The sequence below is a fragment of the Pelomonas sp. SE-A7 genome (assembly GCF_030345705.1).
GTDB lineage: Bacteria > Pseudomonadota > Gammaproteobacteria > Burkholderiales > Burkholderiaceae_C > JAUASW01.
Window position 1 is genome coordinate 226,568 of sequence record NZ_JAUASW010000003.1, and the last position, 54,041, is coordinate 280,608.

A 54,041-nucleotide genomic window follows, 5' to 3' on the forward strand; every position below is an offset into this window, starting at 1 on the left:
AGACCGGCGGCGTCAGCATGCTGCTGCGGTACTGCTCGACCGGGTCATGCGGCGCGATCCACGGCGCCAGCAGCGCGGCCAGCGCCACCAGGCCGAAGAACACCAGGGCTGCCAGCGCGCCGCGGTTGGCGGCAAAGCCGTCCCAGGCTTCGCGGGCCGGCGAAGGGAAGGCAGCGTCGCGTGTGCCGCTCATCGATGGCTCCGCATGCGCGGGTTGACCACGCCGTACAGCAGGTCCACCACCAGGTTGACCGCGATGAAGGTCAGGGCCGAGATCAGGATGCCGGCCTGCACCACCGGATAGTCGCGCCGGGCGATGGCCTCGATCAGCCACTTGCCGACGCCGGGCCAGGAAAAGATGCTCTCGGTCAGCACCGCGCCGGCCAGCAGGCTGCCGGTCTGCATGCCTATCACGGTCAGCACCGGGATCAGCGCATTGCGAAGTGCGTGCACCAGCAGCACGCGGCGCGGCGAAAGGCCCTTGGCGCGGGCGGTGCGCACATAGTCCTCGCGCAGCACCTCCAGCATGGAGCTGCGGGTCATGCGCGCGATCACGGCCGTGGTGCTGGTGCCCAGCACCAGGCCCGGCAAGAGCAGGTGCAGACAGGCCGAGGCAAAGGCGCCCGACTCGCCCCAGAACAGGCTGTCGATCAGCATGAAGCCGGTGTGCGGCTCCACCTCGTAGAGCACGGAGATGCGGCCCGAGACCGGAGTCCAGCCCAAGCCCACCGAGAAGTACATGATCAGGATCAGGCCCCACCAGAACACCGGCACCGAATGGCCCACGGTGGCCAGGCCCATCACGCCCTGGTCCACCAGCGAGCCGCGGCGCAGCGCCGCGAGCAGGCCCAGCAGCAGGCCCAGGGTCACCGCCAGCAGCAAGGCCACGCCCGCCAGCTCCAGCGTGGCCGGGAACAGCGCGGCAAATTCCTTGGCCACCGGTTCGCGGCTGACCATGGACTCGCCCAGGTCGCCCTGCACCAGCTTGCCCACGTAGTCGAGGTACTGGACATGCAGAGGCTTGTCCAAACCCAGGCGCTGCATCAGGGCCGCATGCTGCTCGGGATCGAGCCGGCGCTCGCCCATCATCACCTCGACCGGGTCGCCGGGGATCAGCCGTATCAGGCCGAAGGCCAGCAGCGTGATGCCCAGCAGCGTGGGCACCAGGCCCAGCAAGCGGCGGGCAAGAAACTGCAGCATCAGGCGTTTACCAACGGGACGTGTACGGGCGAGCCGGCTGGTCGCCTTCGCCCTTCAAGGTCATGCCGCCCGGGCTGGTGATCACATCCAGCAGGGCCGCGGTCTCGGAGTCCGGCTGGCCGGCGTAGTTGGACGGGCGGTACTTCATCTGGAAGGTGGCGATCACATCCTGGGTGCCACGGTCCAGCTCGCCGTTGCGCGGCACGGCGTAGCCGACCTTGTTCAGCCGCTCCTGGAACCATTCGGCCGAGGGCAGTTCCTTGGCCGCGTACTCCTGGCGTTTGGCCTCCAGCTTGGCCTCGTCCGGCCAGGGGATCACGCCGGCATCGGCCAGCTGCTTCCAGGGGAACATGGGGCCCGGGTCCTGCTTGCGACCGGGGGCGATGTCGGCATGGCCGATCACGCGCTCGGGGCGGATGTTGTGGCGCTTGACGATGTCCTTGCACAGCGCGATCACCGCGTCGATCTGCTTCTGCGGGAACGGGGCGTAGACCTTGCCGTTCGGCGAGTCCACCCAGCCGGCATTGACGATCTCGATACCGATGGAGCCGGCGTTCAGGTTGGTGTGGCCGGTCCAGGAGCTCTGGCCGGCATGCCAGCTGCGGCGGGTCTCGTCCACCAGGCGGTAGATGGTGGGTGGCTCGTCGCGCACCAGGTAGTGGCTGGAGACCTGGCCGCCGGTGGTCAGCACGCGCAGCGACTTCTCGAAGTCGATCACCGTGTAGTGCAGCACCAGGAACTGCGCGCGGCTGTCCTGGTTCTGCGAAACGAACGTGGTGTCGATCTGCGGGCCGGTGGCGCAGGCGGACAGCAGCAGGGCGAGCGATGCGGCGAGGAGACGGGTCTTCATGATGCAGCAGGGTTCTCGGCCGCGCGGATCGCGGCGCTCTTGTGGGGTTCCAGATGGACGAGGCGTAACTCTAGGCCCTGGGGCAGGGCCTCGCCCAAGCCCTGGGCGATCAACGGATGCAATTGCAGGGCGCGGCCGGCGGCGGCCACGGGCTTGGCGCCGTAGCGCTTGATCAGGGCCAGCACCAGGCGCGCCAGCTCATGACCGGCTTTGAGCAGCAGGGCCTGGGCCTGCTCGTCACCCTCGCGCGCCGCGGCCGCCACGGCCAGGGCCAGACGGCCTATGGCACCGCGCTCGGCGCCGTAGATGAAGGCCCGGCTGACCGACCAGTCGCTGCCGCCAATGGCATCGAACAGCGCCCGGGCCAGCTTCGATTGCTGCCAGGCGCCGGGCGCTTCGTCCTCACCACGCCAGACCAGGGCCAGGGCCTGGCGAGCGATCCAGTAGCCGCTGCCTTCGTCACCCAGCAGGCCGCCACGGCCACCGGCGCGCTGCAGCTGGCCGCCTGCATCGACAAAGGCGGCAATGGAGCCGGTGCCGGCATAGAGCAGATAGCCCTCGCCCGGGGCGAAGGCGGCGCGGTAGGCGATGTCCATGTCGCCGCCGCAGCGGATGCTGGAAGGCGCCAGGCCCAGGGCCTGCGACAGCAGGTCTTCCATCTGGCGGGCCTGGGGCTTGTCCGACACGCCGGTGATGCCGGCGACCACCCGCAGCGGCCGGCCATGCGGCAGGACGGCGGCGGCCAGCTGGTGCGTGATCTGGGCCAGGGCGATGCGGCCGGTGGCGTCGTTCAGCATCAGGCCGCTGAAGCCGCCCACATGGCCTTCGGCAACCAGGCGGCCGCCGGCTTCGGCCAGCGCCCAGCGGGTCTGCGTGCCGCCAGCGTCCAGGCCCAGGCCCAGGCCGAGGCTGGGAACATGGGCGGAGGCGGGGGCGGTCATCGGCGGTGGCGGGCAGAAACAGAGCCGCCCCAGCTTAGGGGCCGGCCGCTGCAGCGGCAAATGTCAATGCGGTCCGGCCGCATAACCTGGCCGCATGGCGAGCTGGGACACCACCTCCAGCGCCGTCTTGACCTTGAAGGGTTTGAGCATGATGCGCGCCAGGCCCAGCGGCTTGAAGAGCTCGATCGTGGCCGGATCCACCTGCTCGGCCATCAGGGCCACCGGCAGGTCGCGGGCACTGCGCAGCTGGCCGGCGCGCAGGCTCTGCATCAGGGCCAGGCTCTCGACGCCATCGCCAATATCGAGCAGCAGCGCGTCGAAGCGCTCCTGCTCCAGCCGATGGCGCGCCGCCTCCAGGCTGACGGCCTCGGCCACGTCGGCCACATCCAGCTGGCGGGCCACCAGGGCCACGGTCCGGCGGAACAGCGAATGCGGATCGACCAGCAGCAGCTGCTTGCGGGCGGCGGCCGTCATGCGTCCAGCTCCCCGCGGCCCAGCAGCTCGCCCTGCACCAGCTCGCGCAGGGTGCCGAGGATGGCCAGGTCCGTCTCATCCAGCCGGCGCGGCTGGTAGTCGATCAGGCACAGCGTGCCCACGCGCAGGCCGGGCCCCACTTCCAGCGGCGCACCGGCATAGAAGCGGATGCCGGGCGGGCCGGTGACCAGGGGGTTGTCGACGAAGCGCGGGTCCAGCCGGGCATCCTCGACCAGCAGGATCTCGGGACTGAGGATGGCGTAGGCACAGAAGGCACTGTCGCGCGAGGTTTCGCAGGCATCGAGCCCGACCCGCGCCTTGAACCATTGGCGCTGGTCGTCGACCAGGCTCAGCAGCACCGTCGGCACCTCGAACTCCTGGCGTGCGAATTCGACGATGCGGTCGAAGCGCTGCTCGGGCGGCGTGTCCAGGATCAGCAGCTCGCGCAGCGCCTGCAGACGCTCGGCTTCGTTGTCGGGCAGCGGGGCAGCGGGCATGGGCCTCCTTCGGCTGTGCGCCAGGTGTGCCGCAGCTTAGCAGCGGCACATGCGGCCCGGCGAGACGCAACCCACAATCGCCGCCCATGAGCCGTCGTCCACTCGCCACCCTGCTGTCCGCCCTGATCCTCGCCGGCTGCGCCATCCCGCCGCCTGCCCCACCGCTCCAGCGCGAGGCCCTGGTCCAGGCCGACACCGCCATCGAGGCCATGATTGCGGCCGAGCAGATGCCGGGCGGCCAGTTCTGGGTCGAGCGCGAAGGCCAGAGCTACCACCGCGCCTATGGCCGCCGCGCCCTGCTGCCGACGCCGGAAGCGAGCGACGAGGCCACGGTCTACGACGCCGCCTCGCTGACCAAGGTCGTGGTCACCACGCCGCTGGTGCAGCTGCTGCGCGAGCAGGGCTTGCTGGACCTGGAGGCGCCCCTGCAGCGCTACCTGCCCGGCTGCGGCGGCGAAGCCTGGGGCGCGATCACGCTGCGACATCTGCTGACCCACACGGCGGGCCTGCCGGCCGGCATGTCGGCCAAACGAGCCGACGGCGAGTTCTGGACCGGCAAGGACGGCGCCCTGCAGCAGGCCTGCAGCCAGCCGCTGAAGGCCGCGCCGGGCACGGAGTTCCGCTATTCCGATATCAGCTTCATCCTGCTGGGCCTGATCGTCGAACGCGTGGGCGGCGCGCCGCTGGACCAGCAGGCCCGCCAGCGCCTGTTCGCGCCGCTGGGCATGCAGGACAGCGGCTACCTGCCGCTGCAGCGCCTGCAGGCCGGCCGCATCGCGCCCACCGAGATCCTCGAGGGTGGCCAGGTGCTGCGCGGCGAAGTCCACGACCCGACCGCTCGGCGCATGGGCGGCGTGGCCGGCCATGCCGGCCTGTTCACCACGAGCAGCGACCTGGCGCGCTACGCCCGCATGCTGCTGGCCGGCGGCAAGCTGCCGGATGGACGCCGCTTCCTGACTGCAGAAAGCATTCGGCTGCTGAGCGAACCGCAATCACCGCCGGGGCTGAAGGAACTGCGCACCGCCGGCTTCGACATGGACACGCCCTACTCCCGGCCCCGTGGCAGCCTCTATCCAAAGAGCAGCTATGGCCACACCGGCTTCACCGGCTGCATCCTCTGGATCGACCCGACCAGCCGCAGCTTCTACGTGCTGCTGGCCAACCGGGTCCACCCGGGCAAGCCGACCAACATCCTGCCGCTGTACGGACAGCTGGGCACGCTGGCGGCGCGGGCCACCGGCGTCGCCGAGGCTCAGAGCCGGTAGGCGCGGCGCTCGCTCTCGTTGCCGACGCGGTCCAGCGCCGAGATCACTGCGGCATCGAGGCCGGCGGCAGGCACGCTCAGCGGGCCGGTGGTGATCTCCATCCGCCATTGGCCGTCGGCCCGCAGCCAGACCGCATAACGGCTGGCCGGCTTGCCCAGCCCGGCGGCAGGCTTGAGCATCCAGTTCGTGCCCTGGCGCTCGGCACTCAGTTGCGGCATGCCGGGTGCGCCTTGCTCCAGCCAGGGCGTGGCCGGCACCAGCGCGGCCTCGCGATAAGGTCCGGCGGCCAGCTGGTCGGCCAGGCCTTTGCGGTTCTGGTTCAGGGCCACCATGCTGAAGTGCACATGGCCGGTGGACGGTGCGACGCGGCGGGTGATGTCGATCTGGCCCAGGATCTCGTCCGGGCCCCAGCTTTCGGGCTTGTCGGCCTGGATGCGGCTGGTGAACAGGCCGGGCCAGACATGGCGCTGCATCGGGTTGTTGGCGCGCCAGACCTGCAGCAGCGGCTCGTAGCTCTGGCCCTTCTGCGTGCGGCTCCAGTAGAGCTGCGGCACCAGGTAGTCCATCCAGCCCTGCTCCAGCCACAGCTCCACATGGGCGTAGAGCTTGTCGTACTGGCTGAAGCCGGCGATGTTCTCGTTGCGGATGGAAGGCTTCGGGATCCCGAAGGGGCTCACGCCGAACCGCACCCAGGGCTTGGTCGCGCGGATCATGCCGTAGATGCGCTCGATCAGTCGGTCCACGTTCTGGCGCCGCCAGTCATTGCGGGCCAGGGTGCCGCCGGCCTGCTGGTAGCGCTGCCAGCTGGGCTCGTCGGGGAAGTCCAGCTCTTCCTTCGAATCCGCCGCACGGCCCGGCAGGGCGATGGGATAGGGATAGAAGTAGTCGTCGATGTGCAGGCCATCGACCTCGTAGCGCTTGAGCACGTCCTTGAACACGGCCAGCGTGTGCTCGCCGGCCTCGGGCTCGCCCGGGTCCAGCCACAGCTGGTCGCCATAGCTCTTGACCCAGCCGGGCCTGGTCTGGCTCAGGTGGGTGGCGGCGGCGGTCGACTTGGCCGAGTTCTGGCGCGCGCGGAACGGGTTGAACCAGGCATGCAGCTCCAGGCCGCGGGCATGGGCCTCGGCGATCCAGAAGGCCAGCGGGTCGTAGCCCGGCGACACGCCTTGCGTGCCGGTCAGGTATTCGCTCCAGGGCTCCAGCTTGGACTCGTACAGCGCATCGGCCGCCGTGCGGATCTGGAAGATCACGGCGTTGAGCTTGAGCGCCACGCATTTGTCGAGCATGGCGCGGGCCTCGGCCTGCTGCTGCTCCATGCTCAGGCCCTTCTTGCTGGGCCAGTCGATGTTGGCCACGGTCGCCACCCAGGCGGCGCGGAACTCGCGCGTGGCGGCGGGCGCTTCGCGCAGCAGCTCGGGCGCCTCGCGCAGCGAACCACCACCGGCAAAGGGCAGGTCGGCACAGGCAGCCAAGGCGGCGGCGCTGGCAAGGACGGAGCGGCGAGTCAGAGTCATGGCATCAGACCTTCACGAACCATTTCTTGGACCACATGAAGTGGGCAACGCCGTACATCACGGCCACGAAGGCGATGGCGTACAGCAGGGAAGCATTGACCGGCGCCAGGCCCAGGGCCTGGATGGGCTCGTAGGCCCAGGCCTTGAGCGAGCGGCCGCCGGGCTTGAAGAAGCCCATCAGCTTGGCGACCAGGCCGGAGAACGCGAACAGGAAGAGCGCGTTCATGCCGAACACGATCAGCGGCCTGCCCCAGCGGGCGGCACGTTCGCGCCAGAGCTGCGAGGGCTGGGCGTCGAGCAGCCAGTAGAAGCTGCCGAACACCAGGCAGGCCCAGCCGGCCATGGCGAACACATAGGGCGGCGTCCACAGGCTCTTGTTGATGGGCATCAGCCAGGCATCGCCGAGCTGGCCCAGCCACAGGCAGGCCAGGCCGCCGACCATGAAGCCCATGGCCTTGTGCGCCGGCTCGCGCCTGGAGGCCAGCCAATGTCCGGCCAGTGCGCCGGCGATCAGGCTGGCCACGGCCGGCAGCGTGGACAGCAGGCCCTCGGGATCCCAGGTCCTGGCCTGCTTCCACAGATGGCCGTCCATCAGCAGCCGGTCCAGCCAGGCGCCGGTGTCTTCGCCGGGATTCAGCGAACCGACATGGACCACGCCAGCGGCATCGGGCACGGCCACGCAAAGCAGCAGCAGGCTGTAGCTCACGAGCAAGGCCAGGGCCGCGAGCAGCTGGCGGCGCCAGTCCAGCCACAGCACCAGGGGTGCGGCCAGCATGGTGCACAGGCCCAGCCGCTGCAGCACGCCGGGCCAGCGCAGATTGGCGAAGTCGAACTGCGGGATCAGGTTCAAGAGCAGGCCTATCAGCACGATGGTGGCGCCGCGGCGCAGTGCCTGCACCAGCAGGGCCTGCTTGCTGTCGCCCAGTGCCGCGCGGCGGCCCAGGCTGAGGGTCATCGAGATGCCGCTGATGAAGACGAAGAACGGGAAGATCCAGTCGGTGAACGTCCAGCCATGCCATTTGGCGTGGGCCAGCGGGCCGTAGAGATTCCCCCAGTCACCCGGGTTGTTGACCAGCAGCATCGCGGCGATGGTGAAGCCACGGAAGGCGTCGAGGCTGGCCAGGCGATTGCTCATGCCTCAGCCTTCTTGCCGAAGCCTTCCGGAATCTTGATCAGGGCCGCCATCGCAAACGAGGGAATCGTCGCCACCAGCACCCAGACGAAGAACCAGTGGTAGCCCAGCCAGGCCTGCAGCGCGCCGCTCCACATGCCGGGCAGCATCATGCCCAGGGCCATGAAGCCGGTGCAGATCGCGTAATGCGCGGTCTTGTGCTCGCCCTCTGCCACCAGAATCATGTACATCAGGTAGGCCGTGAAGCCGAGGCCATAACCAAATTGCTCCACGGCCAGAGCCGAGCTGACGATCCAAAGGCTGTGCGGCTGGGCCATGGCCAGCAGCAGGAACACCACATTGGGCACATGCATCAGCAGGATCAGCGGCCACAGCGCGCGCTTGAGGCCTATGCGCGAGATCACCCAGCCGCCCAGCAGCCCGCCAAGGGTCAGGGCGATCAGGCCCACGGTGCCGTAGGCGATGCCGACCTGCTTGGTGGACAGGCCCAGGCCGCCCAGCTCGGGCTTGTCCAGCAGGAATGGCGTGGCCAGCTTCAAGAGCTGGGCCTCGGGAAAGCGGTAGAGCAGCAAAAAGCCCAGGATCACGACAATGCCGGGCTTGGCGAAGAAGCGGGCGAACACGCGGCCGAATTCGCGCAGCGTGTCGCCGCCGCCGGGCACCGGCTTGTCGGTCTCGGGCCGCGGCAGCATGAAGCGGTGGTAGACCGCCATCGCGATGAACAGGCCGCAGAGCACGAAGAACACGACGCTCCAGGCGGTCTTCATGCTGCCGGTGCGCTCCTGCAGCTCGCCGGCCAGGTAGACCAGGGCGCCCTGGCCGGCGATATTGGCCAGCCGGTAGAAGGTGGAACGCACGCCGACGAAGGCGGCCTGGCTGTGCGTGGGCAGGGCCAGCAGGTAGAAGCCGTCGGCCGCGATGTCGTGCGAGGCCGAGGCAAAGGCCATCAGCCAGAACACCGCCAGGCTCCAGCGGAAGAAGTCGGGGCCGGGCAAGGTCAGCGCCACCATGGCCAGGGCCGCGCCGACGAAGAACTGCAGCACCACCACCCACAGCCGCTTGGTGCCGAACAGCTCGATCAGCGGCGACCACAGCGGCTTGATCACCCAGGGCAGGTAGAGCCAGCTGGTGTACAGCGCGATGTCGGTGTTCGACACCTCGAGATTCTTGTACATGATGACCGACAGGGTCATCACGACGACGTAGGGGATGCCTTGGCCGAAATACAGCGTCGGGATCCAGGACCAGGGGCTGCGGTTCGCGGGGGTGGAGTTCATGCGGGCATTGTGGAGGCGGCGACCGGGCTGTCCTCGGTCCGCATCTTGTTGACCCAGTTGCGCAGCGTCTGCTCCGCCAGGCCCAGCTCGCGGGCGGCGGCATAGACGCTGCGCCTGCGCGCCTGCTCCATCGCATGGCGCTTGAAGGCTGGCGTGTACTCGCGGCGTAGCGTGCTGCGCATGCAATGAAAAAGCAGCCGGCCGCTCAGTCGCTCAGCGCGCGGCGCACGCTGCCCTGGGCCGAGGCCAGCAGCTCGCGCGCCTGCTCGACCGACAGGTTCTTGCGTATCGCCACCAGGGCCACCTTCACATGGTGGTCGCATTGGGCCAGCACCTCGCGGGCCCGGGCCTCGTCGGCACCGGTGGCCCGCATTGTCAGGGCCACGGCCCGGCGCAAGAGCTTGGCATTGGTGGCCTTGAGGTCGACCATCAGGTTGCCGTAGACCTTGTTCAGCTTGACCATCAGGCTGCTGGAGAAGGTGTTCAGCGCCATCTTCTGGGCGCTGCCGGCCTTGAGCCGGGTCGAGCCGGAGATCACCTCGGGGCCGGTGTCCAGCGTAATGCCGAGCTCGGCGGCCTGGGTGACCGGGGCCTCGGCATTGTTGGCAAAGCCAATCGCCAGCGCGCCGGCCGCACGGGCTGCGCGGATCGCGCCCAGCACATAGGGCGTGCCGCCCGAGGCCGCCAGGGCCAGCAGCACATCGTTAGGACCGGGCTGCAGGCCGGCGATGTCGGCAGCGCCCTGGACCTCGTCGTCCTCGGCGCCTTCGATAGCGACGAACATGGCGTCACGGCCACCGGCGATCACCGCCACGGCGCGCTCGCGCGGCCAGGAGAAGGTGGGGTAGAGCTCCACGCTGTCCAGCACGCCGAGGCGACCCGAGGTGCCGGCACCGGCATAGAGCAAACGGCCGCCGGCCTGGATGCGCGGCAAGGCCGCTGCCACCGCCGCGGCCAGTTGGGGACCCGCGCGGCGCACCGCGTTGACGGCCTCAATCTGGTCCTCGATGAATACGCTGACCAGCTGGGGCAGCTCGTACAGGTCCAGGTCCGGATGGGCGCTGCTGGGGGTTTCGGTCTTCAGCATGGGGATACCGCAGAGTGGTAGCTGGACTCTAATGGTCTACCAATGGTCTGGTCAATTCGCTTGATGGCCCTAGCCATAACTTCAGGCAATGGCGTCAAAAACAGAAGTGGGTGTAAGTTCGGCCGGCCCTGGCCCGACGCAAGTCGGCAAGCCGGGGCTTTCCGGCCTGTAGTAGCAATGTTTCTTCCCTACTCCTCAACTACTTCACCGATTGGAGACACGCATATGCAAGCCAAGACTCTGAAGACCGGCCTCGGCCTGGCCGTCGCTGCCGCCGCCCTGTTCGCCGCCGGCACCACGCCGACCCTGGCCCAGGGCACCGACGCCAAGGTCAAGTGTTCGGGCGTGAACGCCTGCAAGGGCACCTCGGAATGCAAGACCGCCAAGAGCGACTGCAAGGGCCACAACGCCTGCAAGGGCCAGGGCTGGGTCAGCAAGAAGTCCGCCGAGGAATGCACCAAGGCCGGCGGCAAGGTCGAGAAGTAAAAAGAACCTGCAGGACCGCCTCGGCGGTCCTGCTTCTTCATGCTTATCTCACCCAATAGCTTTGGGCTTGGGCTCCGCGTCGAGCACTACCAAGCTCTCGCAGAACCCGGCCTGGCTCACAAGCCCGACTGGCTGGAAATCATTTCCGAGAACTACCTGGTGCCCGGCGGCAAGCCGCTGCGGCATCTCGAAAACCTGCGGCGCGACTACCCCCTGGTGATGCACGGGGTCTCGCTGTCCATAGGCAGCTCCGACCCGCTGGACCTGGCCTACCTGGACCAGCTCAAGGCCCTGGCGGACCGCGTCGAGCCGGGCTGGGTCTCCGACCACCTGTGCTGGACCGGCGTCGACCACCGCAACCTGCATGACCTGCTGCCCCTGCCCCTGAACCGGGCGATGCTGGAGCATCTGCTGCCGCGCATAGACCAGGTCCAGCAGCACCTGGGCCGGCGCCTGGTGCTGGAGAACGTGTCCTCCTACCTGCAGTTCGCCGACGACGAACTGGGCGAGGCCGACTTCATCGCCGAGCTGGCCCGCCGAAGCGGCTGTGGCCTGCTGCTGGACGTGAACAACGTCTATGTGTCCAGCCGCAACCATCACTTCGATCCACGGGCCTACATAGACCGCATCCCGGCCGAAGCCGTCGTGCAGATCCACCTGGCCGGCCACGAGGACCAGGGCGATCTGGTGATCGATACCCATGACCATCCGATCTGCGAAGCGGTCTGGCAGCTCTACGAGTACACGCTGCGCCGCATAGGCCCGCGGCCGAGCATGATCGAGCGCGACGACCACATCCCGCCGCTGGCCGAGCTGCTGATGGAGTTGGAAGAGGCCCGCCGGCTCGCCGCCGAGCTGCAGTTGGAGCCCGCCACATGAACTTTTCCGCGCAGCAGCAAGCGCTGCAGGCCGCCATCTGCAGCGGCGCCGAGGTCGAAGGCCTGTTGCGCCCCGGCTCAAGGCTGGACGTCTATGCCAACGCCTACCGGGCCCGGCTCACCGAGGCGCTGCGCGACAACCACGAGGTGCTCTACCGCGCCATGGGCGACCAAGCCTTCGACACCTTGGCGCAGGCCTATGTCGATGCCCATCCCTCGCCCTACCGCTCGATACGCTGGTTCGGCGACCAGTTGGCCGGCTTCATGGCCGGCGCCTACGTCGAACAACTACCTCATGCTTCGCTGGTCGACCTGGCCCGCATGGACTGGGCCCTGCGCGGCGCCTTCGACGCGGCCGACAGCACGCCGCTGCAGGCCGCCGATCTGGCCGGCCTGGCCGCCGAGCAATGGCCGGCCTTGCGCCTGAGCCTGCAGCCCGGCAGCCAGCTGTTGCTGCTCGACTGGGTGATAGAGCCGGCCTGGACCGCGCTGCGCGAAGCCGAGTCCGAGCAGGACCTGCCCGAGCTGGACGAGCCGGTCGAGGGTCGGCATTCACTGCTGGTCTGGCGCCTCGGCTTGGAAACCCGCTGGCGCACCGTGGAGCCGCTGGAAGCCGAACTGCTGTTGGCGCTGCAACAAGGCGCCTGCTTCGCCGAGCTGTGCGAAGCCGCGGCGGCCCGCGAGGCCGACGACCCGGCGGCGGCCGTGATCGCCGCCCTTCAGCAATGGCTCGCCGACGAGCTGCTGGCAAGCGGAGTCGTCCTGGCCGAGGCATGATGCGGGCCTCCCTCCCCCACCTCGCAGGACCCGACCATGCCGAAGCCCGTGAAGACCGCTTTCGCCGCCCTCACCCTCGTCGCCGCCGGCCTGGCCCAGGCGGCGCTGCCGGTCGGGGCGCCGGCGCCTGACTTCAGCACCGAGGCGGCGCTGGGCGGCCAGCCCTTCAAGTTCAGCCTGAGCGACACGCTGAAGAAGAAGGGCCCGGTGGTGCTGTACTTCTATCCCAAGGCCTTCACCAAGGGCTGCACCATCGAGGCCCATCTGTTCGCAGAAGCCAGCGAGAAGTTCGAGGCCATGGGCGCCACCGTGGTCGGCATCTCCAACGACTCGATAGACACGCTGAAGAAGTTCTCGGTCGAGGAATGCCGCAACAAGTTCGCCGTGGCGGCCGACGCCGGCGCCAAGGTCACCAAGGACTACGACGCCAAGCTGCCGGTGGTCGACATGTCGGCCCGCATCTCCTACCTGATCGACACCCAGGGCCGCATCGCCGCCGTCCATGCCGACATGAAGCCCGAAGGCCATATCGAAACCATGCTGAAGGCGGCCGAGCAGCTCAAGGCCACCGGCAAGCGCTGAGGTACTTCAGCGCAGCGGCAACCGCAACTCGAACAGCGCGCCGCCGCCCGGCGATTCAAGCAGGTGGATCTCGCCACCCAGGCGCTGGGTCACCAGGCGATAGACCAGGTGCAGGCCCAGGCCCGAGGAGCCCTGGCCCAGCCGGGTGGTGAAGAAGGGGTCGAAGACGCGGGCCCGGTGGGCGGATGCGATGCCGCGGCCGCTGTCCGCTACACGAAGCAGGTAGTGGTCTGCATCCCGCTCGCCTTCGAGGCGCAGTCGCCGAAGCCCGGGCCAGCCCTCGAAGCCATGGACCAGGGCGTTGTCTATCAGCTGGGCCAGCACCTGGCCGAGGGCGCCGGGATTGCCATGCAGCAGCTGCTCCGACACCGCGCCCGGCTCGGCCTCGACCGCCGCCTTGCGCAGGCCCGGCTCCATCACGGCCAACGTATTGCGCACCACGTCGCCGACCTGGAAGTCGACCAGCTCGGCGCTCGCCTGCTCCAGCGCCAGGGCCTTGAAGCTGCGCACCAGCTCGGCCGCGCGCTCCAGGCTGCGCTGGGTAAGGCGCAGGCCGTCGTCCAGATTGGCATGGAATTCATCGACCATGCGCCGGCTCAGGCGCTCGCCCTCGTAGGCGCGCCGGTGCTGCTGGGCCACGGCCTCCAGCGTCGAGGTGGCCAGGATGGCATTGCCCAGCGGCGTGTTCAGCTCATGCGCGACGCCGGCCACCAGATGGCTCAGCGCCGCCTGCTTCTCGCGCTCCAGCAGCATCCGGGTCGCATGTTCCAGCTCGCGGGTGCGCTCCTGCACCTTGAGCTCCAGCGCATCGCGTGCCTCGGCCAGCTCGCGCTCCAGCTGGCTGCCCTGCCGCCGCAGGTATTCGTTCTGGCCCTGGGCCCGCGCATAGTCCATCACCTGCTCCAGGGTCTTGCCGAACGAGCGGGCCTGGTGACCCACCCGCTCCTGCATCAGGCGCACCTGGGCCTTGCGGGTCTGCAGCGCCAGGTCCAGCAGGCCGGCCTCCTCGGCGCATTCGGCCTTGCGCAGCAGGATGCGGGCCAGGATGGGCATGGAAGGAAACCGGTCGGCCAGGAGCTTGGCCTGGTCGAACTGCTCCAGGGCTTCGGCATGCCGCCCACGCTTCCAGGCCAACAGGGCCAGGTTCTGGAAGTAGAAGATCTGGTGCCGCTCCAGTACTTCGCCGCTGGCGACGATTCGCCCGGCCTCGTCCAGCAGGGGCTCCACCTCGTCCAGACGGCCCAGCCAGAGCAGCTGGTTGGCCAGGTTGACCGTGTCGCGCAGCAGCACGCTGGGCGGCAGATAGTCCGGGCGCTCGCAGGCCTCCAGGTAGAGCTGACGGGCGACGCGCTCGGAGTCTTCGTAGCGGTCCAGGAAGGAATAGGCCGCGCCCACGTTGTTGAGCAGGCCATGGCGCATGGCCGGCGGCAGGCTGACCTGGCGCTGCGGGTCGCCGAGCAGCGGCTCGAAGCGCTGCAGCAGCTCGTCGAACATCTCGCCTTCGTACAGGCAATGGCTGGCCCGCACCTGGGCCATGACGACCGAGCGCGCGTCGCCCAGCTCCGCGTACAGGGCCTCGGCCTGCGACAGCGCATCCAGGGCCTGGGTCACCATGCGCAGGCGGCTGACCACGCGGCCATAGGCCACCAGGGCATCGGCCAGCGCCCGCGTATCGCCCAGCCTGCGCGCCTGCTCCAGCAGCGCATTGGCCTGCTCCTGGCTGGGGGGCTGCTGGTCGGTGAACACGGCCAGCACCATCTCGCGCAGCGCCATGCGCATCCGGCCGGCAGCATCCGGGGCCCGGCCGCGCAGCCGTTCGGCCAGCGCATGGCTGCGCCGCGTATCGACGGCATCCAGGCTGTCGTCGAACTCCGACAGCAGTTGATCGAATTCCAGCTGCAGCATCGAGGCAACGCCCGCTTTCCTGCGGCCTGGGCCGGGATCCCCGCCGCTATCATTTGCCCCCAGGGTGACCAGTATCCTCGGATTCCTGGGCCGAACAGCATCAACAAGAATGCATCCGCCCATATCGGGGTGTCGTCGAGGGACCAGTGACAGAACAGATCGAATGGCGGGCGCGCGTGCGACTTGTCGATGAAGTAGCGCAGGTGCTGCGCCAGCGGATTTACATGGGCCAATACGCTCCGGGCGAGATGCTGCGGCAGGTGCAGTTGGCGGCCGACCTCAAGGTCAGCCGCACGCCGCTGCGCGAGGCCTTGCGCATGCTGCAGTCCGAAGGCCTGGTCGAGGCCGACAGCGTGCGCGGCGTCTGCGTCGCCCGGGCCGACCACCGCCGCCTGCTCGACGCCTACGCGATGCGCGAGATGCTGGACGCCCTGGCCGCCCGCCAGGCCGCCGAGCGCGGCAGCAATCGGGCCGGCGAGCTGCTGGAGCCGCTGCTGCAGCGCCAGGAGGCGGCGCTGTCGCCCTGGTCGGCCAGCGACTATGCGCAGAGCAATGTGGACTTCCACGCCGCCATCGTGGTGCTGGCCGACAACGAGTTCCTCGACTCGCAGATGGCCCTGGTGCGCAAGACCTCGCAGGTGTTCGCGCCGGCCGTGCTGATCACCAAGGACCGGGCCCGGCCCGCCATCGCCGAGCACCGCGCCATTGCCGAGGCCATCGCGGCCGGCGACGCCGACGCGGCCGAGCGCGAGGCCAGGTTGCATATCCGCGCCACGCTGGGCTGCCTCAAGCAGGCGGCGCGCTACCAGCAAGACCCGCCCCTCAGCCTGCCGCCGCGAAGGCGCTGACCCGAGGTGAGCCTGGCCCTGCTGCGTCGAACCCTGTGGCTGCTGGCCACGCTAGGCGCCGCATCGCTCTTGATCTTTGCGCTGCTGGACCTGCTGCCCGGCAATGCCGCGCAGGTGCTGCTGGGGCCGGACGCAGCGCCCGAGGCGGTGCAGGCGCTGAGCCGGCAGCTGGGCCTGGACCGCAGCGCTCCAGAGCGCTACCTGGCCTGGATCGCCGGCCTGCTGCGCGGTGAGCTGGGCGACAGCGCCAGCTACGGCGCACCGGCCTGGCCGCTGATCGTCGAGCGGCTGCAACTGACCCTGCCGCTGGCCCTGCTGGCCTTCTCATTCGCCCTCGTGATCGCGCTGTCAGCCGGGGTCTATGCGGCCAGCCGCCATGGCCGCTTCGGCGACTTCGGCGTGATGGCGCTGAGCCAGCTCGGCATCGCCGTGCCCGGCTTCTGGCTGGCCATCCTGTTGATGCTGCTGTTCTCGGTGAAGCTTCAATGGCTGCCGGCCGGCGGCTTTCCGGGTTGGCGCGCCGAACAGGGGGGCGGACTGTGGCCGGCGCTGCAGGCCCTGCTGCTGCCGGCCATCGCCCTGGGCCTGGTACAGGGCGCCATCCTGGCCCGCGTGACCCGCTCCAGCCTGGTGGAACTGCTGCGCGAGGACTTCGTTCGCAATGCCCGCGCCCAGGGCCTGTCGCGCCGCGCCCTGCTGTGGGGTCCGGTCTTGCGCAATGCGCTGCTGCCGGTGCTGACCCTGGCCGGCCTGCAGTTCGCCAACCTGCTGGCCGGCGCCATCGTGGTCGAGAACGTGTTCACCCTGCCCGGCCTTGGCCGGCTGATCTTTCAGGCCATCGCCAACCGCGACCTGATCCTGGTCCGCAATGCGGTGATGCTGGCCGTGGCCCTGGTGCTGGCGATCAACTTCGTCGTCGACCTGCTCTACCTGGGTCTGGATCCGCGGCTGCGCCGGGGTGGCCCGCGATGAGCGCCCGCAACCCGCTGGGCCTGCGCGTGGGCGCCACGGTCAGTCTGCTCGTGGGGCTGCTGGCCGCGCTGTCGTGGCTGTGGACGCCCTGGCCGCTGCAAGACGTGGACATGGACGCCCGCCTGTTGCCCATCAGCAGCGCGCATTGGCTGGGCACGGACGCACTGGGCCGCGACGTGTTGAGCCTCCTGATGGCGGGCAGCCGCAATGCCTTGCTGGTCGGCGTGGTCGCGGTGGGCATAGGCCTGAGCGGCGGCACGCTGCTGGGGCTCTGGGCCGCAGCGCGGCGCGGCTGGGTCGAGCAGCTGATCCTGCGCGCCGCCGACATAGGCTTCGCCTTCCCGGCCCTGATCTCGGCCCTGATCTTCACCGCCGTCTGGGGGCCCGGCATAGGCAATGCCATCGCCGCCATCGGCCTGCATGCGGTGCCGACCTTCGCCCGCGTCGCGCGCGGCGCGGCCCTGGCGGTCTGGTCGCGCGATTACGTGCTGGCGGCCCGGGCCTGCGGCAAGGGCCGCTGGCGCATCACCTGGGACCATGTGCTGCCCAATATCGCGGCGCCGCTGATCGTGCAGGCCACGATCCAGTTCGCGCTGGCCGTGCTGGCCGAGGCGGCCCTGTCCTACCTGGGCCTGGGCACGCAGCCGCCCGAGCCGTCCTGGGGCCGCATGCTGGCCGAGGCCCAGAGCTGGATGTTCCAGGCGCCGCAGCTGGCGCTGTGGCCGGGCCTGGCCATCGTCATCACCGTGCTGGGCCTGAACCTGCTGGGCGATGGCCTGCGCGACCGGCTGGACCCGAGGCTGGAGCGCGGCCGATGAGCCTTCTAGAGGTCGAAGCATTGAAGGTCCGCCTGGCCAACGGCCACGAAGTGCTGCGCGGCCTGGACTTCGAGCTGCGCGCCGGCGAGACCCTGGCCCTGATAGGCGAATCGGGCAGCGGCAAGAGCATGACCGCCCTGGCCCTGATGGGCCTGCTGCCCGAGGGCTCGCGGGCCCTGGGCCGCATCGAGTTCGACGGCCAGCCGCTGCTGGGCCTGCAGGAGGGCAGCTGGCGCAAGCTGCGCGGACGCCGCATCGCCCTGGTGCCGCAGGAGCCGCTGTCGGCCCTGAACCCGCTGCAGCGCGCGCTGGACCAGGTGATGCTGCCGCTGCGCGCCCATCGCCTGCACGAGGGCGCCGAGGCGCGGGCCCGCGAGCTGCTGGCCCGCGTGGGCCTGGCCGAGTCGCGCTGGCGCGCCTGGCCGCATGAGCTGTCCGGCGGCCAGCGCCAGCGGGTGCTGATCGCCCAGGCCCTGGCCGCGCGGCCCGCCCTCTTGATCGCCGACGAGCCGACCTCGGCCCTGGACGGCGCCTCGCAGCGCCAGGTGCTGGAGCTGCTGGCCGAGCTGGGCCGCGAGCAAGGCCTGGCCCTGCTGCTGATCTCGCATGATCTGGGCCTGGTGGCACGGCGCGCCCAGCGCCTGCTGGTGATGTACGGCGGCCGATTGATGGAACAGGGGCCGGCCGTGGAGCTGCTGACCCAGCCGGCCCATCCCTATACCGCGGCCCTGCTGGCGGCGCGGCCCGGCCTGCTCAGCCGGGGCCAGGTCTTGCCGGCGATCCCGGGCAGCGTGCCGGCGGCCGGACACTGGCCGGCCGGCTGTCCGTTCGCGGGCCGTTGCCCCCAGGGCGACGAGCGCTGCGCGGCCGAGGCACCGCCGGTCGTCGCCACCGATGAGCGCAGTACGAGCTGCTGGAGGCGGATCGGATGAGCGCGCCGCTGCTCAAGCTCACCGACCTGCGCCGCCATTACCGGCTGCCTCGCACTTCGCTGCTGCGGCCGGGCGCAAGCCTGAGCGTGCTGGACGGCGTCAGCCTGGAGCTGCAGGCCGGCGGCTCGCTGGGCCTGGTCGGCGCCTCGGGTTCGGGCAAGAGCACACTGGCCCGCCTGGTGATGGCGCTGGAGCGGCCCGACAACGGCACGGTGGAACTGCAGGGCCGCGACCTCAATCGACTGAGCCCGCGCGAGCTGCTGGAGGCCCGACGCGACCTGGCCATCGTGTTCCAGGACCCGGCCGGCGCGCTGGACCCGCGCATGACCGTGGAGCGCAGCGTGGCCGAGCCGCTGGAACTGCTGGAGCGCATGCCGCGGCCGATGCGGCGCGAGCGGGTGCTGGAGATGCTGGAGGCGGTGGGCCTGTCGGCGGCCGACCTGGGCAAGTATCCGCACCAGTTCTCCGGCGGCCAGCGCCAGCGCATTGCCATCGCCCGCGCCCTGGTGACACGGCCGCGGCTGATCGTCGCCGACGAGCCGGTCAGCGCGCTGGACATGTCGGTCCAGGCCCAGGTCCTGAACCTGCTGCAGGACCTGCGCCAGCGCTTCGGCATGGCCCTGCTCTTGATCAGCCATGACCTGGCCGTGGTGGCCCAGCTGTGCGAGCAGCTGGCCGTGCTGCAGGCCGGCCGCATCGTCGAGCAGGGGCCGCTGGAGGAGTTGCTGGTCGCGCCCCAGCAGGCCTACACGCGGGAGCTGCTGACCGGACTCTGAACCGGCAGCGGCTGTCACGGCTTGCGCTTATCCTTGCGCCGCCGTGCCACTTGATCCCTCCCGATGACCGAGCTGACCCGCCGCGCCGCGCTGGCGCTGGGACTTTCCGCCCCGTTGCCCCTGCTGGCCCAGGCCGGCCGCGACGCCGTCGTGATCGGATTGACGCTGGAGCCGCCCGGCCTGGACCCGACCAGCGGCGCCGCCTCGTCCATCGCCGAGGTCGTGCTCTACAACGTGCTGGAGCCGCTGACCAAGATCGCGCCGGACGGCACGGTCCAGCCGCTGTTGGCCGAGCGCTGGGAGGTCTCCAGCGACCAGAAGAGCTGGCGCTTCCTGCTGCGCCGCGGCCCGCGCTTCCACAACGGCGAGCCCTTCAACGCGGCGGCGGTGAAGTTCAGCTTCGAACGTGCGGCATCCGAGACCAGCAGCAACAAGGACAAGCGGGTGTTCGCCAACATGGCCGGCATCGCCACGCCGGACGAGGCCACGGTGCTGATCACGCTGAAGACGCCGGAGCCCGAGCTGCCCTTTCTGCTCGGCCAGGCCAGCAGCGTCATCGTCGAGCCCAGGAGCGCGGCCGGCAATGCGCAGAACCCGGTCGGCACCGGGCCGTACCAGCTGGAGCAGTGGCAGCGCGGCTCCAGCCTGCGCTTGAAAGCAGTCGACGGTTGGCGTGCGGCGGTGGCGATCAAGCGGGTGCAGTTCCGCGTCATCTCCGATCCGGCCGCCCAGGTCGCGGCCCTGCTGGCCGGCGACGTCGATGCTTTCCCGCGCGTGGCCGTGGCGCGCAGCCTGGCCCGCTTCAAGTCCGATCCGCGCTTCCAGCTGTTCACGAGCAACTCGCGGGCCAAGACCCTGATCGCCATCAACCACCAGCGCAAGCCGCTGGACCAGCTGCAGGTGCGCCAGGCCCTGGCCGCGGCCATAGACCGCCAGGCCGTGATCGCCGCCGCCGCCGACGGCTACGGCGTGCCCATAGGCAGCCACTACGTGCCCAACGCACCGGGCTATGTCGACACCACGGCCCTCAACGCCTACGACCCTGAACGCGCCAGGGCGCTGTTGAAGCAAGCCGGCGTCAGCGGCCTGCAGCTGACGATGAAACTGCCGCCCGTGCCCTATGCCCGCCAGGGCGGCGAACTGATCAGGGCCCAGCTGGCCAAGGTCGGCGTGCAAGTGAAGCTGGAGAACATCGAATGGGCGCAGTGGATGGCCTCGGTCTACGGCCAGCGCAACTACGAGCTGACCCTGATCTCGCATGTGGAGCCGCATGACCTCGGCAACTACGCCCGGCCCAACTACTACTGGGGTTACCGGAACCCGGCCTTCGACAAGCTGTGGGAGCGCCTGCATGCCGCGCCGCGCGAGGCCGAGCGGCTGCAGCTGCTGGCCGAGATCCAGCGCCTGCTGGCCCAGGACGCCGCGGCCATCTACCTCTACCAGCCGCAATGGCTGACCGTGGCCCGCAAGAACCTCAAGGGCCTGTGGACCGACATGCCGATCTTCGCCAACGAGCTGTCCGCCCTGAGCTGGACTTGAGCCTGCCATGCATGAGCTGAGCGCCACCGAACTGCTGGTCCGCTACCGCGAGCGCAGCCTCTCGCCGGTCGAGGTCACTCAGGCCGTCATAGCCCGCATCGAACGCTGGGAGCCGCGGCTGCATGCCCTCTACCACTTCGATCCGGAGGCGGCCCTGGTCCAGGCCCGCGCCTCCGAGCAGCGCTGGCAGCGGGGCGAGGCGCTCGCGCTGGACGGTGTTCCGCTGACGTTGAAGGAAAACATCGCGACCGCCGGCTGCCCCATGCCACTGGGGACGGCAGCGCTGGCCGATGCAGCACCGGCCACGGAAGACGCGCCGCCCGCCGCGCGGCTGCGCGAAGCCGGCGCCGTGCTGCTAGGCAAGACCACGATGCCGGACTACGGCATGCTGAGTTCGGGCGTCTCCAGCCTGCATCCGACCACGGGCAACCCCTGGGACACGCGCCTGAACCCGGGCGGCAGCAGTGCCGGTGCGGCCGCCGCCGCCGCGGCCGGCTACGGCCCCTTGCACCTGGGCACGGACATAGGCGGTTCGGTGCGGCTGCCGGCCTCCTGGTGCGGCATCTTCACGCTCAAGCCCAGCCTGGGCCGCATCCCCATCCAGCCACCCTATGCGGGACGCGTGGCCGGACCGATGACCCGCACGGTCGCCGACGCCGCCCTGATGATGGGGCCGCTCAGCCAGCCCGACTGGCGCGACGGCATGAGCCTGCCGGCCGACCCCATGGCCTGGCAGGCGCCGCCGCTGCAAGTCCGCGGCCTGCGCCTGGGCCTGCTGATGGACGCGGGCTGGGGCCTTGATGTCGATCCCGAAGTCGCAGCCGCCATCGAAGCCGCGGCGCGAACACTGGAGCAGGCCGGCGCCATCGTCGAGCCGGTCGCACCGTTCTCGAGCCGCGCCATGATCGATGGCCTGGACCGCTTCTGGCGCATGCGCTCCTGGCTGGACATGCAAGCCCTGACCCCGGAGCGGCGCGAGCGGGTGCTGCCCTACATCCGCGCCTGGGTGGCCACGGCCGAGCGGACCACGGCGGCCGAGCTGTTCCAGGGCTACAGCCAGATGGCGGCCTTCCGCGATGCGGCGCTGCGCGCCTGCCAGCCGTTCGACTTCCTGCTGTCGCCCGTCGCGCCCTGCGTGGCCTTTGAGGCCGAGCGGGCCAGCCCGCTGGACGACCCGGCGCGACCTTTCGAACACATCGCCTTCACCGTGCCCTTCAACTTCAGCGAGCAGCCGGCGGCTTCCATCCCCTGCGGCACCAACCGGGCCGGCCTGCCCATAGGCTTGCAGATCGTGGGGCGGCGCCATGACGACTTGGGCGTGCTGCGCCTGGCGGCCGCCTTTGAACCGTTGCGCGAGCCAATGCCACCCTGGCCTGCCCCCTGAAATAGCTGTCAAAACAGCCACAGGCCCGGGGCAATCCTGCTCCTCGCCATGGGCAGACCGTGCAACACTCTGCCCATGCGAAATCACACCCTTTTCGGGGCCCAGGGGTCCGGTTCGGCTGCGGTCGAAGCCGCGCTGGCGGCGGCCGGCCTGCCCTATGACTGGGTGGAAGCCGCGTCCTGGCTGCCGCCGGGGCCGGGCCTGGAAGCGCTGACCCGGGTCAATCCGCTGCAGCAGATTCCCACCCTGGTGCTGGACGACGGCACGGTGCTGACCGAAAGCGCCGCCATCCTGATCGAGCTGGGGCTGCGCCATCCCGACTCCGGGCTGCTGCCGGCCCATCCGACCGCACGGGCCCGGGCCATCCGCGGCCTGGTCTTCGTGGCGGCCAACTGCTATGCGGCGATCAGCATCATCGACTACCCGCAGCGCTGGTGCGCCGGCGCCGACGAGGACGACATCGAGCGCATCCGCGCCGGCTCCCGCGAGCGGCTGCACAAGCACTGGTCCATCTTTGCCGAGCAGTTCGGTACGGGATTCATGGCCGGCGGCCGACCCGGTGCGCTGGAGCTGCTGGCCACCGTCGTGTCCAAATGGTCGGGCTCGCGGCCGCACCTGGCGCAAGCCCGGCCAGAATTCCATGCCCTGCTGCTGACCGTGGAGCAGCATCCCGCCGTGGCCGCGGTCTTTGCCCGCCACTGGCCGAACTGAGCCGATTGAAGGAAGGAAGCACGCATGTTTGCAGACCTGCAGGACGCGCTGGGCAATTACCTGCTGCCGTTCCTGATTGCCGTGCCGCTGGCCATCGTGGTGATCCTGATCAGCGTGCGCAAGGGCGACGACCGGGTCGAGCGCCCTTCGCGCCTGGACCCGCAGCCGCTGCCGCCTGCACCCGCGCCGGCCCCGGCTCCGGCTCCGGCCAACAAGGCACCGGCCGCCGTGCTGGTGGTGGACGATTCCACCGTGGCCCGCACCAAGCTCGTGAAGCTGTTCAACGAGGCCGGCTATCTGGTGGCCTCGGCCAAGGATGGCAACGAGGCGCTGGAAGTGCTGGGTCGCCAGAAGGTCGACGTCCTGATCACCGACCTGGAGATGCCCAACAAGGACGGCTTCGAGCTGATCGCCGACGTCAAGGGCAGCCTCGCCACCGAGGACCTGCCCATCATCGCCATCACGGGACATGAAGAGCTGCAGACCCGGGTCCATGAGGTCCAGGGCCTGTTCGGCATCTTCAAGAAGCCCTGGAATGATCGCGAACTGCTCAAGCGTGTCGAGGCCCTGGCCTCGCTGCGCAAGGGATGACCCCGGCCGAAAGCCTCATTCGCCTGAGTTAATCTCGAAGCCCTCGTCAGGAATTGCATGACCGACGCTTCGAACCCAGATCGCAGTCAGATCCCGGGCAATCCGCCGGAAGACGAGTTCAATGCCCTGGCCTCGGGCACACGCTTCGGCGAGCTGGAGATCCTGCGCACGCTGGGCATAGGCGGCTTCGGCATCGTCTACCTGGCCCAGGACCATGCGCTGGAGCGCCTGGTGGCGATCAAGGAATACATGCCGGGCCAGCTGGCCAAGCGCAGCGAAGGTTCGCATGTCTCGGTGCGCTCGGGCTCGCTGGCCGAGACCTTCGACCTGGGCCGGCGCAGCTTCGTCAACGAGGCGCGGCTGCTGGCCCGCTTCGACCATCGCTCGCTGCTCAAGGTCTACCGCTTCTGGGAAGCCAACGGCACCGCCTACATGGTCATGCCCTATCTGCAGGGGCAGACGCTGAAGCAGGCCCGGCAGGGCATGACCGAGCCGCCGGCCGAGGCCTGGATCATGAAGCGGCTGCTGCCGCTGCTGGACGGGCTGGCCCTGCTGCACACCGAGCACGTGTACCACCGCGACATCGCGCCGGACAACATCCTGCTGCCGCTGGACGAGGCCGACCCCATCCTGCTGGACTTCGGTGCGGCGCGCCGCGCGATCAGCGACAAGACCCAGTCCTTCACCGCCATCCTCAAGCCCAGCTACGCGCCCATCGAGCAGTACGCCGAGGCCGCGGCGCTGCGCCAGGGCCCCTGGACCGACATCTACGCGATGGCGGCGGTGCTGCATTACCTGGTCATGGGCCATACGCCGCCGCCCTCCACCACCCGCACCGTGGCCGACGAGTACCAGCCGCTGGCCGAACGTGGCCTGCCGGGCTACAGCGAGCATTTCCTGGCCGCCATCGACTGGGCCCTGGGCGTGCGGCCGCAGGACCGGCCGCAGTCCATGCGCGAATTCAGGGCGGCGCTGCAAGGCGAGATCAAGCCGCCCGAGTCGCGCTACCACTACGACCCGGATCGCACCATCATTGCGCCGCGCGGCGCCCAGGCCTACGAGGCCACGCAACTGATCCCGGACGCTACGACGCAGGTGGACGCATCGAAGGCGTTGCCGCCGGTCGTCCCGCCCGCCCCGCCGCCGGCTTCACCGGCGCCCGTGCCCTTGCCCGTGCCGGCACCCAAGGCCCAGCCAGCGGCGGGGCCAGACAAGCGACAGGGCCCCCTGCTGGTCGGCGTCGCCGTGCTGGTCCTGCTGGTCGCGGGCAGCTGGCTGATCTGGGGCCGGGGCGAAAGCGGCGGCAAGAAGCCTGTAGAGAGCCCGTCCACGGCGGTCTCGGTCCCGGCCTTGCGGGCAGAGCCGGCATCGGCCCCGGGCTCGCTGGCCGTGCAGACAGCCAAGGTTCAAGCACCCGCGGCCAGCATTCCCGTCAGCAGCGTGCCGACCGCCCCGGCGAAGCAGCCTCCGGCGTCATCGCCCGCTCCGAGGCCGGCGGAGAACAAGGCCAATGGGCGCAGCGACAGCGCCAAGCCCGCACCGGCCAAGGACAAGCCGCCGCTGGCGCCTCTGCCCAGCATGCCCAAGCAGGACCCCAGCCTGAGCCAGCCGGTCACGACAGCGCCTACCGCCTCGACGGTGAATGCCGCACCGTCCCAGGCCGCCAGCCGGCCGGCCGAGGCGGCCAGCGGTCCGCCCGACCCCCTGGTCGCCTGCGGCCACAAGAAGACCGGCGCCCTGGGCGCCCTGCCCGACTCGTTCAATCTGCCCTTGATGGCCTGCCTGGAACGCACCTGCCGCAAGGCCGACTACCAGGCCCATGGCGAGTGCGCCAAGATCCGCGAGCTGATCGAGAAAAGAGACGGCCGGTTCTGACCGGCCATCTCTCATTCATTCAAACCCAGGGCTGCGGCAGCTGTTCGGTGGCAATGGCCTGCTGCACCGCCGGGCGTTCCAGCATCCGGTTCAGGTAGGCGCCAATGTTCGGCAGGCTGCGGGCCGGGCGCGCGAAGTTGCGGGTCCAGCGGCACAGCATGAAGGCCAGCGGATCGGCCACCGTGTACTTGTCGCCCAGCAGCCAGGGGCCGCCATGGCCGGCCAGCAGCTGGTCGAGCTGGTCCAGCAAGGGGCCGATGCGGCGCTCGGCCGAGGCCTTGGCCTGCGCCGCACCCTCGACATTGCCCTCGTCCACCCAGCGCTCCGGGTAGTAGTAGCCGATCAGCAGCGGCTGCAGGGTGTTGGTCAGCCAGATCAGCCATTTGTAGAACTGGGCTCGCTCGGCCGTGGCCAGCGGCGGCACCAGGCCGGCTTGCGGGTGGGTGTCGCCCAGGTGCAGCAGGATGGCCGCCACCTCGTAGAGCACCAGGTCGCCGTCCTCGAGCACCGGGATCAGGCCGTTCGGATTGAGCTTCAGGTATTCGGGCGACTTGTGGGCGCCCTGGTTGCGGTCGACCAGCACGCGCTCGTAGGGCAGCTTCATTTCCTCCAGCAGGACATGCGGGGCAAAACTGGCGTTGCTGGGAAAGTAGTGCAGCTTGATCGTCATGGCGGGCGGCTCCGGTCTCCGGGAAGGGCCGGATCATCGCAGAGCCGCCGTTCGGATTTCTTTACTCACCGGCAAAGCCGGCACGGTGCACGGCGTGCATGCTGGGGCCGTTGTCCAAGCACCGTTCCGACCCTCGTGAGATCGCCATGAAGCTCCTGACCTCCACCCTGCTGATGGCCGGCCTGCTGGCCGCCGCCCTGTCCCCCGCGCCGGCCCTGGCCGACCGTCCCCGCGACCACATGGTCTTCGACCAGCGCTACCACCATGACCACTACTACCCGGCGCCCGGCTGGGTCGCGCCCGGCCTGCCCCGCGGTGCGGTGGTGGTGCGGGGCGGCCCCAGCCCCTTCTACTTCCACGGCGGCGTCTGGTACCGGCCCGACGGCCCGCGCTTTCGCGTGGTGCTGCCGCCCCTGGGCCTGATCGTCCCCGTCCTGCCCTGGGCCTATGTGACGCTCAGCATTGGCGGCCTGCCCTACTTCTATGCCAACGGCGTCTACTACCGCCATGCGGTGGGCGGCTACGAGGTGGTCACCGCGCCGCCCGAGGCTGACCGCGCCCAGCCGGTTCAGAACGTGCCGCCGGCCCGGCCGGACCCGATCATCTACCCCCGCAACGGCCAGAGCCCGCAGCAGCAGGAAGCCGACCGCCAGGAATGCAACCGCTGGGCCACGACCCAGCCGGCCGCGATGAATGAGGCCAGCGTCTTCAACCGGGCCGTCGAAGCCTGCATGGATGGCCGCGGCTACACGATGAAGTAAGCGCAGGCCAACCCGGTTTCGGTGCGGCGAGTTGTTACGGCCGGTGCACCGAAACCGTGGTCGCCGCGTTGGCTCCGGACCGTCCGCCGGAGCCCCTCATGAAATCGCTGACCCAGCTGCTGCCCCGCACCCTGATCGTCTCCACCCTGATCCTGGCCCAGGGCCTGGCCGTCGCCGGCCCCCGGCATTACGACCCGCCGCGCCACCACCATCACCATCGTCATGGCCTGAGCATCGGCGGCGCCCTGCTGGGCCTGGCCATCGCCGTGCCGCTGATCGCCATCGCACATCGGGCCGCCGAACGCGAAGCCGACGTGATCTACACCCCGCCGCCCGCCCCGCTGCCACCGCCGGCTCCGGTGGTGATCCAGCAGCAGCCCGTGCCTCCGCTGCGCGGCGAGCCCATCATCTATCCCCGCAACGGCCAGAGCGCCGAGCAGCTCGAATTCGACCGCCGCGAATGCAACCGCTGGGCCACGACCCAGCCCAGCGCCATGAACGACGCCAGCGTCTTCAACCGCGCCGTGGATGCCTGCATGGACGGGCGGGGCTACACGCTGCGCTGAGCCCGCGCACAAGGCCCGGAAGGGCCTTGTGGCTGGCGAAGGCCGGGGCACGATACAAGTGACCTGGCTGAGCCCACGCAAAGGGCCCCAGCAAGGGCCCATTCAGCCTCGACCAAGCCCGCCGACAGAACCGGTCGTGCGGGCTTCGCTGCTTTGGACCCTGCTGCCCAGGAAAACCCTGAATTGATCCCAGCGCCTGATTTGAGAAACTTATTAGCCAATTTGTTAATAGTTGAATCATGTCGCTGGACAAGGTCTTTGAAGCCCTGGCTTCCTCCGCACGTCGCCAGATGCTGGCCTACCTGTCGGCCGGTCCATTGAGCACCAGCGAGCTGGCCACGCGCTTCGAGATGAGTGCGCCCGCGGTCTCGCGCCATCTGTCGGTGCTGGAGAACGCCGGCCTGGTCAGCAGCCGGCGCGAGGGGCAGTTCGTGCTGTACGAGTTGGTGCCGGAGAAGCTGAGCACCACCTTGACCGGCTTCGCGCTGGAGATCTGTCCGGTCGGCCGGCCCTTGAAGAAGGAGGCGCGGGCCCTGGCCCAGCGCCGCAAGCCCGCCCGTTAACGCGACCCACGAGGAGGAGAGCCATGTCGATATCCATCACCGGCCTGCAAGCGCATCGGATTCAAGCCCAAGCCGGATCCAGCGTGCTCGAGGGACGGGTGCGGTTCGCACCGCTGAAGTCGCTCTGGCTGTGCTCGATGTTGCTGGCCGTGCTGCTGTTCGGGCCGGCGACCCTGGACTGGACCACGCTGGGCCTGTTCATGGCCAGTACCGGCTGCGTGCTGTTGTTCGGGCATTCGCTAGGCAGCCATCGCAAGCTGATCCACGACAGCTTCCAATGCCCGGCCTGGCTGGAGTACGCCCTGGTCTACCTGGGCGTGCAGGTCGGCCTGGCAGGGCCGCTGGGCCTGCTGCGCCAGCACGAGTTGCGCGACTACGCGCAGCGCCTGCCGGATTGCCACCCCTACCTCCGCCATGGCACCGGCTTCTGGCGGGATGCTTTCTGGCAGCTGCATTGCGAGCTGGTGCTCGACCGGCCGCCCGAGCTGCGCCTGGAACCGCGTCTGGCCGGGCATAGCTACTACCGCTGGCTGGAGCGGACCTGGATGTTGCAGCAGCTGCCCATCGCTGCTCTGCTCTACCTGGCTGGCGGCTGGGGTTTCGTGGTCTGGGGCGTCTGCGCCCGTATCGTGGCCGGCGTCATCGGCCATTGGCTGATCGGCCACCTGGCCCACAACCATGGGCCCACGCACTACGAGGTGCGGGGCGCGGCCGTCCAGGGGCACAACATCCGCTGGACTTCGCTGCTGACCATGGGCGAGTGCTGGCACAACAACCACCATGCGTTTCCCGGCTCGGCCCGGCTGGGCCTGTTCGATGGCGAATGGGATCCGGGCTGGTGGATGCTCTGCCTGCTAGAGCGCCTGGGCCTGGTCTGGCATCTGAGGCTGCCTCAGGACCTGCCTGCTCGCCCGGAGTTTATGGCCCAGTCGGTACAGGCCAGGGATGGGCTGGCGACCCGGCGGCCCTGCTACCTGGGCCGGCTCTGGCAGGCACTGTCCGCCTGAACCCAGCTCACACCGCACACCCGCTCTCCGCCCCACTCCCCCGCGCCCCGTAGCGCTCGGCCGTCAGCTGGGCCAGGATGGAGACGGCGATCTCGGGTGGGGTGCGGGCGCCTATGGCGAGGCCAATCGGGCCGTGCAGCCGGTCGAGCTCGGCCTCGGTCACCGAGAAATGCTCGGCCAGGCGCGCACGGCGCTTGGCCTGGTTGGCGCGCGAGCCTATGGCGCCGACGTAGAAAGCCGGGCTCTTGAGCGCCTCCATCAGGGCCAGGTCGTCCAGCTTGGGGTCATGGGTCAGGGCCACGATGGCGGTGTGGGCGTCGGGGCGCAGCTCCTGCACCACGTCGTCGGGCATGCCGCGCAGCAGCCGGGTGCCGGCCACGGCCCATTCCTCGGCATATTCCTCGCGCGGGTCGCAGACCAGCACCTGGTAGTCCAGGGCCAGGGCCATCTGGGCCAGGTACTGGGTCAGCTGGCCGGCGCCGATGATCAAGAGCCGCCAATGCGGGCCATGGTTGCTGACCAGGCGCTGCTCGCTCAGCTGCAGCAGGTCGGCGCCATGCTCGTCGAACAGCTCGACCCGGCCACTGGCACGGTCCAGCTCGCGGCGCACCCGCTGGCCGCTGCTCAGGCGGCGCAGCAATTCCTCACAGGCCGAGGCCTCGGTCACCGGCTCCAGCAGCAGCTCCAGCGTGCCGCCACACGGCAGGCCGAAGCGCGTGGCCTCCTCGGCGCCTACGCCGTAGCGCACCAGTTCGGGCTTGACCAGGTCCAGGGCCCCGTCGCGGATGCGGGCGATCAGGTCGTCTTCTATGCAGCCGCCCGAGACCGAGCCGGCGATCGCGCCGTCGTCGCGCACCGCCACCCAGGAGCCCAGCGGCCGTGGCGCCGAGCCCCAGGTGCGGGTGATCGTGCCCAGCACCACGCGCCGGCCTTCGGCGCGCCACTGCACCAGCTGGCGCAAGACATTGAGGTCGACGTTGTCCATCTTGAGGCCGCATTCTGGGGCCGGAGCGGACTCTGTGCCAGAACGCTGCACCAACCCTGAGACCGCCGCGCCCATGGATGAATATCCATGAGGGTTTGTGACAGACGCGGCCGGCCCGGCGAGTCCGACGATAGGCCGCAGACGGACCAGCCACCATCGCGTCAGGCCCGCATTCAGGAGACACACCACCATGGGCATCCCAATCACGCTCAAAGTCAACGGGCAGGCGCTGACGCGCCAGGTCGAACCGGACCAGCTGCTGGTCCAGTTCCTTCGCGAGGATCTGGCGCTGACCGGCACCCATGTCGGTTGCGACACCGGCCAGTGCGGGGCCTGCACCATCCACCTGAACGGCCGCGCGGTGAAGAGCTGCACCATGCTGGCCGTGCAGGCCAATGGCCAGGAGCTGACCACCATCGAAGGCCTGGCCGCCGCGGACGGCACGCTGCATCCCATGCAGGCCGCCTTCAAGGAATGCCATGGCCTGCAATGCGGCTTCTGCACGCCGGGCATGGTGATGAGCGCCATCGACCTGGTGCAGCACCACCGCTGTGCGACCGAGGCCGAGATCCGCGAGGGCCTGGAAGGCAACCTCTGCCGCTGCACCGGCTACCAGAACATCGTCCGCGCCGTGCAGGCCGCCATTCCGGCCATGAAGTAAGGAGGCAGCCATGAACGCACCCGGATTCATAGGCCAGAGCGTCAAGCGCCGCGAGGACGCGCGCTTTCTGACCGGACGCGGCCAGTACACCGACGACATCGTGCTGCCGCGCCAGACCTACGCCAGCTTCCTGCGCAGCCCCTATGCCCATGCCCGCATCAAGAGCCTGGACGCCAGCGCCGCGCTGGCCGCGCCGGGCGTGCTGGGCGTGTTCCACGGCGAGCATTTCCGCGCCATCGGCGGCCTGCCCTGCGGCTGGCTGATCCACAGCACCGACGGCACGCCGATGAAGGAGCCCAAGCACCCGATCCTGGCCGACGGCAAGGTGCGCTTCGTCGGCGACCTGGTGGCCCTGGTCGTGGCCGAGACCCAGGCCCAGGCCAAGGCCGCGGCCCAGCTGATCAATGTGGACTACGAGGAACTGCCGGCCGTGGTGGACTGCGCACAAGCCAATCTGCTGCCGGGCCAGGTGCATGAGGAAGCGCCGGGCAACCTCTGCTACCGCTGGGGCTGCGGCGACAAGGCCGGCACCGATGCCGCCATGGCCTCTGCCGCCCATGTGACGCGGCTGGAGTTCCGCAACAACCGGCTGATTCCCAACGCCATCGAGCCGCGCGCGGCCAACGCTTCGTACAACCCCAGCGACGAGAGCTACACGCTCTACGTGGCCAACCAGAACCCGCATGTGGAGCGGCTCCTGATGTGCGCCTTCGTGCTGGGCATCCCCGAGCACAAGATGCGCGTGGTGGCGCCCGACGTGGGCGGCGGCTTCGGTTCCAAGATCTTTCTCTACGCCGAGGAGACCGCCCTGGTCTGGGCCAGCAAGCAGGTCGGTCGGGCGATCAAGTGGACGGCCGAACGTTCGGAAAGTTTCCTCTCCGACGCCCATGGCCGCGACCACGCGACCGTCGCAGAGCTGGGCCTCGATGCCAAGGGCAAGTTCCTCGCGATGCGGGTGACGACCACGGCCAATCTGGGCGCCTACCTCTCCACCTTTGCGTCCAGCGTGCCGACCATCCTCTATGCCACGCTGCTGGCTGGCCAGTACACCACGCCCAAGATCTACGCCGAGGTGACCGGCGTTTTCACCAATACGGCGCCGGTCGATGCCTACCGCGGCGCCGGCCGGCCCGAGGCCACCTATGTGGTCGAGCGCCTGGTCGAGACCGCGGCCCATGAGCTGAAGATCGACCCGGCCGAGCTGCGCCGCCGCAACTTCATCCACGAGTTCCCCTATGCCACGCCGGTGGGCCTGACCTATGACACCGGCGACTACGACGCCACGCTCAATCGCGTCATCCAGATCGCCGACGTAGCCGGCTTCCCGGCGCGCAAGGCGGCCAGCGAGGCCAAGGGCCTCAAGCGCGGCCTGGGCTACTCGACCTACATCGAGGCCTGCGGCCTGGCACCGTCCAATATCGCCGGCGCGCTGGGAGCGCGCGCGGGCCTGTTCGAGGCCGGCGAGGTGCGGGTCCATCCCACCGGCAAGGTCACGGTCTTCACCGGCAGCCATTCGCATGGCCAGGGCCACGAGACCACCTTCGCCCAGGTGGTGGCCGACAAGCTGGGCATTCCGCTCGACGATGTCAGCATCGAGCATGGCGACACCGGCAAGGTCCTGTTCGGCATGGGCACCTACGGCAGCCGCTCGCTCTCGGTCGGCGGCACGGCCATCGTCAAGGCGGTGGACAAGGTGATCGCCAAGGGCAAGAAGATCGCCGCCCATCTGCTGGAGGCGGCCGAGGGCGACATCGAGTTCTCGGGCGGTCAGTTCCGAGTGGCCGGCACCGACAAGGCCGTGCCCTTTGCCTCGGTCTCGCTGACCGCCTACGTGCCGCACAACTACCCGCTGGACAAGCTGGAGCCCGGCCTCAACGAAAACGCCTTCTACGACCCGAGCAACTTCACCTATCCGGCCGGCAGCTATGTCTGCGAGGTCGAGGTGGACCCGGCCACCGGCAAGGTGCGTGTGGACCGCTTCAGTGCGGTGGACGACTTCGGCAACATCGTCAATCCGATGATCGTCGAGGGCCAGGTGCAAGGCGGCATCGCCCAGGGCCTGGGCCAGGCCCTGCTGGAGCACGGCATCTACGACGAGCACACGGGCCAGCTGCTCACCGGCTCCTACATGGACTACGCCATGCCGCGCGCCGACGACCTGCCCAGCTTCAACATAGAGACGGCCAAGGGCACGCCCTGCACCCACAACCCGCTGGGCGTGAAGGGCTGCGGCGAGGCCGGCGCCATAGGCTCGCCGGCCGCGGCCATGAATGCGATCTGCGATGCGCTCGGCATCAAGGACATCGCCATGCCGGCCACGCCGCACACCGTCTGGCAGGCCATCCAGGCCAACCGCTGAAGGGAGAACAGCATGAGCTTCAGCTATCAACAAGCCACTTCGCTGGCCGCTGCCGCCCAGGCCGCGGGCCAGGCGGATACCAAGATCCTGGCCGGCGGCCAGTCGCTGCTGGGGGCGATCAAGCTGGGCCTGGCGATGCCGGCCGGCCTGGTCGACCTGGGCGGCCTGGCCGAGCTGCGCGGCATCCGGCTCGAGAACAACGAGATCGTGATCGGCGCCATGGCCACCCATGCCTCGGTGGCCGCCTCGCCCGAGGTGCAACGGGCGATTCCGGCCCTGGCCGAGCTGGCCGGAAACATAGGCGACCGCCAGGTCCGCAACCGCGGCACCTTGGGCGGCAGCCTGGCCAACAACGACCCGGCGGCCTGCTATCCGGCGGCCGTGCTGGGCCTGGGCGCCACGGTGATCACCGACCGCCGGCAGATCGCGGCCGACGACTTCTTCAAGGGCCTGTATGAGACCGACCTGGCCGAGGGCGAGATCATCCGCGAAGTCAGCTTCCCGGTGCCGAGCAAGGCCGGCTGGCAGAAGTTCAAGCAGCCGGCTTCGCGCTTCTCCATCGTCGGCGTGTTCGTGGCCAGGACCGCCTCCGGCACCCGCGTGGCCGTGACCGGCGCCGGCCCCTGCGTGTTCCGCGCCACCAAGCTGGAAGCCGCGCTGGCGGCGGACTGGAGCGGCACGGCCGCGGCCAAAGTGGTGATCAGCGATGAAGGCCTGAACAGCGATCTGCATGGTTCGGCGGTCTACCGCGCCGCCCTGATCCCGGTGCTGGCCGGCCGCGCCGTGACGGCGGCTGGATGACAACAGGGCTTCCGCAGAGCATCGACGACTGCGCGGCCGCGCTGCTGGCGCAAGGCTATGTGGCCCAGCGCGAGCTGGCGGCCACGGCCTTTCTCGCGCTGCGGCTGCAGCGGCCGCTGTTCCTGGAGGGCGAGCCCGGCACCGGCAAGACCGAGATCGCCAAGGTGCTGGCCGCGATGCTGGACCGGCCACTACTGCGCCTGCAGTGCTACGAAGGCCTGGACCTGGCGTCCAGCGCCTATGAGTGGAACTACGCGCGCCAGATGCTGGAGATCAAGCTCGCCGGGCCCGAGTCCAAGGCCGAGCAATTCTTCGACCGGCGCTTCCTGATCGCCCGTCCACTCTTGCAGGCACTGGAGTTGCCGGGTCCGCCGGTGCTCCTGATCGACGAGCTGGATCGGGCCGACGAACCCTTCGAGGCCTTTCTGCTGGAATTGCTGAGCGAGTTCCAGCTCAGCATTCCGGAGCTGGGCGTGATCCGGGCGGCGGAGCCGCCCATCGTCGTCGTCACCAGCAACCGCACGCGCGAGATCCACGATGCGGTCAAGCGCCGCTGCCTCTACCACTGGGTCGACTTTCCGGACGCCACGCGCGAGCTGCAAATCCTCAGGCTGCGCGTCCCCGGTGCGTCCGAGGCCCTGGCCCGCCAGGTCGTCGCCTTCATCCAGGGCCTGCGCCGCCTGGACCTCTACAAGCTGCCCGGCGTGGCCGAGAGCATCGAATGGTCGCGGGCCCTGCTGGAGCTGGACGCCGTGGCCCTGGACCCGGCGACCGTGCAGCAGACCCTGGGCGTGCTGCTCAAGTACCAGGACGACATCGCCCGCGTGCAGGGCTCGGAAGCGGCGCGGCTGCTGGAGCAGGTGAGGCTCGATGTCCAGCGCTGACGCCAAGCCCCCACGCTCGACAAGCTCGCGGCCCCCCGAGGGCCGATTGGCCGAGAACCTCGTCCACTTCGGCCGCGTGCTGCGCACCGCCGGCCTGAGCGTGGGCAGCGACCGCATCCAGCTCGCGCTGCAGGCCCTGCAGGTCGCCGGACTGGAATCGCGGCGCGACTTCAAGGCGGTGCTGGCCGCCTGCCTGGTGGACCGGGCCGAGCACCGGCTGCTGTTCGACCAGGCTTTTCACATCTTCTGGCGCGACCCCGACCTGCTGGGCCGGGTGCTGGCCATGCTGCTGCCGCAGGCCCCGGTGGCGAAGGCCGGCACGCCGCCGCCGGAGAACCGTCGCCTGGCCGAGGCCTTGTTCCCGCAGCCGGTCGCGCAGGCCTCGGACGACGAGCCGCCCGAGCAACTCGAGATCGACGCGGCGCTGAGCTGGAGCCAGCGCGAGGTCTTGCGCCAGCAGGACTTCGAGACCATGACGAACGCCGAATGGACCCAGGCCAAGCGCCTGGTGCGCCAGCTGCGGCCACTGTTCGACGCCCGACCCAGCCGTCGCCACCGGGCTGCCGAGCGCGGTCGCATCGCCTGGCGCGCCACGCTTCGGCAGGAGGCACGCAGCGCAACGCTGGCCCCGGCGCGCGAGGCGCCGCGCGAGCAGCTGGCGCCGCTGGTGGTGCTGGCCGACATCTCCGGCTCGATGAGCCGCTACTCGCGCATGCTCCTGCATCTGGCCCATGGCCTGGCCAATCCGGCCGAGCAGCGCAAGGCACCACGCGTCCACAGCTTTGTCTTTGGCACGCGACTGACGCCGGTGACGCGCTTGCTGAAGCAGCGCGATCCGGACCTGGCGATCAGCGCCGTCTCGCGCCGGGTCGAGGACTGGTCGGGCGGCACCCGCATCAGCGACTGCATGCACCAGTTCAACCGGCAATGGGCACGCCGTGTTCTGAGCAGCGACAGCACGGTGCTCCTGATCACCGATGGCCTGGAGCAAGGCAGCGAGGAGGACCCGCGCTGCGAACGCCTGGCCTTCGAGGCACAGCGGCTGCGGCTTTCGTGCCGGCGCCTCCTTTGGCTGAACCCGCTCTTGCGCTTCGACGGCTTCGAGCCACGCGCCGCCGGCATCCGCGCGCTGCTGCCCGAGGTCAGCCGGCATCTGCCGGCCCACAATGTGGCCAGCCTCCAAGACCTCACCCAACGATTGCTATGCAACTGAGCGGCGACGAAACCCTGCCCGTGTCCCAGGCCCAGGCCTGGGAGGCGCTGAACGACGTGGACATGCTCAAGGCCGCCATCACCGGCTGCGAGTCGCTCACCGCCCTGGGCGACAACGCCTACGAGGCCGTGCTCTCGATCTCCATCGGCCCGGTCAAGGCCAAGTTCAAGGGGCGGCTGCAGCTCTCGGACCTGCGGCCGCCCTCGGGCTATCAGCTCGCCTTCGAAGGCCAGGGCGGCGCTGCCGGCCACGGCAAGGGCCAGGCCCAGGTGCGGCTGGAGACGCTGGGGCCGAATCAGTGCCTGCTGCACTACACGGTGGTGGCGAGCGTGGGCGGCAAGATCGCCCAGATCGGTTCGCGCCTGGTGGACCTGGCGGCCCAGAAGATGGCCAGCGATTTCTTCGCGGCCTTCAATGCCGCCCTGCAACAGCGCTACGAGGTCCCCCCGCCTCCGCCCCCTCCTCCGCCCAAGTCGCTGTTCCAGCGCTTCCTGGACTGGTACCTGGGCTGGCTGGGCCGGATCTTCACGGGCAAGCTCTAGGCATCGCGCTGGCGGTTCATGTCGGCCAGGGTCTTGCCCGGCTCGTCGCGGAAGCGTTCGTCCAGCACCGCCAGCGAGCGGATGCGGTCCACCCGGAAACTGCGGAAGTCCTCGCGCAGCTCGCACCAGGCGGCCAGGGTCCAGGACGGGCCCCAGAAGAAGCAGGCCAGCGGCCGCACGGTGCGCAGGCTGGGGGTTTCGCTGAGGTCCTGGTAGTCCAGCCTGAGCTTGTGGCGGCTCTCGGTGGCCTCGCGCAGCCGCGCCAGTCGTTCGCGGGTCGCGGCGTCCAGGCCGCTCTGCGGCGCGAAGACGGCCAGGCTCTCGGCCGCGGCGCGGGCCGTGGGGCTGAGCACGGCCAGGATCTTGCCCAGCGCCTGCTCGGCCTCGCCGGACAGGCCTTCGTCCAGCTGCGGCTGGGCCAGTCGCACGGCGGCCACCAGGGCTTGCGCCTCGTCCTTGCTGAACATCAGCGGCGGAAGGTCGAAGCCGGCCCGCATGCGGTAGCCCACGCCGGCCTCGCCGTCGATGGGCACGCCCTGCTGCTGCAGGGCGGCCACGTCGCGGTAGACGGTGCGGACCGACACCTCCAGCCGCTCGGCCAGGAATTCGGCGGTGGTGAGGCGTCGGCCTCGTATCAGCTGGACGATCTGGAACAGGCGGTCGGCGCGGCGCATGGGCGGGCATTGTGCCGCGCCCGCCGTTCACAGCTGGCTCATGCCGCCGTCGGCAATGATTTCGGTGCCGACGATGAAGGCCGACTCCGGCGCGGCCAGGTGCAGCACGGTCGAGGCGATCTCGGCCGAAGTGCCGAAGCGGCCCAGCGGCACCTGGCTCTGGATCTCGGCGGCCACGCTGGCCAGCGTGGTTTCGTCCATGCCCAGCTTGCCGTACAGCGGCGTGTGGACCGGTCCCGGGCTGACCACGTTGACCCGCACGCCGCGCGGCAGCAGCTCGGCCGACAGGGTCTTGGCCAGCGAGATCAGCGCCGCCTTGCTGGCCGCATAGACCGAGGAATTGGGCATGCCGATACGGGCATTGATCGAGCCGTTGAGCACGATGGACGCGCCCTTGTTCAGCAGCGGGGCCAGGGCCTGGATCTGGAAGAACGCACCCTTGACGTTGGCGCCGAAGGTGGCGTCCCACAGGGCCTCGTCCACATCGGCCAGGCCGGCGAAGCGGGCCATGCCGGCATTGATGAAGACGGCATCGAGGCGCAGGCCCTGGTCGGACAGCAGGCTGGCCAATGCACGGGCCTGGCCCAGGTCGGAGGCATCGTTGCGCAGCACCAGGGCCGCGCCGCCCAGCTGCTCGCGGGCCGCTTGCAAAGTGGCCTCGTCGCGGCCGGTGATGACGACGCGGGCGCCTTCGTTGGCAAAGGCGCGGGCGGCGGCCAGGCCTATGCCGCTGCTGCCGCCGGTGACCAGGACGGTCTTGTTGGCGAAGCGTTGGGAAGTGGTGGTGGTGATGGCGGACATGAGGATCTCCTTGGGGCTGGGTTGAGCGGCGTATCGATGTCGCCGTGTCCCCAATGTCCGGTTTGCGTGCCCCACTGCCGTACCATGGCGCCGATGCAAACGTTCGAAGGAATCGAACATGTTGTCGCCCGATGAACTGCAGCTCCTGCAGGCGATCCGCGATACCGGCAGCCTCTCGCGCGCCGCCGCCTTGCTGGGCAAGGCCCCGTCCACCATCTCCCATGCGGCCCGCCAGCTCGAGAACCGGCTCGATGCCCTCTTGTTCGACCGCCGCCGCTACCGCCTGCAGCTGAGCCCGGCCGGCCGCGTGCTGGTGGAGGAGTCGGCCCGCATCCATGAGGACGTGCAGCGGCTGACGCTGCGGGTCAAGCAGGTGGCGCGGGGCTGGGAAGACCGGCTGTGGATAGTCTGCGACGAGATCTTCGAGTTCGAGACCCTGCTGCCGGTGATACGCGACTTCGACGCCCTGGGTTCCGGCGTGCCGCTGCGCATAGGTCACGAGGTGCTGGGCGGCACCTGGGAGGCGCTGCGCGAGGGCCGGGCCGACTTGGTGATTGGCGCGACCAACGAACCTCCGACCATCGCCGGCCTGCGCTGGGCCGAGCTGGGCCGCATGGACTGGAGCTTCGCGGTGGCGCCGCGGCATCCGCTGGCCCGGGCCCGCGAGCCGCTCAAGCCCGAGCAGGTGCAGAAGCACCGGGCCGTGGTCGTGGGCGACAGCTCGCGCCAATCCGGCGAGCGCAGCTACGGCCTGCAGACCGGCCAGCCCAGGCTGGCCGTGCCGACCATGCGGGCCAAGATCCTCGCCCAGCGAGAAGGCCTGGGCGTTGGCTGGCTGCCGGCGCGGCGGGTGCAAGGCCTGATAGAGCGCGGCGAGCTGGTCGAGAAGCGCATGGCCCAGCCGCGCGAACCCAATGTGCTCTACCTGGGCTGGCGCAGCCGCGACGGCGGCGAGGGTCAGGCCTTGCGCTGGTGGCTGGACCGCCTGGCCGAACCGCGCCTGGCCAAGCGGCTGATCGACGGCCTGCCGGCCTGAAAGCCTCAGGGCATGCCGTTGGCGCCGTGCAGCCGGAAGCCTGGCCGATCACCCAGGCGCCGCAGATAGGCCTCGACCGCCGGCAGCTCGGCATGCTCGATGGGCGCCACCTTCCAGCGCTGGGCCGACAGGCCGATCAGCACATCGGCCAGCGTGAACTGCCCGCCGGCCACGAAGGCGCCGGTGGCGGCGAGCTGCGCGTCCAGCATCGCCATGTGGCGGTTCCAGCCCGCCACGCCGGCCGCGATGGAGGCCGCGTCCTGGTGGGCCGGGCTCTGGCGCACCAGGGCCATGAAGGCATAGCGCCAGCTGTTGTTCAGCTCGGTGGCCTGCCAGTCCATCCACTGCTCGACCCGGGCCCGCGCCTGCGGCTCGACAGGCAGCAGGTCAAGCCGGCCGGCCTGGCCGACCAGGTAGCGGCAGATGGTGTTCGACTCCCACAGCACGAAGTCGCCGTCGCGTATCACCGGCACCAGGCCGTTCGGGTTGAGGGCCAGGAACTCGGGCTGGGCCGTGTCGCGAAAACCGCTGCCCCAGGGGTCCAGCTCATAGGCCAGGTCCAGTTCCACGCAGGTCCACAGGACCTTGCGCACATTGATCGAGGTGGGTTTTCCGAGGATTTTCAGCATGGGCGGATTCTGGGTTCAGGGGCCGGCATGAGGGCATAGCGATACGGCATGGCGGCCATTTTGCGGCAGCGCAACAATGGCCCGCATGAGCCATGCCAATGCCCCTTCTCCACACCATGTCGTCATCATCGGCTGCGGTTTCGGCGGCCTGGAAGCCGCCCGCGCGCTGAACCATCCACGGGTCCGCATCACCCTGGTGGACCGCAGCAACCACCATCTGTTCCAGCCCCTGCTCTACCAGGTCGCCACCGCGGGCCTGTCGGCCCCTTCCATCGCCGCGCCCATCCGTCACATGCTGCGCAAGCAGCGCAATGTCACCGTGCTGATGGCCGAGGTCACCGGCATCGCCAAGGACCGGCGCCAGGTCTTGCTGGCCGATGGCCAGGCCATCGCCTACGACTCGCTGATCGTTGCCGCCGGTGCCACCCACAGCTATTTCGGCCGCGATGACTGGGCCGAGCATGCGCCGGGCCTGAAGACGCTGGGCGATGCCTTCCAGCTGCGAGCCAAGCTGCTCAGCGCCTTCGAGCGGGCCGAGGTCACGGCCGACGAAGCCGAGCGCAAGGCCTTGCTGAACTTCATCGTCATAGGCGCCGGCCCGACCGGCGTCGAGATGGCCGGCACCCTGGCCGAGATCGCCCGCCACACCTTGCGCCACGAGTTCCGCCGCATAGACCCTGGCCAGGCCCAGGTGATGCTGCTGGAAGGCTCGGACCGGGTGCTGCAGGCCTTCAAGCCCGGGCTTTCGACCAAGGCCAGGCAACAGCTGGAAGGCCTGGGCGTGCGGGTCGAGACCGGTGCGCGGGTGGTCGCCATCGACGCCGACGGCGTGGAGCTGGAACAAGGCGGCGAGCGCCGCCGCATCGCCGCGCGCACCGTGGTCTGGGCGGCCGGCGTGGCGGCCTCGCCGCTGGGCCGCCAGCTGGAGGTGCCGCTGGACCGGGCCGGCCGGGTCATCGTCGATGGCAGCCTCAACATCCCCGGCCATCAAGAGGTCTTCGTCGTCGGCGACCTGGCCGCGGCGCTCAGCCATGAGAAGGACGGTACGACCCAGCCCGTGCCCGGCGTCAGCCCTGGCGCCAAGCAAATGGGCCGGCATGCGGCGCGGCAGATCCTGGCGCGGCTTTCAGGCCGGCCAGCCCTGCCGCCGTTCCGCTACCTGGACTACGGCGCGCTCGCCACCATAGGCCGCAAGGCGGCGGTGGCCGACGTGGGCCGCTGGCAGTTCTCGGGCTATTTCGCCTGGCTGTTCTGGCTCTTCGTCCACATCTACTTCCTGATCGGATTCCGCAACCGCCTGGTGGTGCTGATGGACTGGGCCTGGGCCTATTGGAGCTTCCAGCGCTATGCGCGCGTGATCGCCGAACCGGCGCCGCTTCAGGCGGACAGAGCCTGACGGATCTTCAGGAGCGTGGACCAGTTGCGCGTGGTCACGCCGCTGCGCAAGGCCTTGGACAGCGCCAGGGCCAGCGGGCTGTCGTTGATGCCGACCGGACAGCTGAGGTAGGCGCAATCGCCAACCTGGCGCAGCTGCTCGACGCCCCAGTCCCTGGCCAGCAAGGGCTGCAGCGCTTGCAGCGCCTTGGCATCCTCGATCAGGGCCACCAGCAGGTGCGAGGGATCCGCCTCGGCCTCGGCCTTCATAGGCAGGCCCTGGATCGCGGCATCGATCTCCGCCGCCGACTTGACCAGCACAGCGGCATCGACGCCCAGCGTCTCCAGCACCGCCTGGCGTATGCGTTCGCCATGCTGGGCGGCTCGGCCGCTGGCATCGAAGCAGGCATTGCCGCTGTTGAGCAGGGTCTCGACCCGGCCATAGCCCAGGCCGGTCAGCAGCTCGCGCAGGTCGGCCATGGCGATGCGCTTGGCCTTGCCCACGTTGATGCCGCGGAACAGGGCCACATAGCGTTGGGGTTTTGCTGCCATGCGGCTCAGCCCATGGGCGTGCAGAGTTCGACCAGGGTGCCGTCGGGGCAGCGCACATAGGCCACGGTCTGGCCCCAGGGCTTGGTGGTCGGTGCCGCCATGCCGAAGGCGCCGGCCGCCAGGGCCTGCTGGTAGGCGGCCGGCACGTCGGCGCAGGCCAGGCCCAGTTCCATGCCCAGCGGGCGCGGGCTGTCGTCGGCCGGCACATAGTCGTGGCCCAGGTTGCCCCGGGCCACGTCATGGCGGGCAAACGACAGCGTCGTGCCGCCAGTCTCCAGTTCGCCGTAGCCACCCGACTCATGCAGGAATCGGCGCTGCAGGCCGAAGGCCTTTTCGAAGAAGCTCAGCGAAGCCTCGACGTCGCTGACGTAGACGATGGTGTAGGCGAACTGCATGGTTCCTCTCACTCCAACTCAGGCCATGGCATGCAGGCCGACGCGGTTGCCCTCGGTGTCCTGCAGATGGGCGATCACGCCTATGCCGTCGGGCAGCTCCATGCGGTCCAGCAGGATGGCTGCGCCGGCCCGGGTGGCCCGTTCGATCACCGCGGCCAGCGGAGTGTCGCCGACCAGGTTCAGGTAGACCAGGCTGCCCTCGGTGGAGGGCGCCGAGGCATTGCCGCCGCGTATCAGGGCGCCACCGGTGCCGCTGGGTTCCTCATACGGAAACACGGCCATTTCATAGGGCCCCATGGCCTCGCGGCGCAGCGGCTTGTCGAGCAGGGTCTCGTAGAAGCGCTGGGCGCGGTCCATGTCGGTCACGGGGATCTCGAACCAGTTCAGGGCGTTCGTCATCTTTCTCTCTCCTCAGGGTGGTGATGGCAGGGCGCCATGGTGCCGCGCCGCTGCTGACAACGGTGTGGCAGTTGCCCTTCGGCCGCTGCACCGACAATCAGCGACCCCACGACTCCCTGCTCCCGAAGGATGGAAGCCTTCCTCGTCTCCACCGGCCTCGTGGCCCTGGCCGAAATCGGCGACAAGACTCAGTTGCTGGCCTTTCTGCTGGCGGCCCGCTACCCCGGCCGCGCGCTGACCATCAGCCTCGGCATCCTGATCGCCACCCTCGTGAACCATGCCGGCGCCGGCTTCGTCGGCCATTGGCTGACCGGCCTGGCCAACCCGCAATGGCTGCGCTGGGGCCTGGGCCTGGGCTTCATCGCCATGGCCGCCTGGACCATGGTTCCCGATCAGCTCGACGAAGAAACCGAGGGCCGGCAGAAGCTGGGCCTGGGCGTGCTGGGCACGACTGTGGTGGCCTTCTTCCTGGCCGAGATGGGCGACAAGACGCAAATCGCCACCGTGGGCCTGGCCGCGCGCTTCGATTCGCTGCTGGCCGTGGTCGCCGGCACCACGCTGGGCATGATGATCGCCAACGTGCCGGCCGTGCTGCTGGGCGAGCGCCTCGCGGGCCGCATGCCGGTGCAGCTGGTCCACCGCATCGCTGCCGTGCTGTTCGCCGTGCTGGGCATCGCCACCTTGCTGGGAGCAGGTCAAAGCTTGGGGTTGTAGGCCCGGCAGGGCGCGCCTATAAGCGGTCCTTTTCCGAGGAGGGACCCATGGCAGAGACCTATTACCCGATCATCTACGTCCGCGGCTATGCGATGACCGAGGCCGAGCGCAACGAGACGGCCGTCGATCCGTTTTGCGGCTTCAATCTCGGCTCCACCGTCTACCGCGCCGGCCCCAGCCGGCAGGACCCGGCCAAGAAATTCGTGTTCGAGTCGCCGCTCTTGCGCCTGGCGGCCGAGCATGGCTACAGCGATGTCTACGAGAACGGCCTGGACATCATGGATCCGGACTGGCGGCCGCGCAGCATTGACGGCCAGCCCGGCCGCGGCATACCGCCGCGCTCGGTCGTCATCTACCGCTACTACGACGAAGGCTCGGCCTGGTTCGGTAATGGCAAGTCCCAGCCCATCGAGCACTACTGCCAGGGCCTGTCGGAGCTGATCCTGCGGGTGCGGGAGCTGGTGCTGGCTCATCAGGGCGAGGCCATGAAGGCCGCGGACTTTCGATGCTATCTGGTCGCCCACTCGATGGGCGGCCTGGTGGTGCGTGGCATGCTGCAGAACCCCAGGCTCGGCAGCGAGGAGGCGCGCCGCGCGGTCGACAAGGTCTTCACCTATGCCACGCCACACAACGGCATCGAGGTGGCCGGGCGCAATGTGCCGTCCTGGATGGGCCTGAACGAGATCAACACCTTCAGCCACGAACGCATGAAGGACTACCTGAACCTGGATGCGGTCTACCTGCGCTACCAGCGGGTGGACTTCCTGCCCTCGCGCAGCTTTCCGCTGGAGCGCTTCTTCTGCATGGTCGGCACCAACCGCAGCGACTACGACGCGGCCCTGGGCCTGTCGCGCACTTTCGCCGGCCATGGCAGCGACGGCCTGGTCAAGGTCGGCAATGCCTCGGTCTGGGGCGTGGACGAGCAGGGCAATATCGCCGGCACCGCCCCCACCGCCTATTGCTACCGCTCGCATTCCGGGCCTTTCGGCATAGTCAACAGCGAAGAGGCCTATCAGAACCTGTCGCGTTTCCTGTTCGGCGACGTGCGCGTGGACCTGTGGGTGCAGGTGGACGAGGTCCGTCTGCCGGCGGCGCTGGAAGACCAGGCCGAGGTCCAGGCCCTCTACCAGTTCGAGCTGCTGGCCCGGCCGCGCGGCAAGCGCTGGTATTTGAGCCGCCGCACCTCGGAAGAAGACTCGCCGGCCTGCCGCAGCCACCAGGAGCTGCTGCGCAAGGACAGCGCGGGCAATCTGGTCTATCTGTCTACCGTGTTCCTCAGCAACCGCTCCAAGGTCTCCAACGCCGACCGCACACTGGCCTATGCCATGGACGTGGCGGTGCGCGTGCCCGACTACCTGATTGAAAAACGCTTCTGGCCCGACCAGCATTTCGAGGGCAGCCATTTGTTCCGCGACAGCCTGCAGATCTCGCTGGAGCCGCCGGCCGCGGCGGGCGGGGAATGGGGGGTCAAGCATGGCTGGGAAAGCCAGCAGGTCGGCCAGGCCACGCGCAAGCTCAGCTATACGCAGGTCAAGGGCGGCGGCATCCGCATCGAGGTGCCCCTGCCCAAGAGCCAGCGAAAGCCCGGCCTGGACGGACGCATCGTGCTGATGGTCTCGGCCTGGAACTAGGCGGCTAGTTCGCCACGGTCTGGCGCACCGCCCGCTCCCAGCGGGCCATCAGCTCGGCCGCACGGTCGCGACTCATCGTGGGCTCGAAGACCCGCTCGGCTTGCCATTGCCCCGCCAGTTCCGCGAGACTGCCGTAGACACCACCGCCCAGCCCCGCCAGGTAGGCCGCGCCCAGGGCCGTGGTCTCAATCACCTGGGGCCGCACGACAGCAATGCCCAGCAGGTCGGCCTGGAACTGCATCAGGAGGTTGTTGACGCAGGCCCCGCCGTCCACCCGCAGCTCGCTGACCGGCGCACCGCCGCCGGCCACGACATCGCGGCTCATGGCTTGCAAAAGGGCGGCGCTCTGGAAGGCGATGCTCTCCAGTGCTGCCCGGGCGATATGGGCCATGCTGCTGCCGCGCGTGAGGCCCACGATGGCGCCGCGCGCCTCGGGATTCCAGTAGGGCGCGCCCAGGCCGGTGAAGGCCGGCACCAGCATCACGCCACCGGCATCGGGCACGCTCTCGGCCAGCGCCTGGACCTCGCTGCTGGCCTTGATCGCATGCAGGCCGTCGCGCAGCCACTGCACGACCGCGCCGCCGATGAAGACGCTGCCTTCCAGCGCGTACTCGGGCCGGCTGGACACCTGGGCGGCGCTGGTGGTGATCAGGCCGTTGGTCGATTTCTGGAAGCCCTCGCCGCTGTGCATCAGCATGAAGCAGCCGGTGCCATAGGTGTTCTTGGCCATGCCGGCGCTGAAGCAGCCCTGGCCGAACAGCGCCGCCTGCTGGTCGCCGGCAATGCCCGCAATGGGCAGAGGCGCGCCGAGCAGCGAGGCCTCGCAGTCGCCATAGCGATGGGCCGAGGGCCGCACCTCGGGCAGGAGCGAGGCCGGGATGTTCAAGAGCTCCAGCAGCTCCGCGTCCCAGCGGTTCAGGTGCACGTCGAACATCAGCGTGCGGGCCGCGTTCGACACATCGGTGGCATGGACCCGGCCGCCGGTCAGCTGCCAGACCAGCCAGCTGTCAATGGTGCCGAACGCCAGCTCGCCGCGCTGGGCCTGCTCGCGGGCGCCGGGGATGTTGTCAAGAATCCAGGCCAGCTTGGTGCCCGAGAAATAGGGGTCCAGCAGCAGGCCGGTGCGCTGGCGGAACAGGGCCTCGTGACCCTCTTCGCGCAGCCGCGCGCACAGCGGCTCGGTGCGACGGTCCTGCCAGACGATGGCGCGGTGGATGGGCCTGCCGCTCGCGCGCTCCCACACGACCGTGGTCTCGCGCTGGTTGGTGATGCCCAGGGCCTTGATCGCACCGGCGGGCAAGCCGGCCTTGGCGATGGCCTCGCGGGCCGTGGCGAGCTGGCTCTGCCAGATCTCCAGCGGGTCATGCTCGACCCAGCCGGGCTGCGGGTAATGCTGGCTGAACTCGCGCTGCGCCTGGGCCACCCCGCGGCCCCTGGCGTCGAAGGCGATGCTGCGCGAACTGGAAGTGCCTTGGTCTAGGGCGAGCAGGTAGTCCATGGCCCGAGTCTAGGGCTAGGATGCGGCGCATGGAACGCTACGACGTGCTGGTGGTCGGCGGAGGCATCAACGGCGCCGGCATAGCGCGCGACCTGGCGGGCCGCGGTTTCTCGGTGCTGCTGGCCGAGGCGCAAGACCTGGCCTCGCACACCTCGTCGGCCAGCACCAAGCTGATCCACGGCGGCCTGCGCTACCTCGAGTACTACGAGTTCAGCCTGGTGCGCAAGGCGCTGCTGGAGCGCGAGGTGCTGCTCAAGAGCGCGCCCCACATCATGCGGCCGCTGCGCTTCGTGATGCCGCATGACAGCGCCATGCGCCCGGCCTGGATGATCCGTGCCGGCCTCTTCCTCTACGACCACCTGGCCCGGCGCGAATGGCTGCCCGGTTCCTGCGGCGTGAAGCTAGGCCGCTCGCCGCTGGGAGAACCGCTGCAGGATCGCTTCACGCGTGGCTTCATCTACTCGGACGGCTGGGTCGACGATGCACGCCTGGTCCTGCATTGCGCGCTGGACGCCAAGCAGCGCGGCGCCGAGATCCTGACCCGCAGCCCGGTCACCGAGGCCAGACGCGGCCGCGAGCTCTGGCAGGCCACGATGGCCACGCCGCAGGGCGAGCGCATCGTCCAGGCCCGCGCCCTGGTCAATGCCGCCGGGCCCTGGGCCGAGAGTTTTCTGCGCGAGGTGGCACAGCCGGCCCATGCCGAGAAGCTGGCCACCAAGCATCTGCGCCTGGTCAAGGGCAGCCACATCGTCGTGCCGCGGCGCTTCGAGCATGACCATGCCTATCTGTTCCAGAACCCGGACGGCCGCATCATCTTCGCCATCCCCTACGAGGGCGACTTCACCATGATCGGCACGACCGACGTGGAGCAGCCGCGCGAGGCCATTGCCAACTTTGCGCTGGCGCGCATCAGCGAGGCCGAGATCGCCTACCTGTGCGAGCAGGCCAGCCGCTATTTCAAGGCGCCGGTGCAGACCTCCGACGTGGTCTGGAGCTATGCCGGCGTACGCCCCTTGCTGGACGATGCCTCGGGCAGCGCGGCAGCCATCACGCGCGACTACGCGCTGGAGACCCTGCACGAGGGCGCGGCGCCGCTGCTGAGCGTCTGGGGCGGCAAGATCACCACCTTCCGCAAGCTGGCCGAGGACGCGGCCACTTCGGTCGCCGAGATGCTGGGCCAGCCCCGTCCCGCCTGGACCCAGGGCGCCCTGCTGCCCGGTGGCGAGCTGGCCGCCTGGTCCCAGCGCTCCAGCTCAAGACCGGACGAAGACTTCGAGCGCTTCCTCGCCGCGGTCCAGCAGCGCTGGCCCTGGCTGCCGGCCCGCATGGCGCGACGGCTCGCCCATGCATACGGCACGCGGATCGAGCAGTTGCTCGGACCGGCAACCAGCCTCGACGAGCTGGGCCGGCATTTCGGCGCCGACCTGTACGAGGCCGAGCTGGCCTTCCTGCACCGCGAGGAATGGGCCTGCAGCGCCAACGACATGCTATGGCGCCGCAGCAAGCTGGGCTTGCGGCTGGATGCCGCCCAGCGTGCGGCCGTGGCCGCCTGGTGCGACGCCCGATCCTGATCTGGAAGCAATGAAAAAGGGCGGGGCCTTGCGGCCTCGCCCTTGTCAGATCGAGTTGTCGCGACCTCAGCCAGTCCACTTGTATCGTGGCCTGGCCTTCGGCAGCCACAGGCCCCTTCCGGGCCCTGTGCGCGGCCTCAGCCAGTCCACTTGTATCGTGGCCTGGCCTTCGGCAGCCACAGGCCCCTTCCGGGCCCTGTGCGCGGCCTCAGAATTGGTACTTCAGGCCGACCTTGTAGTAGCGGCCGATCGCGCCGCTGTAGTCCATCGGGTTGTAGCTCATGGTGCCGTAGGTGAACGGATCCAGCGGCGCGATGCGGTCGGTCAGGTTCTGGATGGAGCCGAACACCTGCAGACTCTTGTCGAACTGGTAGCGCACCGAGACGTCGAGCGTGTAGAAGCCACCGATGCGGCACTGGGCGTTCGGGCCGTCGCTGCCGTCAGCCAGCTTGGAGGCGCAGGGGTCGCCGGCGAACGCGATGTTCTTGATCGCCGAGCGGTAGTTCAGCAGGCCGCTCATGCTCAGGCTGCCGAGGTCCCAGGTACCGTTCAGGTTGATCTTGTCGCGCGGCGTGCCGATGCAGTTCGAGGTGTCGCAGTTGCCATGCGTACCGGCGTACTCGTAGGCCTTGCCCGGCGTGACCTTGCCGGTGCTGTCCTTGCTGTCGGGCTCGACACGGGTCCAGTTCAGCAGATGGGTCCAGTTGGCACCCAGGGTCAGGCGGCCCATGTCACCGAGGTTGAAGCGGTGCTTCAGGTCGATGTCAATGCCCTTGACCTCGGTGTAGCTGCTGTTGCGGTACGGTGCCTTGGAGATCAGCAGGGTGCCCGAGTTCGGCACCACCTGGCCGTTGACGACCAGGTTGTTGTCGGCGCGGATCGCGGTCGGCAGCGCGGCGGCTTCGGCATAGGGCAGCGGATTGATTTCATTGCTGCGCTTGATCTTCCAGCCGTCCACGGCCACGCTCGTGCCCATGGGCGTGTCCCACAGCAGGCCCAGGGTCATGCCCTTGGACTTCTCGGGCTGCAGGTTGGGATCGCCCACCTTGACCGCGGCGATGCTGGCCGAGCAGTCGGCCGTCGTGCCGCCGCCGGCGGCCGGTGTGCCGTTGGGGCAACGGATCGGGTCGCGGGCCGTGGCCGTGCCGGTGCTCTGGCTGGCGGCGCCCGATTCGGCGGCGCCCGGCGCGCGGAAGCCTTCCGAGTAGGTGCCGCGCAGCGCCAGGCTCTTCATCGGCGTCCACTTGACGCCCAGCTTGGGCGTGGTCGAGTCGAACTTGTCGTACTTGTCGTAGCGGATGGCGCCCGACAGCTCCAGGCCCTTGAGCACCGGCGCCAGCAGTTCGACGTACGCGGCCTTGACCGTGCTCTCGCCCTTGGCGGCCACATAGCTGGCATTGACCAGGCCGGTCTCGGTGCCGCTCAGCGAAGGCGCATCCAGCTTGTCGCTGCGGTACTCGGCGCCGATGGCCAGGCCCAGCGCGCCGCCTTCCAGCTGCATCAGCTCGCGCGAGGCCTTCACGTCGACCAGCTTCAGCTCGGTCGACAGGTCGGCCGTCAGCGAGGTGCGCAGCGCGTCATAGAAGTCCTTGGAGTTCTTGAAGGCCTGCGAACCGATGAAATACGGGAACCACTTGCTGGTCGGGTCGCCCAGGGCGGCCTTCAGCACGTCCATGCGGATGCTGTTGGTGTACTCCAGGGTCAGGGCAGTCTTGGAGAACATCACACCGGCATCGAAGTCCCAGCCGGCGGCCGAGCCCTTGACGCCCGCCAGCACGCGGCTGAACTTGTTGTCGGCCTTGCGCTCCTGCGGGCCCACATCGAAGGCGACGTAGCGGATCCGGGCGGCGGCACCGAACGGGTTCTGCGGATGCGTGGCGGCCATCATGATGGTGGTGCCGGCGCCCGAGCCGTAGTTGATGACGCCGCTCGGATAGGCCGCGTTGGGCGGGAACGCCACCGTCGGCGTGATCGTCGGCGGGATCATCAGGAACGAGGTCGAACGGCTGGAATAGCCGACGTCGAAATAGCCCAGCAGGTCAGCCCCCAGCTTGGCCGTTCCGCCGGCATACAGGTTGGTCGACTGGATCTCGGGCTGCATGGAGCGGAACTGGTCGTAGTGCCAGACGCAACCGCCCTTGGGATCCTGGGGCGTGCTGACCGACAGGGCCGCGCAACCCGGCAGGGCCACGTAGTCCAGCGTGGTCGGATTGCGGATCAGGCCGACCGGGCTTTCGTTGGCATTGTTGTTGCCGGTGATGTAGCCGCGGGCGAACTGGGTGTTGATGCCATAGCCCCAGGGACGCAGGTCGGCATGGCCGATGTATTCACGGCCGGCACGGTCGCTGTTCTGCAGGCGGTCGTTCTTGGACCACTCGGCGTTGAACACCAGGTTGTAGCCGTCCTTCAGCAGGTCGCCGTAGCCACCGGTCAGCGAGGCCTTGTGCTGCTTGGCATCGCCGTAGCGCGAGATGCCGGTCGACATCTGGAAGGTGTGGCCGGTGAAGTCCTTCTTCAGGATGATGTTGACCACGCCGGCGATGGCGTCGGCGCCGTACACGGACGAAGCGCCGTCCTTCAGGATTTCGATGCGCTCGACCAGCTCCATCGGGATGGTGCTGAGGTCGGTGAAGGTCTTCTGACCGTCATCGGCGCGGCCGAACGGGGCCATGCGGCGGCCGTTCAGCAGCACCAGGGTCGAGGTGGCACCCAGGCCGCGCAGCGACACGGCGGTGGAGCCGGCCGCGAAACCGTTGCCGAAGCTGGTGGGCAGCGAGCCGGCGCCGTCCACGCCCAGCGTCTGCAGGTACTCGGCCACGGTGGCCTTGCCAGCACGGGCGATGTCCTGGGCACTGATCAGCAGCACCGGGGAGGCCGATTCGGCGTCCACCCGCTTGATGTTGGAGCCGGTCACCTCGACCCGTTGCAGGGTCTGGGTTTCCTGGGCCAGGGCCGGGGCGGCGGCCACGCCGGCCAGCAGGCCGAGGGCCAGGGCCTGGCGCAGGGCGCGGCAGGTGGCGGTTTCTTTGAATTTCATCGCTGTTCTCTCCTCGGAAGCTGCGGGATGCAGCCTATGACTTGTTTCATCCCGCGACAGTTCAGCGCGCCATGGGATGGTCCAGGTGTCGCCCACTACGGGCTAAGAGGGGGATTCTTTGGATGCCCACTGATGCGGGCATCCGTGACAACCCTGATGGAACGACAGCGTCGGGATGACTTGTTGCCGACGCGGCCACCCCGTGCGTATGGCGGAGGTACAGGTGGTTTCAGCCCGCAAGACCGGCCGGTTCAGGCGGTCTCCGCCTTCGCCTTGTCGTCGTCTGTCCAGATCCTGCGCCAGGTCTTGCGGGTCAGATGCAGGACCAGCAGGTGCAGCGGCATGCGCAGCCAATGGCCGCGCCAGTAGAGAAGCCAGCGGGCGAGTCCGGTAAGGCCGTCCTCGCAAGAGGGGTCGTCGGGACGCAGCGCCCGTTGAAACAGAGCGTCCATCAGCCCCGGCCAGGCCGGCCCAAAAGGCTCGGTGGCGGTCAGCGCCGAGCTCGGCACCTCAGTGCCCAGCAGCCGCTTCGCGTAGCGCAACGCGTAGTAAAGCGTTCGCCCCATGCCAAGCCTTTCGGCCCGCGCCTGCAGGCGCTCCCAGAACCGGGCATCGGCACCGAAGTGCGTGAGCAGTCCGTGCAGGTCGCAGAGATCGCGCAGTCCCTTGTCGAATTCACCATCCATGAACAGATGAACCGCCATGTGCAGCACCAGGTCGACGTCGGCCAGGCGGTACAGGCCGGGCCAGCCTTCGAGCGGCACGATGTCCGCCAGCAGCAGCTCGGCATCGACCGGCACGCGCGAGGTCAGCGGCAGGATGTTGTGGTGCAGGTCGACCACGGTCTTGCGGGCGCCATGGACCAGCGGCGGGATCTCGTGCATCCATTGCCGGTAATAGCGCTGGTCGTACTCGTCAGGATTGCCGGTCTGCCAGCCGGCAACCGACAGCATGGCCTCGGCCAGCGGCAGGTTGTCGCGGTGCACCAGCAGATCGATGTCCGAGAACAGCCGCCCCCTCGCGAACGGCAGGTCCAGCAGCAGGTAGGCCGCCCCCTTCAGCACCACGACCGGTGCTTGCAGGCCGCGCAGTGCCCGGCTGATCTCGATCAGCTCCCAGCGCACCGCACGGCCCTGGGCCTGCGCCACCAGGTTCGCGTCCTCGAAATGCCCGAGCACGGGTGCCGGTGCCGCCACGTGCTGCCTTGCCTGCTCCAGCGCCAGGCTGGCCTGCAGCCGGGTCCGCCGGGCCTGGCGCAACAGCAATTCCCACTCGGCACCGGAGCGCGGCCAAGGCCCGGAGGCCTGGCTCAGCAAGGGGGTCAGGAGGTCACGCGGCGCCATGCTCAGCCCCCCTCGCCAACAGCAGGCCGTCGAAGAACTCGACCGCATCCGGCAATCGGCTGTAGGACAGCCGCAGGCAGTCGGCCTTCTCGATCATGTCGGCCAGGCCGTTGAAGCCGACCGCGCCGTGGACATGAAAGTTGAAGGCGTTGTCGGCCAGATGGATCAGGGCCTCGCCGGGAGGCAGGGCCGCCGTGCTCAGGGATGCTCCTGCCTGGTACTGCGGAAACACGACCCAGGCCAGGCGGGCCCGCTCCTTGGCGCGCAACACGCTGTCGCGCGGCGCACGCATATGGCCGACCGAGCCTTTCAGCGTGTCGTGGGTGACCGGGCCGAGCACGGCCTCCGGCGCGAATGCCCGGATCACCTCGATGGAGGCATTCTTCAGACTCACGGGACGCGGCATGGGCACCAGCTCGCCCGTAGCCAGGTCGACCAGGCACAGCTCGTCCGACAGCAAGCGCCAGCCCCGGCAGACCAGGCCGGCGCAAAGCGTGCTCTTGCCTGAGCCCGGTGGCGCCGGGAACACCGCGGCCAGGCCGTCACGGGCGATCACCGCCGCATGGATCACCAGGTAGCGCTGCAGCTGGCCCGACACGCACCAGTTCAGCCCCCATTCGAGGATGGCCAGCGACTGGCCGCCCGGCAGCGGCTTGAACGGAGGACGGCCGTCGGTGACGAACAGCGTCTGCGGGCGCCACCAGCGCCGCAGGCCACGGCCTCCCGCCACCTCGCAGTCGTAGTCGCAGAAGTCCGTGGCATCGACCACTGGGTAGTCGGCATAGAGCAGCTCGATCCCGTCCTGCACGCGCCGGAAGGGTGATCGGATTCGCACCGTCACCGGGCCCATGTCCAGCGCCAGCCCCTCGCCGTTCAGACGCTCGGCCAATTGATTGCGATCAAGCGCACCCAGTCTCAAACCGGGACCTCGTCGACCAGCCGCAAGCCCTTCAGGACTTCCATCACCTCAAGCACGGTGGCCTGATCCTGGGGCTCGGGTTCTTCGCCGTCCAGCAGCAGCCGGGCCAGGCGGTCCGTGTCCGCGGGCTCCGGCAGGCGGTCCAGTTCGCTGAGCACCTGGCCAACCAGCTCATCCAGCAGGTGCACCGACCCGCTCGGCGGGTGGAAAACCAGCCAGGATTCGGCCCAATGGCGGATCTGCAACTGTCCCGCGGCCGTCGATTTCCAGGGCATGGCGTTGAATCCTGAGCGAGCAAAAAAATGGCGCGCCTGAAGCGCGCCAGTGCTGGGCCCGTAGCCTATCAGGACGAACGGGTATTGATCGTCTGCATCAGGTTCAGGAAGCCACCGTAGCGGGAGTCCGCGGAGTTGGTGATCAGGACTTCCTTGACCTTGGTCTGACGGTCCCACAGCTTGCCCGCGCTACCGATCGACGCATAGTTGGCGGCCTTGCACAGCGGCCACCATGCACGCAGATTGGTCTCGTTCATGATGGTGTTGCTGCCGTACTTGCTGCTCTTGCAGTTCAGGTAGCTGGCGGCGAAATGCTGGATCAGCGGATCGCTGCAGTTCAGCGCGTCGTACAGCTTGTCGGCGCAGATATTGGACGGCGGCGCGCTACCGAGGCAGCTCGAGAACTTGGTGTTGCTCTTGCTGCAGCCCAGATTGGTCCAGACGGAGTTGCTGCAGTTCTTCCAGTAGGTCGGGTTGCAACCGCTGTTGTGGCTGCTGTGGTCGCCGTTGTCGACCGTCGAGCGGCTGCCGGCCGAAGCCCAGCCGGAATTGTGGTGGGCGCAAGGGAAGTTGCCTGCCATGGCGGGCTTGCTGCCCAGCGAAAGCAGGACGGGAGACACGCCAACACCGGCCTTCAGCAGACGGCGGCGCCGCGGATTGGCGACGGGCATGACGGGCTCGGACTCGCCGGACGGGCCGAGCCGGGGTTCATTGTCGTTGGGCTTGCTCATCTCGATTCCCCTTGCGCAGTCGGCCATGGCAGAACAAGCCAGGCCCGCAACTGACGCCAGCAGAGTGTTTCACACAAAGCCGGCCGCGGTGCGCGCTCCCCCCTGAAACAGGTGGTCGGCCATGTGACTTCATCCTGCG

The 54,041-nt window shown here is 69.2% G+C and carries 56 protein-coding genes (1 of these 56 cut by a window edge); 30 read left to right on the forward strand and 26 right to left on the reverse strand.

All coding sequences use genetic code 11. The annotated features are described in order from the left end of the window. The 6 genes from QT382_RS18960 to QT382_RS18985 all read right to left on the reverse strand — a co-directional run. Positions 1-193: the beginning of an ABC transporter permease gene (locus QT382_RS18960; protein WP_289255687.1), read on the reverse strand. It extends 698 nt beyond the left edge of the window; 193 of the gene's 891 nt are visible here — the first part of the coding sequence; its start codon is at positions 191-193; its stop codon lies beyond the left edge, outside the window. Continuing rightward, entirely contained in the window at positions 190-1,200 is a 1,011-nt protein-coding gene (locus QT382_RS18965) for an ABC transporter permease subunit (protein ID WP_289255688.1), read from the reverse strand. Before QT382_RS18965 ends, QT382_RS18960 begins: the two co-directional genes overlap by 4 nt. 7 nt (positions 1,201-1,207) lie before the next feature. Then, positions 1,208-2,050 carry an N-acetylmuramoyl-L-alanine amidase gene (locus QT382_RS18970; RefSeq protein WP_289255689.1) on the reverse strand — a complete coding sequence of 281 codons (843 nt, stop codon included), beginning with the start codon at positions 2,048-2,050 and terminating at the stop codon, positions 1,208-1,210. Beyond that, positions 2,047-2,991 (reverse strand): BadF/BadG/BcrA/BcrD ATPase family protein, encoded by a 945-nt coding sequence (locus QT382_RS18975; protein ID WP_289255690.1) that lies wholly within the window; start codon positions 2,989-2,991, stop codon positions 2,047-2,049. The genes QT382_RS18970 and QT382_RS18975 overlap by 4 nt, the downstream gene beginning before the upstream one ends. A 63-nt stretch (positions 2,992-3,054) precedes the next feature. Further along, complete coding sequence (locus QT382_RS18980; protein ID WP_289255691.1) at positions 3,055-3,465, reverse strand: response regulator; 411 nt, start codon at positions 3,463-3,465, stop codon at positions 3,055-3,057. Next, a complete protein-coding gene (locus QT382_RS18985) occupies positions 3,462-3,962 on the reverse strand; it encodes a GAF domain-containing protein (protein WP_289255692.1) in 501 nt (166 codons plus the stop codon). Before QT382_RS18985 ends, QT382_RS18980 begins: the two co-directional genes overlap by 4 nt. Positions 3,963-4,048: 86 nt before the next feature. Here QT382_RS18985 and QT382_RS18990 point away from each other — a divergent pair, with 86 nt between their 5' ends. Next, positions 4,049-5,227 (forward strand): serine hydrolase domain-containing protein, encoded by a 1,179-nt coding sequence (locus QT382_RS18990; protein WP_289255693.1) that lies wholly within the window; start codon positions 4,049-4,051, stop codon positions 5,225-5,227. On the opposite strand, the gene QT382_RS18995 is transcribed toward QT382_RS18990, so the two are convergent. Genes QT382_RS18995 through QT382_RS19015 form a run of 5 tightly spaced genes read right to left on the reverse strand, consistent with a single transcriptional unit; the run spans position 5,215 to position 10,237 of the window. Continuing rightward, a complete protein-coding gene (locus QT382_RS18995; RefSeq protein WP_289255694.1) occupies positions 5,215-6,741 on the reverse strand; it encodes a glycoside hydrolase family 10-like protein in 1,527 nt (508 codons plus the stop codon). The genes QT382_RS18990 and QT382_RS18995 overlap by 13 nt on opposite strands. A gap of 4 nt (positions 6,742-6,745) precedes the next feature. Further along, positions 6,746-7,876 (reverse strand): acyltransferase family protein, encoded by a 1,131-nt coding sequence (locus QT382_RS19000; RefSeq protein ID WP_289255695.1) that lies wholly within the window; start codon positions 7,874-7,876, stop codon positions 6,746-6,748. Then, a complete protein-coding gene (locus QT382_RS19005; RefSeq protein WP_289255696.1) occupies positions 7,873-9,150 on the reverse strand; it encodes an MFS transporter in 1,278 nt (425 codons plus the stop codon). The genes QT382_RS19000 and QT382_RS19005 overlap by 4 nt, the downstream gene beginning before the upstream one ends. Then, on the reverse strand, positions 9,147-9,332 hold the full coding sequence (locus tag QT382_RS19010; protein ID WP_289255697.1) for a transposase: 186 nt from the start codon (positions 9,330-9,332) through the stop codon (positions 9,147-9,149). The genes QT382_RS19005 and QT382_RS19010 overlap by 4 nt, the downstream gene beginning before the upstream one ends. 23 nt (positions 9,333-9,355) lie before the next feature. After that, the gene (locus tag QT382_RS19015) at positions 9,356-10,237 is read right to left on the reverse strand and encodes an N-acetylmuramic acid 6-phosphate etherase (protein WP_289255698.1); all 882 of its coding nucleotides are present in this window, start codon (positions 10,235-10,237) and stop codon (positions 9,356-9,358) included. Between the two features lie 225 nt (positions 10,238-10,462). On the opposite strand from QT382_RS19015, the gene bufA2 reads away from it, so the two are divergent. From bufA2 to QT382_RS19035, 4 genes are read left to right on the forward strand one after another with little or no spacing between them, the layout of a single operon-like run. Then, entirely contained in the window at positions 10,463-10,723 is a 261-nt protein-coding gene (bufA2, locus tag QT382_RS19020; RefSeq protein ID WP_289255699.1) for a BufA2 family periplasmic bufferin-type metallophore, read from the forward strand. 39 nt (positions 10,724-10,762) lie between these two features. Then, the gene (gene bufB, locus QT382_RS19025) at positions 10,763-11,602 is read left to right on the forward strand and encodes an MNIO family bufferin maturase (RefSeq protein WP_289255700.1); all 840 of its coding nucleotides are present in this window, start codon (positions 10,763-10,765) and stop codon (positions 11,600-11,602) included. Continuing rightward, positions 11,599-12,378: an HvfC/BufC N-terminal domain-containing protein gene (locus tag QT382_RS19030; RefSeq protein WP_289255701.1), complete on the forward strand. Its 780-nt coding sequence runs from the start codon at positions 11,599-11,601 to the stop codon at positions 12,376-12,378. Before bufB ends, QT382_RS19030 begins: the two co-directional genes overlap by 4 nt. A 36-nt stretch (positions 12,379-12,414) precedes the next feature. Further along, positions 12,415-12,960, forward strand: a complete 546-nt coding sequence (locus tag QT382_RS19035) for a peroxiredoxin (protein WP_289255702.1) — start codon at positions 12,415-12,417, stop codon at positions 12,958-12,960. Positions 12,961-12,966: 6 nt separating this feature from the next. Here QT382_RS19035 and QT382_RS19040 read toward each other — a convergent pair whose 3' ends face one another. Continuing rightward, positions 12,967-14,865, reverse strand: a complete 1,899-nt coding sequence (locus QT382_RS19040) for a sensor histidine kinase (protein ID WP_289255703.1) — start codon at positions 14,863-14,865, stop codon at positions 12,967-12,969. A 146-nt stretch (positions 14,866-15,011) separates the two neighbouring features. On the opposite strand from QT382_RS19040, the gene QT382_RS19045 reads away from it, so the two are divergent. The 10 genes from QT382_RS19045 to QT382_RS19090 all read left to right on the forward strand — a co-directional run bounded on the left by QT382_RS19045 (position 15,012) and on the right by QT382_RS19090 (position 25,311). After that, on the forward strand, positions 15,012-15,713 hold the full coding sequence (locus tag QT382_RS19045) for a GntR family transcriptional regulator (RefSeq protein ID WP_289255704.1): 702 nt from the start codon (positions 15,012-15,014) through the stop codon (positions 15,711-15,713). A 6-nt stretch (positions 15,714-15,719) separates the two neighbouring features. After that, entirely contained in the window at positions 15,720-16,685 is a 966-nt protein-coding gene (locus QT382_RS19050; protein ID WP_289255705.1) for an ABC transporter permease, read from the forward strand. Beyond that, positions 16,682-17,503, forward strand: a complete 822-nt coding sequence (locus QT382_RS19055) for an ABC transporter permease (RefSeq protein ID WP_289255706.1) — start codon at positions 16,682-16,684, stop codon at positions 17,501-17,503. Before QT382_RS19050 ends, QT382_RS19055 begins: the two co-directional genes overlap by 4 nt. Continuing rightward, the gene (locus tag QT382_RS19060) at positions 17,500-18,435 is read left to right on the forward strand and encodes an ABC transporter ATP-binding protein (protein WP_289255707.1); all 936 of its coding nucleotides are present in this window, start codon (positions 17,500-17,502) and stop codon (positions 18,433-18,435) included. The genes QT382_RS19055 and QT382_RS19060 overlap by 4 nt, the downstream gene beginning before the upstream one ends. Further along, positions 18,432-19,211: an ATP-binding cassette domain-containing protein gene (locus QT382_RS19065; protein WP_289255708.1), complete on the forward strand. Its 780-nt coding sequence runs from the start codon at positions 18,432-18,434 to the stop codon at positions 19,209-19,211. The genes QT382_RS19060 and QT382_RS19065 overlap by 4 nt, the downstream gene beginning before the upstream one ends. A 63-nt stretch (positions 19,212-19,274) precedes the next feature. Then, entirely contained in the window at positions 19,275-20,750 is a 1,476-nt protein-coding gene (locus tag QT382_RS19070) for an ABC transporter substrate-binding protein (RefSeq protein ID WP_289255709.1), read from the forward strand. A 7-nt stretch (positions 20,751-20,757) separates the two neighbouring features. Then, the gene (locus tag QT382_RS19075; protein ID WP_289255710.1) at positions 20,758-22,134 is read left to right on the forward strand and encodes an amidase; all 1,377 of its coding nucleotides are present in this window, start codon (positions 20,758-20,760) and stop codon (positions 22,132-22,134) included. A gap of 75 nt (positions 22,135-22,209) precedes the next feature. After that, positions 22,210-22,845: a glutathione S-transferase gene (locus tag QT382_RS19080; protein ID WP_289255711.1), complete on the forward strand. Its 636-nt coding sequence runs from the start codon at positions 22,210-22,212 to the stop codon at positions 22,843-22,845. Positions 22,846-22,869: 24 nt separating this feature from the next. Then, positions 22,870-23,436, forward strand: coding sequence for a response regulator (locus QT382_RS19085; protein WP_289255712.1), 567 nt, complete (start codon positions 22,870-22,872; stop codon positions 23,434-23,436). Positions 23,437-23,493: 57 nt separating this feature from the next. After that, a complete protein-coding gene (locus QT382_RS19090; protein WP_289255713.1) occupies positions 23,494-25,311 on the forward strand; it encodes a serine/threonine protein kinase in 1,818 nt (605 codons plus the stop codon). 19 nt (positions 25,312-25,330) lie between these two features. Here the strand turns inward: QT382_RS19090 and QT382_RS19095 are convergent, their stop codons facing one another. Further along, positions 25,331-25,981, reverse strand: a complete 651-nt coding sequence (locus QT382_RS19095; protein WP_289255714.1) for a glutathione S-transferase family protein — start codon at positions 25,979-25,981, stop codon at positions 25,331-25,333. A gap of 146 nt (positions 25,982-26,127) precedes the next feature. Between QT382_RS19095 and QT382_RS19100 the strand changes: the two genes are divergently transcribed. The 4 genes from QT382_RS19100 (at position 26,128) to QT382_RS19115 (ending at position 28,878) form a co-directional block, all read left to right on the forward strand. Then, on the forward strand, positions 26,128-26,742 hold the full coding sequence (locus QT382_RS19100) for a DUF6515 family protein (protein ID WP_289255715.1): 615 nt from the start codon (positions 26,128-26,130) through the stop codon (positions 26,740-26,742). A 98-nt stretch (positions 26,743-26,840) separates the two neighbouring features. After that, positions 26,841-27,308, forward strand: coding sequence for a hypothetical protein (locus tag QT382_RS19105; RefSeq protein WP_289255716.1), 468 nt, complete (start codon positions 26,841-26,843; stop codon positions 27,306-27,308). A gap of 239 nt (positions 27,309-27,547) precedes the next feature. Further along, complete coding sequence (locus QT382_RS19110) at positions 27,548-27,871, forward strand: ArsR/SmtB family transcription factor (RefSeq protein ID WP_289255717.1); 324 nt, start codon at positions 27,548-27,550, stop codon at positions 27,869-27,871. Positions 27,872-27,894: 23 nt separating this feature from the next. Further along, on the forward strand, positions 27,895-28,878 hold the full coding sequence (locus QT382_RS19115; protein ID WP_289255718.1) for an acyl-CoA desaturase: 984 nt from the start codon (positions 27,895-27,897) through the stop codon (positions 28,876-28,878). A gap of 7 nt (positions 28,879-28,885) precedes the next feature. Here QT382_RS19115 and QT382_RS19120 read toward each other — a convergent pair whose 3' ends face one another. Continuing rightward, positions 28,886-29,863, reverse strand: a complete 978-nt coding sequence (locus tag QT382_RS19120) for an XdhC family protein (RefSeq protein WP_289255719.1) — start codon at positions 29,861-29,863, stop codon at positions 28,886-28,888. Positions 29,864-30,053: 190 nt separating this feature from the next. Between QT382_RS19120 and QT382_RS19125 the strand changes: the two genes are divergently transcribed. Genes QT382_RS19125 through QT382_RS19150 form a run of 6 tightly spaced genes read left to right on the forward strand, consistent with a single transcriptional unit; the run spans position 30,054 to position 36,323 of the window. Then, complete coding sequence (locus QT382_RS19125) at positions 30,054-30,524, forward strand: (2Fe-2S)-binding protein (RefSeq protein ID WP_289255720.1); 471 nt, start codon at positions 30,054-30,056, stop codon at positions 30,522-30,524. A gap of 10 nt (positions 30,525-30,534) precedes the next feature. Further along, a complete protein-coding gene (locus QT382_RS19130) occupies positions 30,535-32,883 on the forward strand; it encodes a xanthine dehydrogenase family protein molybdopterin-binding subunit (protein WP_289255721.1) in 2,349 nt (782 codons plus the stop codon). A 12-nt stretch (positions 32,884-32,895) separates the two neighbouring features. Then, positions 32,896-33,684, forward strand: coding sequence for an FAD binding domain-containing protein (locus tag QT382_RS19135; protein WP_289255722.1), 789 nt, complete (start codon positions 32,896-32,898; stop codon positions 33,682-33,684). Beyond that, positions 33,681-34,568, forward strand: a complete 888-nt coding sequence (locus tag QT382_RS19140; RefSeq protein WP_289255723.1) for an AAA family ATPase — start codon at positions 33,681-33,683, stop codon at positions 34,566-34,568. The genes QT382_RS19135 and QT382_RS19140 overlap by 4 nt, the downstream gene beginning before the upstream one ends. Further along, a complete protein-coding gene (locus tag QT382_RS19145) occupies positions 34,555-35,781 on the forward strand; it encodes a vWA domain-containing protein (protein WP_289255724.1) in 1,227 nt (408 codons plus the stop codon). The genes QT382_RS19140 and QT382_RS19145 overlap by 14 nt, the downstream gene beginning before the upstream one ends. Then, on the forward strand, positions 35,772-36,323 hold the full coding sequence (locus QT382_RS19150; protein WP_289255725.1) for an SRPBCC family protein: 552 nt from the start codon (positions 35,772-35,774) through the stop codon (positions 36,321-36,323). The genes QT382_RS19145 and QT382_RS19150 overlap by 10 nt, the downstream gene beginning before the upstream one ends. Here the strand turns inward: QT382_RS19150 and QT382_RS19155 are convergent. Continuing rightward, on the reverse strand, positions 36,320-36,997 hold the full coding sequence (locus QT382_RS19155; RefSeq protein WP_289255726.1) for a helix-turn-helix transcriptional regulator: 678 nt from the start codon (positions 36,995-36,997) through the stop codon (positions 36,320-36,322). The two genes, QT382_RS19150 and QT382_RS19155, sit on opposite strands and share 4 nt — an antisense overlap. Positions 36,998-37,024: 27 nt before the next feature. Further along, positions 37,025-37,798 (reverse strand): SDR family oxidoreductase, encoded by a 774-nt coding sequence (locus QT382_RS19160; RefSeq protein ID WP_289255727.1) that lies wholly within the window; start codon positions 37,796-37,798, stop codon positions 37,025-37,027. A 118-nt stretch (positions 37,799-37,916) separates the two neighbouring features. Here QT382_RS19160 and QT382_RS19165 point away from each other — a divergent pair, with 118 nt between their 5' ends. Then, entirely contained in the window at positions 37,917-38,834 is a 918-nt protein-coding gene (locus QT382_RS19165) for a LysR family transcriptional regulator (RefSeq protein ID WP_289255728.1), read from the forward strand. A gap of 5 nt (positions 38,835-38,839) precedes the next feature. Here QT382_RS19165 and QT382_RS19170 read toward each other — a convergent pair whose 3' ends face one another. After that, positions 38,840-39,463, reverse strand: coding sequence for a glutathione S-transferase family protein (locus tag QT382_RS19170; protein ID WP_289255729.1), 624 nt, complete (start codon positions 39,461-39,463; stop codon positions 38,840-38,842). A gap of 85 nt (positions 39,464-39,548) precedes the next feature. Between QT382_RS19170 and QT382_RS19175 the strand changes: the two genes are divergently transcribed. Continuing rightward, the gene (locus QT382_RS19175) at positions 39,549-40,859 is read left to right on the forward strand and encodes an NAD(P)/FAD-dependent oxidoreductase (protein WP_289255730.1); all 1,311 of its coding nucleotides are present in this window, start codon (positions 39,549-39,551) and stop codon (positions 40,857-40,859) included. On the opposite strand, the gene QT382_RS19180 is transcribed toward QT382_RS19175, so the two are convergent. Genes QT382_RS19180 through QT382_RS19190 form a run of 3 tightly spaced genes read right to left on the reverse strand, consistent with a single transcriptional unit; the run spans position 40,841 to position 42,183 of the window. After that, positions 40,841-41,389, reverse strand: coding sequence for a DUF1697 domain-containing protein (locus QT382_RS19180; RefSeq protein ID WP_289255731.1), 549 nt, complete (start codon positions 41,387-41,389; stop codon positions 40,841-40,843). The two genes, QT382_RS19175 and QT382_RS19180, sit on opposite strands and share 19 nt — an antisense overlap. 5 nt (positions 41,390-41,394) lie before the next feature. After that, positions 41,395-41,784 carry a VOC family protein gene (locus QT382_RS19185; RefSeq protein WP_289255732.1) on the reverse strand — a complete coding sequence of 130 codons (390 nt, stop codon included), beginning with the start codon at positions 41,782-41,784 and terminating at the stop codon, positions 41,395-41,397. An 18-nt stretch (positions 41,785-41,802) separates the two neighbouring features. Continuing rightward, entirely contained in the window at positions 41,803-42,183 is a 381-nt protein-coding gene (locus QT382_RS19190; RefSeq protein ID WP_289255733.1) for a VOC family protein, read from the reverse strand. 129 nt (positions 42,184-42,312) lie between these two features. Between QT382_RS19190 and QT382_RS19195 the strand changes: the two genes are divergently transcribed. Both QT382_RS19195 and QT382_RS19200 read left to right on the forward strand, forming a co-directional pair. Next, positions 42,313-42,897 carry a TMEM165/GDT1 family protein gene (locus QT382_RS19195; RefSeq protein WP_289255734.1) on the forward strand — a complete coding sequence of 195 codons (585 nt, stop codon included), beginning with the start codon at positions 42,313-42,315 and terminating at the stop codon, positions 42,895-42,897. Between the two features lie 47 nt (positions 42,898-42,944). After that, positions 42,945-44,528: an esterase/lipase family protein gene (locus tag QT382_RS19200; protein WP_289255735.1), complete on the forward strand. Its 1,584-nt coding sequence runs from the start codon at positions 42,945-42,947 to the stop codon at positions 44,526-44,528. 4 nt (positions 44,529-44,532) lie between these two features. Here QT382_RS19200 and glpK read toward each other — a convergent pair whose 3' ends face one another. Beyond that, a complete protein-coding gene (gene glpK / locus QT382_RS19205) occupies positions 44,533-46,026 on the reverse strand; it encodes a glycerol kinase GlpK (RefSeq protein WP_289255736.1) in 1,494 nt (497 codons plus the stop codon). A 29-nt stretch (positions 46,027-46,055) separates the two neighbouring features. On the opposite strand from glpK, the gene glpD reads away from it, so the two are divergent. After that, a complete protein-coding gene (glpD, locus tag QT382_RS19210) occupies positions 46,056-47,597 on the forward strand; it encodes a glycerol-3-phosphate dehydrogenase (RefSeq protein ID WP_289255737.1) in 1,542 nt (513 codons plus the stop codon). A 208-nt stretch (positions 47,598-47,805) separates the two neighbouring features. Here the strand turns inward: glpD and QT382_RS19215 are convergent, their stop codons facing one another. The 5 genes from QT382_RS19215 to QT382_RS19235 all read right to left on the reverse strand — a co-directional run bounded on the left by QT382_RS19215 (position 47,806) and on the right by QT382_RS19235 (position 53,902). Further along, positions 47,806-50,634: a TonB-dependent receptor gene (locus QT382_RS19215; RefSeq protein ID WP_289255738.1), complete on the reverse strand. Its 2,829-nt coding sequence runs from the start codon at positions 50,632-50,634 to the stop codon at positions 47,806-47,808. A gap of 251 nt (positions 50,635-50,885) precedes the next feature. Further along, positions 50,886-51,977, reverse strand: a complete 1,092-nt coding sequence (locus tag QT382_RS19220; RefSeq protein WP_289255739.1) for a nucleotidyltransferase domain-containing protein — start codon at positions 51,975-51,977, stop codon at positions 50,886-50,888. Further along, positions 51,964-52,866: an HprK-related kinase A gene (locus QT382_RS19225; RefSeq protein WP_289255740.1), complete on the reverse strand. Its 903-nt coding sequence runs from the start codon at positions 52,864-52,866 to the stop codon at positions 51,964-51,966. Before QT382_RS19225 ends, QT382_RS19220 begins: the two co-directional genes overlap by 14 nt. Before the next feature lie 26 nt (positions 52,867-52,892). Next, the gene (locus QT382_RS19230) at positions 52,893-53,171 is read right to left on the reverse strand and encodes a hypothetical protein (RefSeq protein ID WP_289255741.1); all 279 of its coding nucleotides are present in this window, start codon (positions 53,169-53,171) and stop codon (positions 52,893-52,895) included. A 68-nt stretch (positions 53,172-53,239) separates the two neighbouring features. After that, positions 53,240-53,902, reverse strand: a complete 663-nt coding sequence (locus tag QT382_RS19235; RefSeq protein ID WP_289255742.1) for a hypothetical protein — start codon at positions 53,900-53,902, stop codon at positions 53,240-53,242. Positions 53,903-54,041 lie beyond the last annotated feature (139 nt).

Bases quoted from the DNA above. Each gene is read 5' to 3' on its own strand.
- QT382_RS18975 (WP_289255690.1), bottom strand. From the start codon at position 2,991: ATGACCGCCCCCGCCTCCGCCCATGTTCCCAGCCTCGGCCTGGGCCTG.
- QT382_RS19230 (WP_289255741.1), bottom strand. From the start codon at position 53,171: ATGCCCTGGAAATCGACGGCCGCGGGACAGTTGCAGATCCGCCATTGG.
- QT382_RS19010 (WP_289255697.1), bottom strand. From the start codon at position 9,332: ATGCGCAGCACGCTACGCCGCGAGTACACGCCAGCCTTCAAGCGCCAT.
- QT382_RS18985 (WP_289255692.1), bottom strand. From the start codon at position 3,962: ATGCCCGCTGCCCCGCTGCCCGACAACGAAGCCGAGCGTCTGCAGGCG.
- QT382_RS19130 (WP_289255721.1), top strand. From the start codon at position 30,535: ATGAACGCACCCGGATTCATAGGCCAGAGCGTCAAGCGCCGCGAGGAC.
- QT382_RS19070 (WP_289255709.1), top strand. From the start codon at position 19,275: ATGACCGAGCTGACCCGCCGCGCCGCGCTGGCGCTGGGACTTTCCGCC.
- bufA2 (WP_289255699.1), top strand. From the start codon at position 10,463: ATGCAAGCCAAGACTCTGAAGACCGGCCTCGGCCTGGCCGTCGCTGCC.
- QT382_RS19005 (WP_289255696.1), bottom strand. From the start codon at position 9,150: ATGAACTCCACCCCCGCGAACCGCAGCCCCTGGTCCTGGATCCCGACG.
- QT382_RS19155 (WP_289255726.1), bottom strand. From the start codon at position 36,997: ATGCGCCGCGCCGACCGCCTGTTCCAGATCGTCCAGCTGATACGAGGC.
- QT382_RS19235 (WP_289255742.1), bottom strand. From the start codon at position 53,902: ATGAGCAAGCCCAACGACAATGAACCCCGGCTCGGCCCGTCCGGCGAG.
- QT382_RS19150 (WP_289255725.1), top strand. From the start codon at position 35,772: ATGCAACTGAGCGGCGACGAAACCCTGCCCGTGTCCCAGGCCCAGGCC.
- QT382_RS19120 (WP_289255719.1), bottom strand. From the start codon at position 29,863: ATGGACAACGTCGACCTCAATGTCTTGCGCCAGCTGGTGCAGTGGCGC.
- QT382_RS18980 (WP_289255691.1), bottom strand. From the start codon at position 3,465: ATGACGGCCGCCGCCCGCAAGCAGCTGCTGCTGGTCGATCCGCATTCG.
- QT382_RS19075 (WP_289255710.1), top strand. From the start codon at position 20,758: ATGCATGAGCTGAGCGCCACCGAACTGCTGGTCCGCTACCGCGAGCGC.
- QT382_RS19185 (WP_289255732.1), bottom strand. From the start codon at position 41,784: ATGCAGTTCGCCTACACCATCGTCTACGTCAGCGACGTCGAGGCTTCG.
- QT382_RS18995 (WP_289255694.1), bottom strand. From the start codon at position 6,741: ATGACTCTGACTCGCCGCTCCGTCCTTGCCAGCGCCGCCGCCTTGGCT.
- QT382_RS19080 (WP_289255711.1), top strand. From the start codon at position 22,210: ATGCGAAATCACACCCTTTTCGGGGCCCAGGGGTCCGGTTCGGCTGCG.
- QT382_RS19035 (WP_289255702.1), top strand. From the start codon at position 12,415: ATGCCGAAGCCCGTGAAGACCGCTTTCGCCGCCCTCACCCTCGTCGCC.
- QT382_RS18970 (WP_289255689.1), bottom strand. From the start codon at position 2,050: ATGAAGACCCGTCTCCTCGCCGCATCGCTCGCCCTGCTGCTGTCCGCC.
- QT382_RS19105 (WP_289255716.1), top strand. From the start codon at position 26,841: ATGAAATCGCTGACCCAGCTGCTGCCCCGCACCCTGATCGTCTCCACC.
- QT382_RS19100 (WP_289255715.1), top strand. From the start codon at position 26,128: ATGAAGCTCCTGACCTCCACCCTGCTGATGGCCGGCCTGCTGGCCGCC.
- QT382_RS19145 (WP_289255724.1), top strand. From the start codon at position 34,555: ATGTCCAGCGCTGACGCCAAGCCCCCACGCTCGACAAGCTCGCGGCCC.
- glpK (WP_289255736.1), bottom strand. From the start codon at position 46,026: ATGGACTACCTGCTCGCCCTAGACCAAGGCACTTCCAGTTCGCGCAGC.
- QT382_RS19215 (WP_289255738.1), bottom strand. From the start codon at position 50,634: ATGAAATTCAAAGAAACCGCCACCTGCCGCGCCCTGCGCCAGGCCCTG.
- QT382_RS19015 (WP_289255698.1), bottom strand. From the start codon at position 10,237: ATGCTGAAGACCGAAACCCCCAGCAGCGCCCATCCGGACCTGGACCTG.
- QT382_RS19125 (WP_289255720.1), top strand. From the start codon at position 30,054: ATGGGCATCCCAATCACGCTCAAAGTCAACGGGCAGGCGCTGACGCGC.
- QT382_RS19195 (WP_289255734.1), top strand. From the start codon at position 42,313: ATGGAAGCCTTCCTCGTCTCCACCGGCCTCGTGGCCCTGGCCGAAATC.
- QT382_RS19115 (WP_289255718.1), top strand. From the start codon at position 27,895: ATGTCGATATCCATCACCGGCCTGCAAGCGCATCGGATTCAAGCCCAA.
- QT382_RS19190 (WP_289255733.1), bottom strand. From the start codon at position 42,183: ATGACGAACGCCCTGAACTGGTTCGAGATCCCCGTGACCGACATGGAC.
- QT382_RS18965 (WP_289255688.1), bottom strand. From the start codon at position 1,200: ATGCTGCAGTTTCTTGCCCGCCGCTTGCTGGGCCTGGTGCCCACGCTG.
- bufB (WP_289255700.1), top strand. From the start codon at position 10,763: ATGCTTATCTCACCCAATAGCTTTGGGCTTGGGCTCCGCGTCGAGCAC.
- QT382_RS19000 (WP_289255695.1), bottom strand. From the start codon at position 7,876: ATGAGCAATCGCCTGGCCAGCCTCGACGCCTTCCGTGGCTTCACCATC.
- QT382_RS19030 (WP_289255701.1), top strand. From the start codon at position 11,599: ATGAACTTTTCCGCGCAGCAGCAAGCGCTGCAGGCCGCCATCTGCAGC.
- QT382_RS19220 (WP_289255739.1), bottom strand. From the start codon at position 51,977: ATGGCGCCGCGTGACCTCCTGACCCCCTTGCTGAGCCAGGCCTCCGGG.
- QT382_RS19160 (WP_289255727.1), bottom strand. From the start codon at position 37,798: ATGTCCGCCATCACCACCACCACTTCCCAACGCTTCGCCAACAAGACC.
- QT382_RS18990 (WP_289255693.1), top strand. From the start codon at position 4,049: ATGAGCCGTCGTCCACTCGCCACCCTGCTGTCCGCCCTGATCCTCGCC.
- QT382_RS19095 (WP_289255714.1), bottom strand. From the start codon at position 25,981: ATGACGATCAAGCTGCACTACTTTCCCAGCAACGCCAGTTTTGCCCCG.
- QT382_RS19140 (WP_289255723.1), top strand. From the start codon at position 33,681: ATGACAACAGGGCTTCCGCAGAGCATCGACGACTGCGCGGCCGCGCTG.
- QT382_RS19200 (WP_289255735.1), top strand. From the start codon at position 42,945: ATGGCAGAGACCTATTACCCGATCATCTACGTCCGCGGCTATGCGATG.
- QT382_RS19135 (WP_289255722.1), top strand. From the start codon at position 32,896: ATGAGCTTCAGCTATCAACAAGCCACTTCGCTGGCCGCTGCCGCCCAG.
- QT382_RS19090 (WP_289255713.1), top strand. From the start codon at position 23,494: ATGACCGACGCTTCGAACCCAGATCGCAGTCAGATCCCGGGCAATCCG.
- QT382_RS19170 (WP_289255729.1), bottom strand. From the start codon at position 39,463: ATGCTGAAAATCCTCGGAAAACCCACCTCGATCAATGTGCGCAAGGTC.
- QT382_RS19165 (WP_289255728.1), top strand. From the start codon at position 37,917: ATGTTGTCGCCCGATGAACTGCAGCTCCTGCAGGCGATCCGCGATACC.
- QT382_RS19040 (WP_289255703.1), bottom strand. From the start codon at position 14,865: ATGCTGCAGCTGGAATTCGATCAACTGCTGTCGGAGTTCGACGACAGC.
- QT382_RS19065 (WP_289255708.1), top strand. From the start codon at position 18,432: ATGAGCGCGCCGCTGCTCAAGCTCACCGACCTGCGCCGCCATTACCGG.
- QT382_RS19060 (WP_289255707.1), top strand. From the start codon at position 17,500: ATGAGCCTTCTAGAGGTCGAAGCATTGAAGGTCCGCCTGGCCAACGGC.
- QT382_RS19175 (WP_289255730.1), top strand. From the start codon at position 39,549: ATGAGCCATGCCAATGCCCCTTCTCCACACCATGTCGTCATCATCGGC.
- QT382_RS19085 (WP_289255712.1), top strand. From the start codon at position 22,870: ATGTTTGCAGACCTGCAGGACGCGCTGGGCAATTACCTGCTGCCGTTC.
- QT382_RS19180 (WP_289255731.1), bottom strand. From the start codon at position 41,389: ATGGCAGCAAAACCCCAACGCTATGTGGCCCTGTTCCGCGGCATCAAC.
- glpD (WP_289255737.1), top strand. From the start codon at position 46,056: ATGGAACGCTACGACGTGCTGGTGGTCGGCGGAGGCATCAACGGCGCC.
- QT382_RS19110 (WP_289255717.1), top strand. From the start codon at position 27,548: ATGTCGCTGGACAAGGTCTTTGAAGCCCTGGCTTCCTCCGCACGTCGC.
- QT382_RS19055 (WP_289255706.1), top strand. From the start codon at position 16,682: ATGAGCGCCCGCAACCCGCTGGGCCTGCGCGTGGGCGCCACGGTCAGT.